59 protein-coding genes (2 of these 59 running past the window's edge) are annotated in these 56473 nt (G+C 58.2%); 23 read left to right on the top strand and 36 right to left on the bottom strand.

All coding sequences use genetic code 11. From position 1 onward, the window contains the following. The 3 genes from AC2FI7_RS17320 to AC2FI7_RS17310 all read right to left on the bottom strand — a co-directional run. On the bottom strand, positions 1 to 349 hold the start of the coding sequence (locus tag AC2FI7_RS17320) for a penicillin-binding protein 1A (protein WP_010442150.1). 2138 nt of this gene lie to the left of the window's left edge; 349 of the gene's 2487 nt are visible here — the first part of the coding sequence; the start codon lies at positions 347 to 349; its stop codon lies off the left edge, out of view. A 95-nt stretch (positions 350 to 444) separates the two neighbouring features. Beyond that, positions 445 to 1665 (bottom strand): N-acetylmuramoyl-L-alanine amidase, encoded by a 1221-nt coding sequence (locus AC2FI7_RS17315; RefSeq protein ID WP_010442149.1) that lies wholly within the window; start codon positions 1663 to 1665, stop codon positions 445 to 447. A 66-nt stretch (positions 1666 to 1731) separates the two neighbouring features. After that, positions 1732 to 2895, bottom strand: a complete 1164-nt coding sequence (locus AC2FI7_RS17310) for a pyridoxal phosphate-dependent aminotransferase (protein ID WP_496816326.1) — start codon at positions 2893 to 2895, stop codon at positions 1732 to 1734. Between AC2FI7_RS17310 and AC2FI7_RS17305 the strand changes: the two genes are divergently transcribed. The 4 genes from AC2FI7_RS17305 to AC2FI7_RS17290 all read left to right on the top strand — a co-directional run bounded on the left by AC2FI7_RS17305 (position 2894) and on the right by AC2FI7_RS17290 (position 6574). Then, positions 2894 to 4279: a M48 family metalloprotease gene (locus tag AC2FI7_RS17305; RefSeq protein WP_496816324.1), complete on the top strand. Its 1386-nt coding sequence runs from the start codon at positions 2894 to 2896 to the stop codon at positions 4277 to 4279. The genes AC2FI7_RS17310 and AC2FI7_RS17305 overlap by 2 nt on opposite strands. Beyond that, the gene (locus tag AC2FI7_RS17300; protein WP_010442146.1) at positions 4276 to 5034 is read left to right on the top strand and encodes a DsbA family protein; all 759 of its coding nucleotides are present in this window, start codon (positions 4276 to 4278) and stop codon (positions 5032 to 5034) included. Before AC2FI7_RS17305 ends, AC2FI7_RS17300 begins: the two co-directional genes overlap by 4 nt. Before the next feature lie 232 nt (positions 5035 to 5266). Beyond that, positions 5267 to 5875, top strand: a complete 609-nt coding sequence (locus AC2FI7_RS17295; RefSeq protein WP_010442145.1) for a CHAP domain-containing protein — start codon at positions 5267 to 5269, stop codon at positions 5873 to 5875. Positions 5876 to 6241: 366 nt separating this feature from the next. After that, complete coding sequence (locus tag AC2FI7_RS17290) at positions 6242 to 6574, top strand: Rieske (2Fe-2S) protein (RefSeq protein ID WP_496833523.1); 333 nt, start codon at positions 6242 to 6244, stop codon at positions 6572 to 6574. Positions 6575 to 6587: 13 nt separating this feature from the next. Here the strand turns inward: AC2FI7_RS17290 and ispG are convergent, their stop codons facing one another. The 3 genes from ispG to hemA form a co-directional block, all read right to left on the bottom strand. Next, a complete protein-coding gene (ispG, locus tag AC2FI7_RS17285) occupies positions 6588 to 7709 on the bottom strand; it encodes a flavodoxin-dependent (E)-4-hydroxy-3-methylbut-2-enyl-diphosphate synthase (protein WP_010442143.1) in 1122 nt (373 codons plus the stop codon). 70 nt (positions 7710 to 7779) lie between these two features. Further along, a complete protein-coding gene (locus AC2FI7_RS17280) occupies positions 7780 to 8994 on the bottom strand; it encodes a helix-turn-helix domain-containing protein (RefSeq protein WP_010442142.1) in 1215 nt (404 codons plus the stop codon). A gap of 130 nt (positions 8995 to 9124) precedes the next feature. Further along, positions 9125 to 10348 carry a 5-aminolevulinate synthase gene (hemA, locus tag AC2FI7_RS17275; RefSeq protein WP_010442141.1) on the bottom strand — a complete coding sequence of 408 codons (1224 nt, stop codon included), beginning with the start codon at positions 10346 to 10348 and terminating at the stop codon, positions 9125 to 9127. 302 nt (positions 10349 to 10650) lie between these two features. Here hemA and AC2FI7_RS17270 point away from each other — a divergent pair, with 302 nt between their 5' ends. Then, positions 10651 to 12039, top strand: a complete 1389-nt coding sequence (locus AC2FI7_RS17270; protein WP_010442140.1) for a dipeptidase — start codon at positions 10651 to 10653, stop codon at positions 12037 to 12039. Positions 12040 to 12175: 136 nt separating this feature from the next. Here AC2FI7_RS17270 and lpdA read toward each other — a convergent pair whose 3' ends face one another. After that, positions 12176 to 13570 (bottom strand): dihydrolipoyl dehydrogenase, encoded by a 1395-nt coding sequence (lpdA, locus tag AC2FI7_RS17265; RefSeq protein WP_010442139.1) that lies wholly within the window; start codon positions 13568 to 13570, stop codon positions 12176 to 12178. A gap of 213 nt (positions 13571 to 13783) precedes the next feature. On the opposite strand from lpdA, the gene AC2FI7_RS17260 reads away from it, so the two are divergent. Continuing rightward, a complete protein-coding gene (locus tag AC2FI7_RS17260) occupies positions 13784 to 14215 on the top strand; it encodes a hypothetical protein (protein WP_010442138.1) in 432 nt (143 codons plus the stop codon). Here AC2FI7_RS17260 and AC2FI7_RS17255 read toward each other — a convergent pair. From AC2FI7_RS17255 to AC2FI7_RS17240, 4 genes are all read right to left on the bottom strand, one after another. Further along, positions 14212 to 14790, bottom strand: coding sequence for a DUF924 family protein (locus AC2FI7_RS17255; protein WP_010442137.1), 579 nt, complete (start codon positions 14788 to 14790; stop codon positions 14212 to 14214). The genes AC2FI7_RS17260 and AC2FI7_RS17255 overlap by 4 nt on opposite strands. A gap of 92 nt (positions 14791 to 14882) precedes the next feature. Next, positions 14883 to 16169 (bottom strand): MFS transporter, encoded by a 1287-nt coding sequence (locus AC2FI7_RS17250; protein ID WP_010442136.1) that lies wholly within the window; start codon positions 16167 to 16169, stop codon positions 14883 to 14885. A 105-nt stretch (positions 16170 to 16274) separates the two neighbouring features. Next, positions 16275 to 17321: a tRNA preQ1(34) S-adenosylmethionine ribosyltransferase-isomerase QueA gene (queA, locus tag AC2FI7_RS17245; RefSeq protein WP_010442135.1), complete on the bottom strand. Its 1047-nt coding sequence runs from the start codon at positions 17319 to 17321 to the stop codon at positions 16275 to 16277. A gap of 44 nt (positions 17322 to 17365) precedes the next feature. Continuing rightward, complete coding sequence (locus AC2FI7_RS17240) at positions 17366 to 20752, bottom strand: YhdP family protein (protein WP_496816319.1); 3387 nt, start codon at positions 20750 to 20752, stop codon at positions 17366 to 17368. Between the two features lie 68 nt (positions 20753 to 20820). Between AC2FI7_RS17240 and AC2FI7_RS17235 the strand changes: the two genes are divergently transcribed. The 6 genes from AC2FI7_RS17235 (at position 20821) to aqpZ (ending at position 25877) form a co-directional block, all read left to right on the top strand. Beyond that, on the top strand, positions 20821 to 21282 hold the full coding sequence (locus AC2FI7_RS17235) for a peroxiredoxin (protein ID WP_010442133.1): 462 nt from the start codon (positions 20821 to 20823) through the stop codon (positions 21280 to 21282). 85 nt (positions 21283 to 21367) lie between these two features. Next, positions 21368 to 22186 (top strand): ferritin-like domain-containing protein, encoded by an 819-nt coding sequence (locus AC2FI7_RS17230; protein WP_037321475.1) that lies wholly within the window; start codon positions 21368 to 21370, stop codon positions 22184 to 22186. A 178-nt stretch (positions 22187 to 22364) separates the two neighbouring features. Then, the gene (locus AC2FI7_RS17225) at positions 22365 to 23690 is read left to right on the top strand and encodes a M23 family metallopeptidase (RefSeq protein ID WP_010442131.1); all 1326 of its coding nucleotides are present in this window, start codon (positions 22365 to 22367) and stop codon (positions 23688 to 23690) included. After that, a complete protein-coding gene (locus AC2FI7_RS17220) occupies positions 23680 to 24180 on the top strand; it encodes a bactofilin family protein (protein WP_010442130.1) in 501 nt (166 codons plus the stop codon). The genes AC2FI7_RS17225 and AC2FI7_RS17220 overlap by 11 nt, the downstream gene beginning before the upstream one ends. A 121-nt stretch (positions 24181 to 24301) precedes the next feature. Next, positions 24302 to 25081: a HalD/BesD family halogenase gene (locus tag AC2FI7_RS17215; RefSeq protein WP_010442129.1), complete on the top strand. Its 780-nt coding sequence runs from the start codon at positions 24302 to 24304 to the stop codon at positions 25079 to 25081. Between the two features lie 106 nt (positions 25082 to 25187). Further along, positions 25188 to 25877 (top strand): aquaporin Z, encoded by a 690-nt coding sequence (gene aqpZ / locus AC2FI7_RS17210; protein ID WP_010442128.1) that lies wholly within the window; start codon positions 25188 to 25190, stop codon positions 25875 to 25877. 51 nt (positions 25878 to 25928) lie between these two features. Here the strand turns inward: aqpZ and AC2FI7_RS17205 are convergent, their stop codons facing one another. Together AC2FI7_RS17205 and AC2FI7_RS17200 are read right to left on the bottom strand one after the other, a co-directional pair. Next, positions 25929 to 26477: a peptidylprolyl isomerase gene (locus AC2FI7_RS17205; RefSeq protein ID WP_496816316.1), complete on the bottom strand. Its 549-nt coding sequence runs from the start codon at positions 26475 to 26477 to the stop codon at positions 25929 to 25931. After that, positions 26470 to 26976, bottom strand: coding sequence for a peptidylprolyl isomerase (locus AC2FI7_RS17200; protein ID WP_170396522.1), 507 nt, complete (start codon positions 26974 to 26976; stop codon positions 26470 to 26472). The genes AC2FI7_RS17205 and AC2FI7_RS17200 overlap by 8 nt, the downstream gene beginning before the upstream one ends. 136 nt (positions 26977 to 27112) lie before the next feature. Between AC2FI7_RS17200 and AC2FI7_RS17195 the strand changes: the two genes are divergently transcribed. The 6 genes from AC2FI7_RS17195 to AC2FI7_RS17170 all read left to right on the top strand — a co-directional run bounded on the left by AC2FI7_RS17195 (position 27113) and on the right by AC2FI7_RS17170 (position 32854). Beyond that, on the top strand, positions 27113 to 28303 hold the full coding sequence (locus tag AC2FI7_RS17195) for a phosphoglycerate kinase (protein WP_010442125.1): 1191 nt from the start codon (positions 27113 to 27115) through the stop codon (positions 28301 to 28303). A 128-nt stretch (positions 28304 to 28431) separates the two neighbouring features. Further along, a complete protein-coding gene (locus AC2FI7_RS17190; protein WP_029622020.1) occupies positions 28432 to 28731 on the top strand; it encodes an FtsB family cell division protein in 300 nt (99 codons plus the stop codon). Between the two features lie 184 nt (positions 28732 to 28915). Next, positions 28916 to 29905, top strand: coding sequence for a pyruvate dehydrogenase (acetyl-transferring) E1 component subunit alpha (gene pdhA, locus AC2FI7_RS17185; RefSeq protein WP_010442123.1), 990 nt, complete (start codon positions 28916 to 28918; stop codon positions 29903 to 29905). 15 nt (positions 29906 to 29920) lie between these two features. Next, positions 29921 to 31291: a pyruvate dehydrogenase complex E1 component subunit beta gene (locus AC2FI7_RS17180; protein WP_496816313.1), complete on the top strand. Its 1371-nt coding sequence runs from the start codon at positions 29921 to 29923 to the stop codon at positions 31289 to 31291. Beyond that, positions 31291 to 31551, top strand: a complete 261-nt coding sequence (locus tag AC2FI7_RS17175; RefSeq protein WP_010442121.1) for a hypothetical protein — start codon at positions 31291 to 31293, stop codon at positions 31549 to 31551. The genes AC2FI7_RS17180 and AC2FI7_RS17175 overlap by 1 nt, the downstream gene beginning before the upstream one ends. A 1-nt stretch (position 31552) precedes the next feature. Then, a complete protein-coding gene (locus AC2FI7_RS17170; protein ID WP_496816311.1) occupies positions 31553 to 32854 on the top strand; it encodes a pyruvate dehydrogenase complex dihydrolipoamide acetyltransferase in 1302 nt (433 codons plus the stop codon). 71 nt (positions 32855 to 32925) lie between these two features. On the opposite strand, the gene cysE is transcribed toward AC2FI7_RS17170, so the two are convergent. Further along, positions 32926 to 33735: a serine O-acetyltransferase gene (cysE, locus tag AC2FI7_RS17165; RefSeq protein WP_496816309.1), complete on the bottom strand. Its 810-nt coding sequence runs from the start codon at positions 33733 to 33735 to the stop codon at positions 32926 to 32928. Between the two features lie 92 nt (positions 33736 to 33827). Next, complete coding sequence (locus tag AC2FI7_RS17160; RefSeq protein WP_310793659.1) at positions 33828 to 34103, bottom strand: hypothetical protein; 276 nt, start codon at positions 34101 to 34103, stop codon at positions 33828 to 33830. Here AC2FI7_RS17160 and AC2FI7_RS17155 point away from each other — a divergent pair. Then, positions 34095 to 34160, top strand: coding sequence for a hypothetical protein (locus AC2FI7_RS17155; protein WP_310793658.1), 66 nt, complete (start codon positions 34095 to 34097; stop codon positions 34158 to 34160). The two genes, AC2FI7_RS17160 and AC2FI7_RS17155, sit on opposite strands and share 9 nt — an antisense overlap. Here the strand turns inward: AC2FI7_RS17155 and AC2FI7_RS17150 are convergent. From AC2FI7_RS17150 to AC2FI7_RS17075, 16 genes are all read right to left on the bottom strand, one after another. Continuing rightward, complete coding sequence (locus AC2FI7_RS17150; protein ID WP_010442115.1) at positions 34141 to 34437, bottom strand: DUF7742 family protein; 297 nt, start codon at positions 34435 to 34437, stop codon at positions 34141 to 34143. The two genes, AC2FI7_RS17155 and AC2FI7_RS17150, sit on opposite strands and share 20 nt — an antisense overlap. Positions 34438 to 34443: 6 nt before the next feature. Continuing rightward, positions 34444 to 38424, bottom strand: coding sequence for a baseplate multidomain protein megatron (locus tag AC2FI7_RS17145; RefSeq protein ID WP_496816307.1), 3981 nt, complete (start codon positions 38422 to 38424; stop codon positions 34444 to 34446). Beyond that, positions 38424 to 38864, bottom strand: coding sequence for an NlpC/P60 family protein (locus AC2FI7_RS17140; protein ID WP_010442113.1), 441 nt, complete (start codon positions 38862 to 38864; stop codon positions 38424 to 38426). The genes AC2FI7_RS17145 and AC2FI7_RS17140 overlap by 1 nt, the downstream gene beginning before the upstream one ends. After that, positions 38864 to 39748: a phage/gene transfer agent baseplate hub protein gene (locus AC2FI7_RS17135; protein WP_010442112.1), complete on the bottom strand. Its 885-nt coding sequence runs from the start codon at positions 39746 to 39748 to the stop codon at positions 38864 to 38866. Before AC2FI7_RS17135 ends, AC2FI7_RS17140 begins: the two co-directional genes overlap by 1 nt. Next, positions 39748 to 40380 carry a DUF2460 domain-containing protein gene (locus AC2FI7_RS17130; RefSeq protein ID WP_010442111.1) on the bottom strand — a complete coding sequence of 211 codons (633 nt, stop codon included), beginning with the start codon at positions 40378 to 40380 and terminating at the stop codon, positions 39748 to 39750. Before AC2FI7_RS17130 ends, AC2FI7_RS17135 begins: the two co-directional genes overlap by 1 nt. Before the next feature lie 12 nt (positions 40381 to 40392). Beyond that, a complete protein-coding gene (locus AC2FI7_RS17125) occupies positions 40393 to 41055 on the bottom strand; it encodes an RcGTA-type gene transfer agent tail tape measure protein (RefSeq protein ID WP_010442110.1) in 663 nt (220 codons plus the stop codon). Next, on the bottom strand, positions 41042 to 41251 hold the full coding sequence (locus AC2FI7_RS17120) for a rcc01693 family protein (protein ID WP_010442109.1): 210 nt from the start codon (positions 41249 to 41251) through the stop codon (positions 41042 to 41044). Before AC2FI7_RS17120 ends, AC2FI7_RS17125 begins: the two co-directional genes overlap by 14 nt. Beyond that, a complete protein-coding gene (locus AC2FI7_RS17115; protein WP_010442108.1) occupies positions 41248 to 41562 on the bottom strand; it encodes a gene transfer agent family protein in 315 nt (104 codons plus the stop codon). Before AC2FI7_RS17115 ends, AC2FI7_RS17120 begins: the two co-directional genes overlap by 4 nt. Continuing rightward, positions 41562 to 41975 carry a phage major tail protein, TP901-1 family gene (locus AC2FI7_RS17110; protein WP_010442107.1) on the bottom strand — a complete coding sequence of 138 codons (414 nt, stop codon included), beginning with the start codon at positions 41973 to 41975 and terminating at the stop codon, positions 41562 to 41564. The genes AC2FI7_RS17115 and AC2FI7_RS17110 overlap by 1 nt, the downstream gene beginning before the upstream one ends. A 20-nt stretch (positions 41976 to 41995) precedes the next feature. After that, a complete protein-coding gene (locus tag AC2FI7_RS17105) occupies positions 41996 to 42409 on the bottom strand; it encodes a DUF3168 domain-containing protein (protein WP_010442106.1) in 414 nt (137 codons plus the stop codon). Further along, positions 42406 to 42744 carry a head-tail adaptor protein gene (locus AC2FI7_RS17100; RefSeq protein WP_496816302.1) on the bottom strand — a complete coding sequence of 113 codons (339 nt, stop codon included), beginning with the start codon at positions 42742 to 42744 and terminating at the stop codon, positions 42406 to 42408. The genes AC2FI7_RS17105 and AC2FI7_RS17100 overlap by 4 nt, the downstream gene beginning before the upstream one ends. Continuing rightward, positions 42741 to 43340 (bottom strand): head-tail connector protein, encoded by a 600-nt coding sequence (locus AC2FI7_RS17095; RefSeq protein WP_010442104.1) that lies wholly within the window; start codon positions 43338 to 43340, stop codon positions 42741 to 42743. Before AC2FI7_RS17095 ends, AC2FI7_RS17100 begins: the two co-directional genes overlap by 4 nt. A 172-nt stretch (positions 43341 to 43512) precedes the next feature. Further along, positions 43513 to 44691, bottom strand: coding sequence for a phage major capsid protein (locus AC2FI7_RS17090; protein ID WP_496816300.1), 1179 nt, complete (start codon positions 44689 to 44691; stop codon positions 43513 to 43515). A 30-nt stretch (positions 44692 to 44721) separates the two neighbouring features. Beyond that, a complete protein-coding gene (locus tag AC2FI7_RS17085) occupies positions 44722 to 45267 on the bottom strand; it encodes an HK97 family phage prohead protease (RefSeq protein ID WP_496833520.1) in 546 nt (181 codons plus the stop codon). Positions 45268 to 45293: 26 nt separating this feature from the next. Beyond that, positions 45294 to 45512: a GTA head formation protein, RCAP_rcc01685 family gene (locus AC2FI7_RS17080; protein ID WP_010442100.1), complete on the bottom strand. Its 219-nt coding sequence runs from the start codon at positions 45510 to 45512 to the stop codon at positions 45294 to 45296. Continuing rightward, positions 45505 to 46665 (bottom strand): phage portal protein, encoded by a 1161-nt coding sequence (locus tag AC2FI7_RS17075; RefSeq protein WP_496816296.1) that lies wholly within the window; start codon positions 46663 to 46665, stop codon positions 45505 to 45507. Before AC2FI7_RS17075 ends, AC2FI7_RS17080 begins: the two co-directional genes overlap by 8 nt. A gap of 279 nt (positions 46666 to 46944) precedes the next feature. On the opposite strand from AC2FI7_RS17075, the gene AC2FI7_RS17070 reads away from it, so the two are divergent. Then, on the top strand, positions 46945 to 47565 hold the full coding sequence (locus AC2FI7_RS17070) for a cysteine hydrolase family protein (protein ID WP_010442098.1): 621 nt from the start codon (positions 46945 to 46947) through the stop codon (positions 47563 to 47565). Positions 47566 to 47957: 392 nt separating this feature from the next. After that, positions 47958 to 48218, top strand: a complete 261-nt coding sequence (locus AC2FI7_RS17065; protein WP_010442097.1) for a hypothetical protein — start codon at positions 47958 to 47960, stop codon at positions 48216 to 48218. A gap of 418 nt (positions 48219 to 48636) precedes the next feature. Here AC2FI7_RS17065 and AC2FI7_RS17060 read toward each other — a convergent pair whose 3' ends face one another. The 3 genes from AC2FI7_RS17060 to AC2FI7_RS17050 all read right to left on the bottom strand — a co-directional run bounded on the left by AC2FI7_RS17060 (position 48637) and on the right by AC2FI7_RS17050 (position 51257). Continuing rightward, positions 48637 to 49491: a Hint domain-containing protein gene (locus tag AC2FI7_RS17060; RefSeq protein ID WP_496816294.1), complete on the bottom strand. Its 855-nt coding sequence runs from the start codon at positions 49489 to 49491 to the stop codon at positions 48637 to 48639. A gap of 142 nt (positions 49492 to 49633) precedes the next feature. After that, the gene (locus AC2FI7_RS17055) at positions 49634 to 51004 is read right to left on the bottom strand and encodes a DNA-packaging protein (RefSeq protein ID WP_496833518.1); all 1371 of its coding nucleotides are present in this window, start codon (positions 51002 to 51004) and stop codon (positions 49634 to 49636) included. After that, positions 50913 to 51257 carry a hypothetical protein gene (locus AC2FI7_RS17050; protein WP_010442094.1) on the bottom strand — a complete coding sequence of 115 codons (345 nt, stop codon included), beginning with the start codon at positions 51255 to 51257 and terminating at the stop codon, positions 50913 to 50915. The genes AC2FI7_RS17055 and AC2FI7_RS17050 overlap by 92 nt, the downstream gene beginning before the upstream one ends. Before the next feature lie 314 nt (positions 51258 to 51571). Here AC2FI7_RS17050 and AC2FI7_RS17045 point away from each other — a divergent pair, with 314 nt between their 5' ends. After that, entirely contained in the window at positions 51572 to 53329 is a 1758-nt protein-coding gene (locus AC2FI7_RS17045; RefSeq protein WP_496816293.1) for an adenylate/guanylate cyclase domain-containing protein, read from the top strand. Positions 53330 to 53616: 287 nt separating this feature from the next. Then, on the top strand, positions 53617 to 54876 hold the full coding sequence (locus tag AC2FI7_RS17040; RefSeq protein ID WP_170540578.1) for a DEAD/DEAH box helicase: 1260 nt from the start codon (positions 53617 to 53619) through the stop codon (positions 54874 to 54876). A 113-nt stretch (positions 54877 to 54989) separates the two neighbouring features. Here the strand turns inward: AC2FI7_RS17040 and mltG are convergent, their stop codons facing one another. Continuing rightward, entirely contained in the window at positions 54990 to 56147 is a 1158-nt protein-coding gene (gene mltG, locus AC2FI7_RS17035; protein ID WP_010442091.1) for an endolytic transglycosylase MltG, read from the bottom strand. Further along, a protein-coding gene (gene fabF / locus AC2FI7_RS17030; RefSeq protein WP_010442090.1) for a beta-ketoacyl-ACP synthase II crosses the window boundary here: on the bottom strand, positions 56148 to 56473 show its end. It continues 940 nt past the right edge of the window; the window shows 326 of its 1266 coding nt (coding positions 941-1266); its start codon lies beyond the right edge, outside the window — the gene reads right to left on this strand; it ends in the stop codon at positions 56148 to 56150. It abuts the gene before it with no gap.

Genomic DNA, 56473 nt, shown 5'->3' with positions numbered 1-56473 from the left:
TGGTGCGCACGGCCTCGACTCCGGCGGCGATAATTCCGCGCGGATCATATCCTTGGTGGGTATAGAAATTCTTGTCTTCCGCCGAGATAAACGCCTGTTTCACCAGATCGGGGATTTCCTCGGACGGCGTGAACAGGCGGCGCTCCTGTGCAAATTCGTCGATCAACTGACCTTCGCCCGAGTAAATCCGGCTGATGGTCGGTGGCTTGTATTGCGCCAGTGATTCATGACTGGGCAGGTCGCGCCCATACATCCAGAACACCGCGCCAACGACCAGCGCGGCCATAAAAATACCCAAGGTCACGAGGCTGAAAATCGCCCCGAAAAACGAAAGAATGAACCGGATCACGTTACTGCCTTTTACTCGCGGTGACGCCTATATAGTGTCGCCCCCTCGCAGGGTCAAAACACGAAAGGCTACAATGGCTGTTTTGCGCCGCTACGTTATTGACCAATCAGCGATCGTTTCACTAAATCGACCTGACGCCAGTTCTCAAGCCCCTGCACTAGCCCGCGCGCCATCGAGGCCCGCCAGTCCGGATCAGAGATGTTCTTGAAATCACGCGGGCTGGACAAGAAACCCAGCTCGACCAGAACCGATGGAATATCCGCGGCCTTCAACACCGAGAATGACGCAGACCGCAGGGGTCTGCGATTCATCGGCCCACCCTGTTGTGCCATACCATCGACCAATGAACGTGCCAGCGCTTTGCTGCGCGGTTTGGTCTCTTGCCGGGCCAAATCCAGCAGCACATCAGCGACCTGATCGTCCGCACCGCTCAGATCGATACCCGCAATCAGATCGCCTCGGTCATGCCGTTCAGCCAGCTTCTGGCTGGCAACATCCGAAGCCTCTTCTGACAGCGTGTAGACGACAGCCCCATGCGCCAACCCTTCGGAAAGCGAATCCGCATGCAGCGAGATGAATAAGTCCGCCCCGGCCCTGTGCGCCAAAGCAATGCGCCGCTCTAGCGAGACAAACTGATCGTCGACGCGTGTCATCACCACTTCGTATCCGCCTGTACGCAGCAGCGCCTCGCGTAGTTCGCGTGCGAAGGTCAGCATCAGCGTTTTCTCATTGGTATCAGCGACTTCGGCACCCGGATCGATGCCCCCATGGCCGGGGTCCAACATGACAAGCAACACATGTTGATCAACGCGCCCGGGCATCGCCGGTGTCACCGCGGGTTCCGGAAGGTCCCACCCTGGCTGGCGCGGAGCACCCGCGCTGGCCGCGAAACTGTCAAAGTCAGTCCCTTTCAGATGCAACGACAAATGTGCAGCACCCGTCACTTGATCAATCCGCAGATCGGCGGTTTCTACAGCCAAAGGAGCACCAAGCTCCAGCACTAGGCGCGACCAGCCGGGCACATAGGCTCCGTACTGAACACCACTGATACGGTCAGTTTGAAGGAAGGTCCCGCGGTCCAAACCAGACCAATCGACCTCCTGGAAATCCAGCACCATCCGGTAGGGATCACGCAATGTGAACACGCGGTATGGCACACCCTGGCTGAGGCCAAGGTCCAGCCGCACCCCGGTATTGCCCTCATCGACGATGCGGCTCTGCTCCGGAAGGGCGCGTGCAAGTGCGCTGAAGTCCTGCGCGATAGCAGCACCAGTCAGCGCCCAGATCAGGGCGATTGCGTAGAAAATCCTGCTCATGGCCTCAAGTTATCCCGAGATCGTTTGACGAAGAGACTATCGTATAACCCCGCCTTTGTGAACGCTTTAGGCCGTTTGCGGGATCGCGCCTCGCTCGGCCATAAATCGCTGCAGCCGATCCAGCCCATCCTGAATGTCTTCGGTCGACCGCGCATAGGAAAAACGCAACGTCGTGTGCCCGCGCACCGGATCGAAATCCAGCCCCGGTGTCACTGCAACCCCGGCCTTGTCCAGAATCTCGGCCGCAAAGGCACGGCTATCCTGCGTCAAATCCGAGACATCCGCATAGACATAAAACGCCCCATCCGGTGGTGCGATGTTGGTAAACCCGGCCTTGGGCAACCCATCCAGCATCAACAGACGATTACGGCGGTAAACATCCAGATTGGCCTGCAGCTCATCTTCGCAATCCATCGCAGCCAATGCCGCCACCTGGCTCGCATGGGGGGCACAGATGAACATGTTTTGGGCAATCCGCTCGACCACGCGCACCTGATCTTCGGGCACAACCATCCAGCCAACACGCCAGCCGGTCATCGAGAAATACTTGGAGAACGAGTTGATCACATAGCACTCATCCGTCAGCTCCAACGCAGTGAAGGCTTTGGCTTCGTATTCCAGCCCGTGATAAATCTCGTCACTGATGAACGACGCGCCCTGCCCCTGCGCGGCTTCGATCAGTGCCTGCATCGCGGCATGGTCCAACATCGTTCCTGTGGGGTTCGCAGGTGAAGCAACCATCAAACCCTGCAGATCGAGCCCCGCGAAATCAGCGGGCACTGGTTGCAGCCGGTTTTCAGGCGCAGTCGGCAGATCAACCGGAACCAACCCCAGCGCCTTGAGGATTTGCCGATAAGACGGATACCCCGGTGCCCCGATCCCTACCCGATCACCGCTGTCGAAAAGCGCCGTGAAGGTCAGCAGGAACCCGCCGGACGACCCCGGTGTGATCACCACCCGTTCGGGGTTAAGATCAACATTATACCACTCGCCATACAACCGCGCGATCCGCTGCCTGAGCGCGGGCAAACCCAAAGCCACCGTATACCCCAGCGGCCCTTGCTCCATGGCCTTGGCCAAAGCTTCGGTCGCCCCTTTAGGTGCCCCGGTTCCCGGTTGACCAACCTCCATATGAATGACATGACGCCCGGCCTCTTCTGCCTTGCGTGCGGCCTCCATCACATCCATCACGATGAAGGGATCGACCCCGGAACGGGTTGAGTTTCTCATGGCCATCTCCCATGTTGCAGCCATGGCTTTTGAACGCTTATCCCGGCTGGCGTCAATCCCGGCCGTGTTGCTGATCGCAGTGACGTGGTTGGTCAGTGTCGTTCAGACCAACGCGCAAAGTCTGATCCGCGATCCCGATATAGAACACGGCCTACGAGAACTGGCCTTTCCGATCTTGCGCGCGGCTGGCCTGAACACCAACCGGGTTAGGGTGCTGGTGGTAAATGACAGCGTATTCAATGCTTTTGTAATAGACTACAACACCATCTACCTGAATTACGGTCTGATCCTGACCGTCGAAACCCCCGAGATGTTGCAGGCGGTGATCGCGCATGAGGCCGCCCATATCGCCAACGGTCACCTTGCACGCCGTTCGGAAAACCTGCGGGCGGCACAGCGCAACGCGCAGCTTGGCACGCTGCTGGCGCTTGCGGCCGCAGCAGCGGGCGGCGGAGAGGCTGCGGCGGGCATTGCTGTGGGCACTCAGGCTTCGGCATTGCGCAGTTTCTTGGGGCATACACGCGCCGAAGAGGCCTCTGCCGATCGCAGCGCTGCCAGTTATCTGCGTTGGGCTGGGATCTCACCGCGCGGGATGGTTGATTTGCACCGCAAGTTTGCCGGGCAGGAACTGCTGAGCGAAATCAGGCAGGACCCGTATATGCGCTCGCACCCAACCAGCCGAGAGCGCCTTCGCGCGGCTGAGACGTTTCTGGATCAATATGGTGACAAAGCTAAAAAGAACCCAAACGCAGATTACTGGTTTGCCCGCGTAAAAGGAAAACTGTCAGCCTTCTTGCGATCCCCGACCTGGACTCTACGCCGTGCAGCCGAGGAAACCGACCGCGACATCCGTCTGATGCGTGAAGCATCGGCCTACCACCAGAACCGAGACCTGTCCCGCGCCCGCGCCGCGATTGACGGAGCGTTGGCAATCCGCCCCGATGATCCGTTTTTCTATGAACTGAAAGGCCAGATTCTGCTGGAGAACAGACGCCTGAGCGAGGCTGTTGCAGCCTATGGTGCCGCAGTCGATATGGCACCGAACAATTCTCTGATTCTGGCGGGATACGGGCGCGCTCTGCTGGTGGATGGCCAAACCAAGAAAGCCCTGCAAGTTCTTGAAAAAGCAAGGGCAAGAGATTACCGAAACGCCCGATTGATGCGTGATCTTGGCTTAGCCTATTCGCAGGTGGGCAACAATGGAATGGCGTCTGCTGTGACCGCAGAGCGGTATGCGCTGCAGGGTCGTCTTGCTGATGCTGGCATCCATGCTAAACGCGCGGTCGCGCAACTCCCCGAAGGCTCTCCGGGTTGGCAAAGGGCGCAGGATGTGCTGATTGCCTCGGAGCGCCTGAAAAAGAACAAAAGAAGGAAACGGAAATGATCCTGAGACATGCTGCACCGGCCCTATTGGGTCTTTCCCTGATCACCAGCCCCGCGCAGGCGCTCGACCTGAACGCCATGAGCGACGCAGAGAGAGCCGAGTTTGGCGCGCAGGTGCGCGAATATCTGCTGGCAAATCCGGAAGTGATCATCGAGGCGATCAACATCCTTGAAGAGCGCAACGCCGCAGCCGAGGCGAATGCCGACAAAGAACTCGTCGCTGCCAATGCGGAAGACCTGTTCAACGATGGGTATAGCTGGGTGGGCGGCAACCCAGACGGCGACATAACTCTGGTCGAGTTCATGGACTATCGCTGCGGCTATTGCCGGCGCGCCATGCCCGAAGTGGCGACCCTGCTGGCCCAGGACGGCAATATCCGTCTGGTTATTAAGGAATTGCCAATTTTGGGCGATGCCTCGGTCGTATCATCCCGCTTTGCCATCGCGACCAAACAGGTGGCGGGAGATGAAGCATACAAACAGGTTCATGATGCCCTGCTGGCCTTTAGCGGTGAGCCGTCCGAAGTCACACTGCGCCGCATCTCTGACGGGCTGGGACTGGACAGCGACGCGATCATCGCGGCGATGGACAGTGAAGAAGTCACCGAGGAGATCGCCAAAACCCGCGCGCTGGCACAAAAACTACGAATCTCTGGAACGCCTTCATTTGTTCTGGGCACTGAAATGCTGCGCGGTTACCTACCCGCAGATCAGATGCTGCAGATTGCGAACGGAGTTCGTGCAGAACAAGGTTAAGAGCAGGGGTTGGAATGCTCGCCCGACGTTCACTTTACCGATGGGTTCAACTCACCTTTGGCCCAACAGCCATCTTCATTGGATATTGAGCCTTTTGTGAGACTTCTCTTCAAACCTATCAATTGAATTGAAGCGATTGAGTGGGCTTTCCTGAGCATGCATTGGACCACCTTGGAACTAGGGAACCAGCAAAATTTTGCCGGGACCTTTTTGGGCTCTTTTCACAAGCTGCATGATCACCTTAAAACTCTGTAACCACTCAAACCGGCATCAAAGATTCTTGCAAATCAGCAACCGCAAAACAAATACGATTTGGCCGCGCCTGCCAGTCACCGCCCGCGCTGTGATTGCGATGGGCCTTATCGGTTTTGTCTCGGCCTGCACTCAGAATCCAAACGATAGTGATCTTGATCCGGAACGTCAGGCAATGGCGCTTCAAGAGGTTTCGAAAAAGCATGCCCGCGGGCAAAGAGTGTGGTGCGTACCCTACGCCCGAAACCTCAGCGGCATCCAGATCCGCGGTAATGCCAAGGACTGGTGGGGCAAGGCGGGCAATATCTTTGACCGGGGCAATGAGCCAGAGGTTGGTGCTGTGATGTCGTTTCGTGCAACCCGCGGAATGCCTCTGGGTCATGTCGCCGTCGTCTCCGATATCGTCACCAACCGAGAGGTCATCATCAACCATGCAAACTGGCACCGCAACAAAGTGTCGTTGAAAATGGGCGTCATGGACGTATCCAAAAACAATGATTGGACGCTGGTGCGGGTGGAAACCAATCCGGGTCGGTACGGCAGTTCATACCCGGTGAACGGTTTCATATATCCGAAGTTTGCAGAGTAACCCTCTTCGCTATTCCCTCCAGAGACGGATGGATAGATTAATATGCACTTCCCAGTGGAAAGGCGTTTCGATTAGCGTTCAATCAAAGCATGATTTACTAAACTGGTTTTGCTCAAGTCTGTTGTGATGAAAAAAGGCGTTATTCTTTATTATTTGACGGGAGGTTGGGCGCTGTTGACAGTTGCAATTGGCGCGCACTTTCTGATGTCCAGCATGGAACCAACGGCTGACGTAAAATCCAGCTATCGGGCCAGACTGCACACAATTCCGATAGTAAGCTGGGCACCCGGTGAAATAAAACGCCTGGTTATTCGTGGAAAGCCCGCGGTCATTTGGCGCCGTAGCCCTACGGAAATGGCTACAGCGATGTCGCAGGCCGACGCGTCCATCCCTTTGAAGGGTTGGGCTGAGGTGCTGAACGACGGATCGCTTGCGAATGCGTTGGGTCCCGAGGAATTTGCCCGCGTGGAATGGTTGATCGTCAGCCCCATAAGCCCTGCAGGTTTGGGATGTATCGTTCTGGCACAGGCTGGTGACTATCACGGTTTCTTCGATCCGTGCCGCGGAGTGCATTTTGATATGTGGGGCCGCCCACAAAAAGGCCCGAGTCACGAGAGGCTGATTACGCAACAGGCATACTTGACCGAAGATCAGCAGGCCCTGGTCCTTGATACCTCTCAATTTCCGCTGCCAAAGTAAACGCAAAAAGGCTCTACGCCGCCGCCTCGGCTGCAGCGTCCAACTCTGCCGCCTTCTTTTCGACCTGTTCCACGATGTGATCGATCATCTGATCGTTTGACATCTTGTGGCTGGCTTTTCCCGCCAAATAGACCATGCCAGACCCTGCCCCGCCGCCGGTAAAGCCGACATCGGTCATTAAAGCTTCGCCCGGCCCATTCACCACGCAGCCAATTATCGACAGACTCATTGGAGTCTTGATGTGTTCCAGTCGATGTTCTAACGCCTCAACCGTTTTGATCACATCAAAGCCCTGACGCGCGCAGGAAGGGCATGAGATGATGTTCACGCCGCGATGGCGTAGGCCCAAAGATTTCAGGATCTCAAAGCCCACCTTCACCTCCTCCACCGGATCGGCGGACAGACTGACCCGGATCGTGTCGCCAATGCCCATCCACAGCAGATTGCCCAGGCCGATGGCAGACTTTATTGTACCCGATACCAGCCCGCCAGCCTCGGTGATGCCCAGGTGAATCGGCGCGTCCGTGGCCTCGGCGATACCCTGATAGGCGGCGGCCGATAGAAAGACGTCACTGGCCTTCACACTGATCTTGAAATTGTGAAAGTCGTTGTCTTCGAGGATACGGATGTGTTCCAGCCCACTTTCAACCATCGCCTCGGGGCATGGTTCGGCATATTTCTCAAGCAGGTGTTTTTCCAGACTGCCCGCATTCACCCCGATCCGGATCGAGCAATTGTGGTCGCGCGCGGCCTTGATGACCTCTTTCACCCGCTTTTCATCGCCGATGTTGCCGGGATTGATCCGCAAACAAGCGGCACCCGCCTCGGCGGCTTCGATACCACGTTTGTAGTGAAAGTGAATGTCAGCCACGATTGGAACTGGGCTTTCGCGCACGATTTCTTTCAGCGCTTTGGCCGAGGCCTCGTCCGGGACCGACACCCGAACAATATCCGCGCCAGCCTCTGCTGCCGCCTGAACCTGCGCGACTGTTGCTGCCACATCTGTCGTCAGCGTGTTGGTCATGGTTTGCACAGCAATCGGCGCATCTCCACCAACTGGCACATTGCCCACCATGATCTGGCGAGATTTGCGGCGATAGATGTCGCGCCAGGGACGTACGTGATTAAGGGACATGAGGGAGGGTCCAGATCAGCCTGAGTTGACCCTTAGATAGTTCGCCAACCCAAGGGGAGCAATGACTAGATCACTCAGCAGGCGCTTCTGCTGGCTTAGTCTGTAATTCCGCCACCAGTTGCTTGAGCGCGCTGTTCTGTTCGGCTTCAAGATCCGCAACTGCGAATTTTTCGGAAACTGCATCTTTCGAGAGCACAACGCCCTTGGTCACCGTGCCGGGTGCGCCAACCGGACCGAAATGTTCACCATTCATCGAGAAATATACAGATCCCGATGCGCCAGCTCGCAATAGCGGAGCCTCTTCGGTCAGGGGCACTTCGAACGTGCTGCCTTGTTCGACGGTACCCAGTGTACCCTCGAAAATGACACTGCCATCAGCGGCCGTTACGCGCATCCACGATGGGTTAACGGCTACGATCTTCAGCGTCGTATCCAGTTGCTCAACCACCTGCGGTAACGCCGGACGCTCGACTGTATGAACTTCAGTCACCTGAATCTGCGGTGGCTCAGGAGCGCGGAAAGTGCCGACTGTACGCGGATCAAGCGTTGAAATCGGGGCATCGCGGGCAACCAGCACCGGTACATCCAGCGCTTGCGGGCGATACAAACGATCCAGCGCTTCGGTGCTTGGTACGTCGACGCTGGCCAATTCGGCCTCATCCGACCGCGCCTGCGCAGCGTCCAACGGATCAAGATCGGTCAGGACAACCGGTGCTTGCTCGACCGGGCTGACCTGTACCTGCTGAATTCGGTTCAGAACCGACCAGCCGCCATAGCCAATACCGCCAATCACAGCCAAAAGCACAAGTGTCGAGCCGATGGCCCGCGGTTCGATTTGGCTGACCACGGATTCGCGACCGGGAATATAGGGTGTGTTGGGCGAGACGAAGGGATCACGCCCCATCGAACCGCGGGCAGGCAAACCACCCTGGGCTTTCTTGACCACCGATGCCTCGGCCGACATGCCGTGCGCAACTTCGAATCCGCTCTCCTGACAGAAGCTTGTGAATGTCTCATCGGGGTTCATCCCCAGATAGCGGGCATAGGAACGCACATACCCAGCGATGAAGCCAGGCGTGTCAAAAGCATCGGGATCAGCATTTTCGATGGCGGCTATGTAGTTGGCTTTGATCCGAAGTTCGCGCTGCACATCCAGAAGAGATTTGCCCATCGTCGCGCGTTCACCGCGCATAACATCGCCAAGTCGTACCTCATAGTCGTCAAAGCCCTTTGGCCTGACGTCCATGTCTTCTTCGGAATCGCGCTGTGATCTGCGCCCAATCATTCCTGCTGCCCCATCTTTGCCTGTCGCGTGTTGCACGCTAGCGGCGAATCGCCCCTACAACGATTCGTCTAATTCTTTTGTTAGCGTAAGCGTAACACGCAGCAAACTCGTTGCACACTTTAGTGTGACATTACCCGGCAAGTTCGGCGCGATTTAGCGCACAATGTGACCAAAGTTCGTCCATCGCCTGCACCAGACGGTTCATTTCGTCAGGCCCATGCACCGGAGAGGGGGTAAAGCGCAGGCGTTCGGTGCCGCGCGGAACGGTCGGGAAATTGATTGGCTGAACGTAGATTCCATAGTCATCCAGCAACCGGTCGCTGAGGATCTTCGTATGCACGGGATTACCGACGATCACCGGCACGATATGACTGCCATGATCTATCAGCGGCAAGCCCAGCCCTTTGAGCCGCAGCTTAAGAATGCTGGCCTGGGTTTGGTGCTGCTCACGCAATTCCGGTGCGCGCTTGAGATAGGCAACTGAAGCCGCCGCACCTGCAGCGACCGCAGGTGGCAGGGACGTGGTGAAAATAAAACCGGGCGCGTAAGAGCGGATGGCATCACACATCTTCTCGCTTGCGGCAATGTAGCCCCCCATGACGCCATAGGCCTTGGCCAGCGTTCCATTGATGATGTCGATGCGATCAGCAAGGCGATCCCGCTCAGTCACACCACCACCACGGGGGCCGTACATACCGACTGCGTGAACTTCATCGATATAGGTCAAAGCTCCGAATTCATCAGCCAGATCGCAAATCTGTTCAATCGGACCAAAATCACCATCCATCGAGTAAACCGATTCAAAGGCGATCAGCTTGGGGGCTGCCGGGTCATCGGCCTCGAGCAATTCGCGCAGATGTGCGACATCATTGTGACGGAATATACGCTTGGCCCCACCATTACGGCGCACGCCTTCGATCATTGAGGCGTGGTTCAGCTCGTCTGAATAGATGATCAGGCCAGGAAATAGCTTGGGCAACGTGCTCAGGGTCGCATCATTTGCAATGTAAGCGCTGGTGAACAATAGCGCAGCTTCCTTGCCATGCAGATCGGCCAACTCAGCTTCGAGACGTTTATGATAGACCGTCGTCCCTGATATATTGCGTGTTCCGCCTGAACCCGCACCGGTCGCATCTACCGCCTCATGCATCGCGTCCAGCACCACGGGATTTTGCCCCATGCCCAGATAATCGTTGCCGCACCACACGGTGATGTTCTGCTGTGATCCGTCCGGGCAAGTCCGCACGGCGTGCGGGAATTGACCCTTACGGCGTTCGATATCAATAAAGGTCCGATAACGTCCTTCGTCATGCAGCCTGGCAATCGCAGTATCGAGCTGAGCAGTATAGTCCAACGGACCCTCCTTGGATGCCCGGGTTTATCATAACCCCGGGCGATATTTTTTGCCACATCACGGACGGACCGAAAATATGGCTTCGCGTTCCCCTGTCCGACCTGCCTACAGCCGAACCGTTGAACCCAACTTTGATTTGCATCAAATACCTACTAAGCGGCTATCCGACAAGTAAAGTTACGGCAACCAGACGCGAGGAAACGACGCAGGTAGATTCACCGTTTCTTAAGGCAAAACGGGCTGGACGGCCCCGTTTGCGCTGCTAGGCTCTGCGCCAAATCCAGACCTTTCAGGAGAGACCCATGTCGCTTGACGCTGTACTGAGCCGGATCGATACCGATCTGACAACCTCTATCGATCGCCTGATGGAGTTCCTGCGAATCCCCTCTATTTCCACTGATCCAGCGTTCAAGGAGAACGTCGACAAAGCCGCAGACTGGTTGGTCGATGATTTGAAAAGCATCGGCATCAACGCTGAAAAGCGAGAAACCCCGGGCCATCCTATGGTTGTTGGTCATGTCGGTGAAGGCAGCGAAGGCCCTCATGTTCTGTTCTATGGCCATTATGACGTACAACCGGTTGACCCGCTGGAACTGTGGAACCGCGAACCCTTCGATCCTGCATTGGAAGACACCGCACATGGTCAAGTGATCCGCGGTCGTGGGTCTTCCGATGACAAGGGTCAGTTGATGACCTTTGTAGAAGCTTGCCGCGCCTGGAAAGCGGTTCACGGCTCCCTGCCCTGCCGCATCACCTTTTTCTTTGAGGGCGAGGAAGAATCCGGATCGCCATCTCTGGTTCCGTTTCTCGAAGCAAATAAAGCCGAGCTTCAGGCTGATCTGGCTCTGGTCTGTGACACCTCGATGGTCTCGCGAGGTGTCCCGTCAATCGCGTCGCAACTGCGCGGCATGCTCAAGGATGAATTCACCATCATCGGCCCCCGCATCGACCTGCATTCAGGCCATTATGGCGGACCCGGTCTGAACCCGCTGCGAGAGCTATCGCGCATCGTTGCCTCATTCTACGACGAAGACACCGGTCGCGTGGCGGTCGACGGCTTCTACGAAGGCGTGCACGAAGTCCCAGCCGAGCAACTGCGCCAATGGCAGAATTGTGGTTTCGACGAAGCGGAATACCTGAACTCTGTTGGCTACTCCGAACCACACGGCGAAAAGGGGTATTCGACGCTCGAACAACAATGGGCGCGGCCGACGCTGGAAGTGAACGGCTTGTGGGGAGGCTACAACGGCGCTGGCTCCAAAACCGTGATCCCGTCCGAGGCGCATTGCAAGATTACCTGCCGTCTGGTTGGCGATATGGATCCGGATGCGTTGCGCAATCGAATCCGCAAACATGTCGAAGATCGCTTGTCATCGGATGCCAAAGTAGTATGGGATAACGACCTTGAGGGCTCGCCCGCCTCGGTCATGAACCTCAATCGCCCCGAATTCGAAGCCGCGCGCGGCGCGCTTTCGGATGAATGGGACCGCGAGGCCGTCTTCACTGGCATGGGCGGCTCGATCCCTGTCGTTGGTTATTTCAATTCGGTGTTGGGCTTGGATTCCATGCTGGTCGGCTATGCTAATGACGACGACGCCATTCACTCACCGAATGAAAAATACGACGTCAAGAGTTTCCACAAGGGCATCCGCTCGTGGGCGCGCATTCTGGACGCTTTGACCAGGAAATAAGCATGGTGTTTTGCGAGGCTCTGCCTCGTACTCTGGGATATTTCCAGCCAGATGAAGTGCGGATACCCTGCTTCATCTGGCGATAAATATCCCGGGAGAGTCGCGGCGTACCGCGACGGGGGCAGAGCCCCCTTCCTTACATGTGGATCACGCGCCCATAGGCATCTAGCACGCTTTCATGCATCATTTCTGACAGCGTCGGGTGCGGGAAGACAGTGTTCATCAGATCTTCCTCGGTGGTCTCCAACTGGCGGCCCACCACATAGCCCTGGATCAGCTCGGTCACTTCAGCACCAATCATGTGCGCGCCCAGCAGTTCACCAGTTTTGGCATCAAACACGGTTTTAATCAGCCCTTCAGGCTCACCCAGTGCGATGGCTTTGCCGTTGCCAATGAACGGGAACCGGCCGACCTTGATGTCATACCCCAACTCTTTGGCCTTGGCTTCGCTGTATCCGACCGAGGCGACTTGAGGCTGACAATAGGTACAGCCAGCGATGCTTTCGGGTTTGACCGGATGTGCGTGCTTACCAGCAATAAGCTCAGCGACCATAACGCCTTCGTGGCTCGCCTTGTGCGCAAGCCACGGCGCGCCAGCGATATCGCCAATCGCATAAAGTCCTTCAACCCCGGTACGGCAGAATTCATCCGTCACAACATGGGTGCGATCAATCTTTACGCCCAGAGCCTCAAGCCCGAGGTTCTCAACATTGCCGACAATACCAACCGCCGAAATCACGGTGTCAAAGTCGTGCTTCTCGACCTTACCTTTCACCTCGATATGCGCGGTGACTTTACCCTTGGCGCGGTCCAGTTGTTTGACCATCGCTTTTTCCATGATGGTCATGCCTTGCTTGGTGAAGGCCTTTTTGGCAAACGCGCTGATCTCAGCATCTTCGACCGGCAGAACGCGATCCATGACTTCGACAACAGTCGTGTCTGCTCCCAGCGTGTTATAGAAACTGGCGAATTCGATTCCGATCGCGCCCGAACCGATAACGAGCAATTTCTTGGGCATTCGCGGCGGCTGCAGCGCGTGTTTGTAGGTCCAGACCAGATCGCCATCAGCCTCGAGCCCCGGCAGTTCACGCGCACGGGCGCCGGTGGCCAAAACGATGTTCTTCGCTGTCAGCTCTTCGGTGCCTTTGTCAGTTTTCACGCTGACCTTGCCTTTGGCCGGAATGGTCGCCTCTCCCATCACAACGGCGACTTTGTTCTTTTTCAGCAGGTGACCGATGCCGCCGGAAAGCTGAGCCGCGACCCCGCGCGAGCGTTTGACTACGGCGTCCAGATCGTAACCGACCTTCTCAGCTTTCAGGCCAAAATCCTTGGCACGCTCCATCAGATGGAACACTTCCGATGACCGCAACAGCGCCTTTGTTGGGATACAGCCCCAGTTCAGGCAGATGCCGCCCAAATGCTCGCGTTCAACGACAGCGGTCTTAAGGCCCAATTGTGCCGCGCGAATAGCGGCCACATAGCCACCGGGGCCAGCCCCGATTACGATCAGATCATAGGATTGTGCAGCCATGTTTCCCTCTCGGCACAGATCGGTTCAAAAACTAGTTTACCGTTAAACTATTTTTTCCAACGCATCAACATAACTTCCCGCGACATATGTGACGCAGGGTAATTTCGCCATTATCAAGCTGAATTCAGCCTATACCCGTGCCGCCGCAAAGGCTAGAACGGAGACTTCGGAACCATTTGTTTTTGATATCCACCATATTTCGAAAGGCGAAACATGGCCAAAATCCTCAAGGACTTATTACTGGCATTTTTGAACGCGACATTGATATTGCTGGCCTTATGCCTCTTCCTGGGGTGGAAACTTTTGCAATCCGCAGACCAAATTCGGACCGGATTTGCTGAGAACTTGCAAGCAGTGGCGCCATTGCGCGAACAGGCGCAAGGCATTCGAGTAGAGCTGACAGAGCTGCGCAGCGATCTTGCCTCATTTGGCCAGAGAGCCCAGCTTGATGAAACCATGCGCCAACAGCTGAGCGCCGCCCTGCAACGCTTGAACAGTTTGGAGGGGAAACTTGAAAATACGCAATCTCGCTTGGCGAACCTTGTCGAACGTCCGGAAGACCTGATCAACTATGCGATCACGACTTCTGCAGACAACATCACCAACCGGATATTGATCATCAAGGGTTGCGAGCCCGCGACCTAGGTCGCGGCCTGCAATTCACGCACTGTTGATCCGTAGCCACCATTGCTCACATATGCGGCTTCGTGATCAGTAGTTGCCCTTTCCAGCGCATCGTTTCGGTATGGGAAACGACCGAATTTTCGGATCACCTCGCGATGCGCGCGCGCATGCAGCAGATTACTGTCGCCACTTTCGGGCATCCGCTCAAGCATCATGCGTACACAGCGCTCCTGATCGCACAAATTTTCCGAGTGCATCATTGGCAGATAGAAGAACTGCCGCGCGGGTTCATCGATCTTTAGATCCCAGCCCTTGTCGACCGCGCACTTTGCTGCTGCCAGTGCCGCCCTATCGGATGCAAAGGCTTGCTTGCTCCCCCGGAACATATTGCGAGGCAACTGATCCAAAAGGATAATATAAGCCAGCGCCCCACTGGGATAGGTCAGCCAGAGCGAAAACTTGCCTTCACACGCGGCTTTCCAGGTTGAAAGAAATTTGTCTCGGATCCGCGCATCCAGCGCTTCATCCTGTAGGTACCACCCCTCGGGGCCGACCTCATCTAACCAAAAACTCAATACTTCTTCAGGACCTGCCATTGCCCTAGACTCCGTAATTGTCCTCCCCAGGACGTAACGTCATTAAAATCACTTTTACAGATTTGTGACAGTAACATATTGCAACACTAAAGTCACAATTCCGGCGCACGGGTGGGTTCTTGTGCATCTTGCTCATCTTGCGCTGCTTCAATAGCAACCTCTTGGGCGACTTCCAGCGCAACAGGTGACGAAGTTGGGTAGATCGGAGCAATCGCGCCCGTCTCATCCACCGGTGTGTAGACTCGCTGGGTCATCCGATAGGCGGCGTAGGCGGCCATGGCAAACATCAGCGTAGCGATAAACAGAAAGAAACCCTTTGGCCCGACAACGCCTGTGCCCATCAGCCAGCCGGTAATAATCGGCCCGGCGATTGCCCCGAGGCCATTGATGAATACCAGCCCGCCCGAGGCCGCCGACATATCATCATACTCCAGATAATCGTTGGTATAAGCTATCAGCAGGGAATAGAGCGGGCTTGTCATGCCGCCAATAAAGAAGGCCGCAACAAGAAGCATCGTGAATGTTACACCCAGCACCATGCCAATAACAGCACCGACCCCACCTACTGCCGAGACCAATATGATCAATACGCGACGATCCATCCGGTCGGACATCCAGCCCAGTGGAAACTGAAGCAATACCGCTCCAATATAGAACACCGCTACGAAGATCGAAATTTCAACCAGACTCAGACCTACTTGCGCACCATAGACGGCGCTCATTCCGAATTGGGCCGAGAAAATCCCGCCCAATAAGAACATGCCAACGCAGCCCAGCGGTGATGTTTCCATCAACTGGCGCAGGGTCATCGGCTTGGTGGTGTCAAACGCAGGTGTAGGAGAGATCGACAACAAAATGGGTGCAAACGAGATCGAAACCAGAATTGATGCTATGACAAACGTTTCATACCCGGCGGGGTCACCAACCAGCAGCAGGGCCTGAGCGCTGACAACGCCAGCCATCTGTACGATCATATAAAGCGAAAGGGCCTGTCCTCGGTTCTCGTTGTTTGCGGCGTTGTTCAGCCAGCTCTCAGCGGTCACATACACACCCGAGAAACAGAATCCGATCACGACCCGGCCCAGCGACCAGGCAATGGGATCGGCCAGCATCGGATACATGATCATGACCGCCGAGATAAACGAAGCTAGAGCCGCAAATACGCGTACATGACCGACGCGACGGATCATTTCGGGCGCCAAACGCGAACCGCCGAGAAATCCAACAAAATAGGCGGACATTACAAATGACATCTCGAGGGTCGAAAACCCCTCAATCTCGCCACGCACGCCCAGCAGAGTGCCCTGTAGGCCGTTGCCGACCATCAGCAATCCCATACCCAGAAGAAGCGCCCAAGCGCTGGAAAGAACCTGAAGCATTCTGCCAATCCAAATTGCTGATTAGTTTTGTTCGCTTTGCGATCAAATACTATCCGCGTCGCGCCTGTCTACGACATTGTTGCGGCGCGGATGAAACAGATGCGACTAGGGGATCAAAAGAGATGCGTCGCCGTAGGAGAAAAAGCGATATTCATCCGCGATCGCGTGATCATAAATTGACTTGACTCGATCCTGTCCCATCAACGCGGAAACCAACATTAACAGTGTGGATTTCGGCAGATGAAAGTTAGTCATCAGCGCATCAGTGACGTGAAACTGAAATCCGGGGTAAATGAATATGTCGGTCTCACCTTCCCACGGCTCGATCTGCCCTGAACGTGCAGCACTTTCGATCAGACGTAAGGCCGTCGTGCCCACAGGAATAATCCGCCCACCCGCTGCTTTGGTCGCGGCGATATCGGCTGCGGCCTGCGCACTGACACGGCCCCATTCAGCATGCATTTTGTGGGTCGCCACGTCCTCGACCTTAACTGGCAGAAATGTGCCCGCGCCCACATGCAAAGTCACATGGGTAAACTCGACACCACGTGCTGACAGCGCCTGCAGCAACGCATCGTCAAAATGCAGCGACGCTGTCGGGGCTGCAACAGCACCAGAGTTCCGCGCCCATACAGTTTGATAATCGGTCTTATCCTGTTCGTCCGCCGCACGTTTCGCCGCAATATAAGGCGGCAATGGCATCGCGCCAGCCTGCTCCAAGGCTTGGTCGAAATCCTCTCCGGTCAGGTTGAAACGCAGAAAGGCCTGGCCATCGGCGACCCGATCCAGGATCGCACTTAGGTCATCTGAAAACACGATTTCTTCGCCGGGTTTGACCTTCTTTAGCGGTTTGATCAGTGCAGCCCAGCAGCCGTCGGATTGCGGGTCCAGCAGCGTCGCTTCGATCGCTGCGGACACAGGCCCCTGTGCGCTGCTGCGATGGCGGTGGCCGTTCAGGCGTGCCGGGATGACACGCGTGTCGTTCAAAACCAGTCGGTCCCCAGGGAGCAATATGTCCGGTAGTTCGTGGACACGCTGATCCCGAATGGTATCCTGCTGCGCAAGTAGCAGGCGTGCCGATGAGCGCGGGCTGGCAGGCCGCGTCGCAATCAAGTGTTCGGGCAGATGGAAATCAAAATCGCTGAGTTTCATGGCCGCGCCATACATCGGCCCAATAGATTCGGCCACCGCTCAGATCAACGGTCCTCACCGCGTGATTGCACAGCCGGATGGGATTGGTCCGATCGGTCAGGCGTTGCATTTGGGCCATCCGAGACAGTCGGCGCGGGCTCGCGCAACAAGTTTCGCAGGAACAACGGGGCCAGCCCGGACAGCGGATTGACAGAAACCTTTGGATCGCTCAGTGGGCCGGTCAGGGTATAATTGAAGGCGAAAATCCCCTCGCCCTTCTTCGACAGAACACTGCCAATCGCATTAACCAGATAAATTGGCGAGATCGCGCCGCGCAGGTTCAGCATTTGAGTCACCGTATCAATGGTGCCCTCGAATGACAGTCCCATAGATGGCCCTACGGCGCTGCCAGTTAAAACCTTCACTTCGGTTGGGGTGATGCGCATTTTGCTATCGATGGCTGCAAAGAATATGCCCTGCCCCGCCATCTCGTCCAACAACCCCACCAGACTGATCGCGTTCAACAAGGCCGCCATCGCCGGAGCGTCGGTGATCCGTGTATTCTTGATTTTTAGGTCAACGTCGTAGTTTCCGGGCTCGGCAATCGGGTCGAGTTGCAATTGCATGGACCCGCCACGCGCCTGCGTCAGAACACCAGCCGAACGCAGAACCGCACCCGCATCTTCGGAAGTCAGCCCAACCGCCGTTCGATTATCGCGCGGCGTCACCTGGCCTTTGATCCGCGCGCCACCGTTGACCTGAGCTGCGAATCCACCCGTCAACCCGCCTGTGGTTTGAAACGAGCCGGTTAACCCGGTCAATGCCACCGTTTCGGTTACCTGTAACCGGTCCAATGTGACGTCGAGTTTCGGCCCGGGTCCAGCTGCGCCTCCTCCGCTGCTACCCCCTTCACCCAAGGTCGATTTACCCAAATTAAGCACGCCGCCCAACACGCGGATGTCCGGTAACGCCGCCCCTCGCCCGATCAGTTCCGCAGGAACAGCCAACCAGTTGCCCAATTCAAATGAGCTGAAACGCACACGGTCAAACCCACCATCTCTGAAAGAGATCGTGGCTGATGTTCGCAGCCCCGCTGCCTCGATACGCAGCTCATCGACGTTGAGTTGCGCACCTAGCGTTGCTTCGGCTGCTAAGGTGCCGCTGCTGTTTGCCCCTTTCCTCCACCCCAACTCGGGGATGGCCAGAGCCACCCCCACCAGGTCTGAGTTTGCGTTCAGAAGTGGCGGTTCACCTGCGCCGATACCCAGTGAAAAGTCAGCCAACCCCTGTCCGGTTAGCATCCCTTTGGGTAAACCGGCATTTATCTGTTCCATCAGGCGTGGAGAGACCTCAATTTGCCCTTTCAGCTCACTACGTTGCGCGGTGTCGCCGCCGATGGGCTGTCGCCAGGTGGCCTGAACTGGTACGACGCCAAACAGGCCCTCGCCCGAAATGGCGACCTGCGTTTGATCCCCTGTCAGATCGAGCTGGTCGGCACTGACTTCAAACCCCGGCACCAGCCTATCACTGTCCAGATCGACCAGTTCCCCCAGAAAATGGAATCGTGTGTCTTCAAGCTTCAAGCCCTTGATCATGGGCAACGACAACGTACCCGAAAGACTGACCTGACCTTCTGCCAGCTCAATGGGAAGATTGGCCTTGGTCAATAATTGCAGCGGTGGCCGATCCAACAAAGACAGGGCAGCCGTCACACTACCCTTGGCCTGCACGCGGGCGATCCCGGGCGTGGATTTCTTGATACGGGTGTCTGGAATGATAAACGAGGTGCCCGAAGCATCAACCGCCCCGCCCTCGTCCGCGATTACGATCCCCTTCTGCGCCGAGACCGTAAACCGTCCGTTCAGCAGGCTGGCCTGCCCTTGTGCATCCTGAATGGGCGGAAGCGTCTTGGCGAACCGGACCTTGGTTTCTTCGAACTCAAAATCGGCGAAGATGTCGGGTTTTTCTCCGGGCCGCAGACGCAGAGCGAAATCCAGATCAGACATTTCGCCCTGATACAGGTTTTCAGTGACCCAGAGACGTGGTTTCGGCGCAAGACGTTCTGGCCAGTATTTCAACAATTGATCAGAGCTCATCTGGTCGATCTGCGCGTCAATCTCGGCAACCCAACCTTCGGACAGACCGGCCAATGACCCGCTCAGGCGCGCGCGGTGGGCACCATCTTCGATTGTCATCTGACCCAACTGCAGCCGGAACGGGGCCAGTTTCATCTGAAAGTCCACATCGGCCCGTGCCAGATTCAATGGTTCAGGGAACAAATTGACCGGATTGATCTCAATCCCGCTCAGGCGGAACTGCCCTGACATGCTCTCCAAGCCGCCGGCTTTGACCCCTTTCAGGAAGGTCATTCCATCCGCCTGCACTGTTCCCCAAGCGGAATTGATCGAGACCTCATTAAAGTCCAGCGCCTGCAGCTTTGGATCGTATGTAAAATAGGTCCTCGCCGTTTCAAACTTGATCGGTGTTGTTTCTGGTGTCGGCTGCACCGCACCCGCACCGAGGTTCAGTGTGGCAAATACCGGACCCAGCGCGCCTTCGGGGTCCACGCTACCACGCAAAGCACCAGAGATAGGCGTGCGCAACACCTGCATCCATGCAAGAGCTGGGCTGTGTCCGCCAATATCTTCGGAAGGCAGATCGGTGATCGAAATGCCAAACTGTGCGGCAGGGCTGCCAAGCGAACTGGTATAATTGGCCTCGATCGTGCTTACGTAGTCCCGCCCGGCAAGTACCGAAAAGCTGGTGGCCAGTCGAACCTCGCCCGCGCTGCGGGTCGCCTGAATACGCCCACCATCCAGCACCCAGGACCGGCCCAGCCGCAGATCTTGATAGTCCAGCGTAATTGCATCCAGTTCAACCGAGGTCAGGGCTGACAAGACAGGCGCCTGGAACACCTCGTCCGAGGCTTCGATCAACTGCGCCAGATTCGGAGCTTGCCCGACCGGCGCACTGCCCGCACCCACGGTCAGAGAAAGGGCTCCGTCCACACGCCTTGTCAAATCGATCTGCGCGCCTTGCAGGATGATCCGCTTGGGCCGCACATGACCGCGCAGCAGCGGGCGCATAGAAAGGCTGGCCCGCAGGTCGGACACTTCGGCTATCTGACGACCGTCCGCGTCACTGATGCGGACATCGGTCAAACGCAATCGAGGACGCCAGCCTTCATGAATGATAAAGCTGACATCGCCGAACCGCACTTTGATGCCGCCCAGCGCCTGATCTAACCGAGTTTCAACCCGATCACGTAGCCAATCCGGCGCGTGCATGCGCTGCCCCACCACCATGAAGCCTGTGACCAGTGCCAGAAGAACAAGAATGAAGACACCGCGCAGTGTCCACAAGCCAGCAGTCCGTCGACGCGACCGACGTCGGGGCTTTTTAACCGAACCGGCGTCATCCTGCTGTACTTGCTGGACCAATTTACGTCCCACGCCTTTCAACCTGCCGTCCGCGCACTATGATAAGCGCCAGCCTTTAGTTTCCCAGCCGGAGTTTGAATATGCCCGAAGTCTCAGACATAGCACCCGACTTTACTCTGCCCCGCGATGGCGGCGGCGAGGTGTCCCTGTCGGAACAACGCGACCGTGCCGTCGTTCTATTTTTCTACCCCCGCGATGATACGCCGGGCTGCACTAAGGAATCCATCGGTTTCTCGGAACAACTGCAAGCCTTTGCGGATGCGGGCGCTAACGTTTTCGGCATCTCTCGCGATACCGTGGCAAAGCACGACAAATTCGTCGCAAAGCACGGCCTGACCACGCCACTTTTGTCCGATGAGGGTCAGACTGTGTGCGAGGATTATGGCGTTTGGGTCGAAAAGAACATGTATGGGCGGAAATCGATGGGCATTGAACGTTCAACCTTTCTGATCGATGCCGAGGGCAAAATTGCCCGTATCTGGCGCAAGGTGAAAGTGCCGGGTCATGTGGACGAAGTGCTTGAGGCTGCGCGCGCACTCTGACCCTCTCGACCCGCGCGGGCATCAAGGGTATGACCCGCGCGGACTGCAGCGTAAGGGGGCAAGCGTGTCAAAAACACTGACCGAAATGGCGACTGAGGTTTTGACCACATCGGTCGGACGCGAGAAAACCGCCCTGTCCAAACAATACGCCGCTGCCTGGTTTGCATCCCGGCAGGGCGACGCGCCCAAGATCGAAGTGGGCACCGCCGAGCCACCGATTTACCCTGCGCGGCCTGAAAAGCCCGAACTGTTGTCTCCTCGGGATGTGCCCCGCCGCCGGCCTGGGTCCGAGGCGGGCCGTATCGCGCTGTTACACGCCGTCGCGCATATAGAGTTGAACGCCGTGGACCTGCATTGGGACATCATTGCCCGATTTGGCCATGTGCCGATGCCCATCGGCTTCTATGACGATTGGGTGAAATGTGCCGAAGAAGAATCGCGCCATTTCGAGATGGTCTGCGACTGCCTCGAACAGATGGGCAGCCATTATGGTGCCCTGCCCGCCCATGCGGGAATGTGGCGCGCCGCCGAGGACACCGCCGAGGACCTGATGGGCCGCCTTGCCGTGGTCCCGATGGTTCTTGAAGCGCGCGGGCTAGATGTGACCCCTGGCATGATAGGCATCTTCCGCAAGGCCAACGCTGATGACGCCGTTGCCGCGCTTGAAGTAATCTATGCCGAGGAAGTTGGCCATGTTGCCTATGGCTCGAAATGGTTTCACTTCCTGTGCGGGCGCGAGAATGCGGATCCCAAGGATGTGTTTCACGCCCTTGTGCGCCGCTATTTCCACGGAGCGCTGAAACCACCCTTCAACGAAGAGAAGCGCGCCGAGGCCGGGCAGCCCCCTGATTTCTATTGGCCCCTGACTGAAGACTTGCCACCACCCGGAGTTGTATCAGACTGACAGCAAACGCCTGCTATCGGCAAATTCCCGCCGATCACGTGCGGTAAAACTCCGTTCATAGCGCTCGATTGGTTAACAAACTTGCCCGAATGCCCCGACCCCTTTATGCAATCGCGTCAAGGAGCGGCTACTCACTCACGACCGGCTCCGAGACATGGGGACAATTGAGGTAGGACGCGTGCGGACACGTCTGGCAATTAAACTACACTCACTGCTTGAGCGGCACTTTCCAGAGCGCCGGGTTTTTCTGAAATCTGACAATGATACACGGTTTATCCGGCTAAGTTCGGAGACCCAGATCGCCGCCGTCGCTGGTGTCGGGGTAATGGTCGCCTGGACCGCCATTGCCACGTCGATCCTGCTGATGGACAGTATTGGGTCTGGCAATTTCCGGGAACAAGCCAAGCGCGATCAAGCAACCTATCAAGAGCGCCTGAATATCCTGTCGGATGAACGCGATACGCGCGCTGCCGAGGCTCTGGCCGCCCATGACAGGTTCAACGCGGCGCTGGAACAGATTTCGGTCATGCAGTCCGAGTTACTGGAATCCGAGAACCGCCGCCGCGAGTTGGAGACCGGCATCGAGGTTATCCAGACCACACTGCGCGCCACGATGAAACAGCGTGAAGACGCCCGAATTGAATTGGCCGAACTGCAACAAAGCGCCGATGGAGATTCTGCGTATATGGCGGCATCGGCCAATCCCGCGCAAATGGCATTCATGACAGACGCTCTGGCTAGGACCGCTGCACAGCGCGACCAGATTGCGGCTGACGCACAAGGTGCGCTGCATCAGCGCGATGAGCTGGAACTTGAAATTCGTCTGATGCAGGAACGCAGCGACGAGATTTTCCGCCAGTTGGAAGAGGCCATGGTGATCTCGGTCGAACCCCTCGACAAGATGTTCCGCAACGCGGGCATGCCCACAGATCGTATCCTCGACGAGGTTCGTCGCGGATATAGCGGTATGGGCGGTCCGCTGACCCCTTTATCCCTTAGTACGCGCGGTGAGGAACTGACCCCCGACCAGATCCGCGCAAATATCCTGCTGGAACAGATGGACCAGCTGAACCTCTATCGCATCGCTGCCGAAAAGGCCCCCTTCGCCAGCCCGGTGCGTGCAGCGGTTCGTTTCACCAGCGGCTACGGTACGCGGCGCGATCCCAAGACCGGCGGTCGCCGCATGCATAATGGCGCTGATTTTGCCGGCCCCTCGGGCACCGATATCTTCGCGACCGCCGATGGTGTTGTCACTCATGCAGGCTGGCAATCGGGTTTCGGACGGCTGGTTAAGATCAAGCACGCCTTTGGGATTGAGACACTTTACGCTCATAACACCAAGGTACGCGTAAAGGTTGGTCAAAGGGTCTCGCGCGGGGATCATATTGCTGATATGGGTAGCACCGGACGGTCAACCGGCACACACCTGCACTACGAGGTCCGTGTGAACGGAAAACCTGTTAACCCAATGACTTACATCAAGGCTGCGAGAAATGTTTTCTAAGAGCAAAATCAACGAACCCGGATCGAAAGAGACTGAGGCAGCAAAACCAGCCGCACCGGCCACTCCGGCGGCTCCTGCACCGGCTGAAACCAAGGCAAGCACCCCGCCCAAGCCAAAGCCGCCCGCATCGGTCCTGTCCTCGGATCTTCACATCACCGGAAACCTGAAAACCTCGGGCGATATCCAGGTTGAAGGCACCGTAGAAGGTGACATCCGTGCCCATCTGCTGACCATCGGCGAGACTGCAACCATCAAGGGTGAAGTTACTGCCGATGACGTCGTCGTCAATGGCCGCATCGTGGGCCGCGTACGTGGCTTGAAGGTCCGCCTGACCTCGACCGCACGGGTCGAAGGTGACATCATCCACAAGACCATCGCCATCGAAAGCGGCGCGCATTTCGAAGGTTCGGTCCAGCGTCAGGACGACCCGCTGAACCCCGGTCGCGGCGGCAAGTCGGGTGCCAACCCTGCGGCAGAAGTCAAACAATAACGACAGGTCATTCTGTCCTGCTGAAACGCCGCGATCCTGATCGCGGCGTTTTTTTGTTTCTCGGTTACAGAATAAGCCCTACACCGGTTGGGAATATTGCACTCAACGGCCTGGAGGCTCAATGGAACTGGCAGATATTGTTGACCTCACCACATACCCGATCGAAGATGCGGAATTTTGCGCGAAACTCAGACAGTGCTATCAACGCGACGGTGTGCTGGAGATGCCGGGTTTTGTCAAAGAGGGCGCGATATCCTCGATTCGGGCCGAAGGTCTAGCCAAGCGGGAAAAGGTTTATGCGAAGACCGAAAAACATACGGTCTATCTCAGCCCGATGGACCCTGCCTACAATCCTGATCACCCGCGCAACAGGCTGGTTACATCCTCAAAAGGTTGCCTGACAGACGATCAAATTGCCGAATCCTCCGCCCTGCGGGCGCTATACGATTCCGATGTATTCCGCACCTTTCTGTGCGACGTGCTGGAAGAAGGCGCGCTGTATGAATATGCCGATCCGTTGTCGTCCATTAACCTGCATTTTGCCGAGCAAGGCCAAGAGTTGGGCTGGCACTTCGACAACTCTTCATTCGCGATCACTTTGATGGTGCAACCTCCGGAACACGGCGGGTCATTTGAGTACGTTCGTGATATGCGCGATGCAGATGCCGGTGAGATGAGCTTTGACGCGGTTGGTGACATCCTTGATGGCCGTACCCCAGTTAATCGGCTTGACGCCAGCGCTGGAACGCTGGTGTTCTTCCGCGGCCGGAATTCGATCCATCGGGTTGCACCAAACGAGGGTGAACAGACCCGTATTCTTGCCGTGCTCGCCTACAACACTGAACCCGGCATCTCATTATCGGAAAGCGCGCGCCAGACGTTCTACGGACGCACTGGATAGTTTCCACACGCTGTGAAGGAGCCTAAGAAATTCCCCGTAGACGTCAGTTTCACAAAACGCACTTTATGAATTATACTGAAAGCCATTGTTTTCTGGAGGACTTTTCATGTCATCGAAACTTATGGCTGAATTCTTTGGCACTTTTTGGCTAGTACTTGGTGGCTGCGGTAGCGCGGTTCTGGCTGCGGGTGTCGCCGATGTGGGTATCGGCTGGCTGGGCGTTTCCTTTGCCTTTGGCCTGACAGTGCTGACCATGGCCTACGCGGTCGGGCATATCTCGGGCGGGCACTTCAACCCGGCAGTCAGCCTTGGCCTAATGATAGGCGGGCGGTTCGACGCCAAAGATCTGATCCCCTATTGGATCGCTCAGGTGATCGGAGCAATCGCCGCAGCAGCGGTCCTCTATCTTATCGTCAGCGGAGCCCCGGGTTTTGAGGGGGTCGGAGGGTTTGCCTCGAACGGGTATGGCGAGGCCTCGCCCGAAGGGTATTCGATGATGTCAGCCCTCGTGATCGAAATCGTCATGACGGCCTTCTTCATCGTGATCATTCTGGGGGCAACGTCCAGCGGTGCTCCGGCAGGATTCGCGCCGATTGCCATCGGGTTGGGGCTGACGCTGATCCACCTGATCTCGATACCAGTGACGAACACATCAGTGAACCCTGCCCGGTCAACTGGCGTGGCGCTGTTTGCCGATGGTCCGGCATTGGCGCAGCTGTGGCTGTTCTGGGTGGCACCTTTGATCGGCGGCGCGATTGGCGCGCTGATCTGGCGGGCGATGTCGGCCGACGATTGACCCAGCCGCATCAAGGACCCCCGGCCAGCAAAAGCGCGCCGGGGTTTACTTTTATTCGGTCACAGTGACCTTTTTCATCGCATCGGGCTGACCGATAACAGCACCGTTCGGACCATCGCCGCGCTTGATCGCATCAACCACGTCCATCCCGTCGGTGACCTGACCCACAACGGTGTATTGGCCGTTCAGGAACGGACCGGGCTCGAACATGATGAAGAACTGCGAGTTTGCGCTGTTGGGATCCTGTGCCCGTGCCATGCCGACAACGCCCCGGTCAAAATTGTAGTCCGAGAATTCAGCAGGCAGGTCTGGGCGATTCGAGCCACCTGTTCCGGCGCGACGCATGTCCGCGCCAACGCGGCCATGTTGCACATCACCGGTCTGAGCCATGAAACCATCAATCACGCGGTGAAACACAACGCCATCATACTGACCACCAGCGGCCAGAGCGGTAATCTGCTCGACATGCTTGGGCGCAAGGTCTTCGAAGAGGTCGACCGTAACGGTGCCATTCGCCCTCTCGCCTTCGATTTCGATCTCAAGGCCTGTCGCCAGCGCAGGGCTGGCCAACACGACGAATGCAGCAGCCAGCTTATGCATCGGCGGCCACCTTCACGCTGATCATCCGGTCAGGGCTCGCAGGCGGCTCACCACGCACAATCGCGTCCACATGCTCCATCCCATCGATGACGCGGCCATAAACGGTGTACTGACCGTTCAGGAAATGGTTGTCCTTGAAGTTGATGAAAAATTGCGAGTTTGCCGAATCCGGGTTGGCCGAGCGTGCCGCACCCAACGTGCCGCGATCATGGGGCAATTTCGAGAATTCTGCCGGAACGTTCGGCAGCGACGACCCACCGGTGCCCGCCATACGAATGTTGAACCCGTCTTCCATGTCGCCATGCTGCACGTCGCCGGTTTGCGCCATGAACCCATCGATCACACGGTGGAAGGCGACGTTGTCATATTCACCACCACGCGCCAGCTCTTTCATGCGGGCCGAGTGCTGAGGGGCCACGTCGGGTAGCAGTTCGATAACGACATTGCCGTCTTTCAGCTCGATGATGATCGTGTTTTCGGGGTCTTTGATCTCGGCCATCTGGCCCTCCTGTCTTTGAAACTTGCGCAAATACCTATGACGCAGACGCGCGAATGCCAAGTGACGCATTGACCTGAAGGCAAAATGCAGGAAAAGAACCGCCTGAAACTGGATGTAATGGGCAAGGATAGACACGATGGGCTGGAAAACTCTGGACGATATGGAACTGAACGGCAAACGGGTTCTGGTACGTGTGGATATCAACGTGCCCGTCGCGGATGGTGTGGTCACGGATGACACCCGCATTCAGCGCATCGTGCCAACCGTGCGCGATATCCTCGCCGCAAACGGCAAGCCGATCCTTCTGGCCCATTTCGGTCGCCCGAAAGGCGAACGCGTCGCCGAGATGTCTCTCAGGCAATTGGTCCCGGCGCTCGAGACCGCCTTTGGCACACCGGTTCGGTTCGCCGATGATTGCGTCGGTGCTGAGGCCGAAGCTGCCGCAGCATCGCTGGGCGCAGGCGAAGTACTGCTGTTGGAAAACACCCGTTTTCATACCGAAGAAACCAAGAACAGCGTCCCGCTTGCCCAAGGCATGGCAAAACTGGGCGATGTCTATTGCAACGACGCCTTCTCGGCCGCCCACCGCGCGCACAGCTCAACCGAAGCGCTTGCCCGCCTGCTACCCGCCTGCGCCGGTCGTCTGATGCAACAGGAACTCAGCGCGCTTGAGGCAGCGTTGGGTGCACCCAATCGCCCCGTCACTGCCGTTGTCGGTGGCGCGAAAGTGTCGACCAAACTGGACCTGTTGGGCAACCTGATCGAGAAGGTCGATTACCTCGTAATCGGCGGAGGTATGGCCAATACGTTCCTGGTGGCCAAAGGGATCGACGTCGGAAAATCTCTGGCCGAACACGCCATGACCGACACCGCTGCCGAAATCCTGAACAAAGCCGAATCTACAGGCTGCACGATTATCCTACCGCGCGACATCGTCGTGGCCGAGGCATTCGAGGCAAACGCACCGCATCAGGTTCTGCCCGCAGATCAATGCCCTGCCGACGCCATGATACTGGACGCTGGCCCCGAAAGCGTCGCTGCAGTGTCTGAGGTGCTGGAGAATAGCCAGACTCTGATCTGGAACGGCCCGCTAGGCGCGTTCGAGCTGACCCCGTTCGACGCCGCCACCAATGCCGCCGCGCTGAAGGCTGCCGAACTGACCCGCGATGGCAAGCTGACTTCAGTCGCTGGTGGAGGCGATACGGTGGCCGCGCTGAACGCATCGGGTGCAGCGGCAGATTTTTCCTATATCTCCACCGCAGGTGGTGCGTTCCTGGAATGGATGGAAGGTAAGGCCCTGCCAGGCGTCGCTGCTTTGGTTCGGTAAGTAGCCGATCCTCAGACTGACCTTTTTGCTCACAGGGGATTCACAAGCCGAATCACCTGTGACATAGTGAAGGCAGATGCCCGCTAAGGGCACGTTTTGAGGCAGTTCGTTCTACGGTGGTTTATAAGGTGACCCGTTCCTATCGACCCGGTCTTGGGGCATTCGCATTCTACTCGGTCGCCTTTATGTTAGGCGTCTATTTCACCTTTGCCGCCGTGCAGGGGGATTATGGCTTGTTCCGACGTGTGGAAATTGCGGCAGAACGTGACGCGCTGTCCCGCGACCTTACCCAGCTTCAGGATGAGATCGCGCGAATGGAAAATATGACCCGTCGCCTGTCTGATACCTATCTGGACCTCGACCTGCTGGATCAGCAGGCACGATCTATCCTCGGCATGATCCGCGCCGATGAAATCGTCATTCGCTGATCACGCCCAGGCACAGGGTTTTTCACAGAAAAATCTCTCACCCTAATTCATCTTCTAAGATTTTCTGCCACCGAAACGAAGGCACCCTGCCCCCGCGTCACATTTGTACTCGCCAGAACGCGCGAAATGCTTTATGAGATAGTTTAACGCTAAACTATCTGTCCGAGAGGGGGAGATTGCCACGATGGCTGCGCGAAAAACCACAAAGAAACCAAATGTTTCTGCGGAAGAACTTAAAACCTACTACCGCGAGATGCTTCTGATCCGCCGATTCGAAGAGAAGGCAGGTCAACTCTATGGCATGGGTCTGATCGGTGGGTTTTGCCACCTTTATATCGGGCAGGAAGCCGTCGTTGTGGGCCTCGAGGCTGCCGCCAAAGAAGGCGACAAGCGGATTACCTCCTACCGCGATCACGGACATATGTTGGCATGTGGCATGGACCCGGGTGGCGTGATGGCCGAACTGACTGGTCGCGAAGGTGGCCTTTCAAAAGGTAAAGGCGGCTCGATGCACATGTTCTCGAAAGAGAAACACTTCTATGGCGGCCACGGTATCGTCGGCGCTCAGGTGCCATTGGGCGCAGGTCTGGCCTTCGCCGACAAGTACAAGGAAAACGGTGGCGTAACCTTCACCTATTTCGGTGATGGCGCGGCCAACCAGGGCCAGGTTTATGAGACGTTCAACATGGCAGCGATCTGGGATCTGCCGGTTGTCTTCGTGATCGAGAACAACCAATACGCCATGGGCACGTCGCAGACGCGTTCGACCTCAACCAAAGACATCTACCATCGGGGCGAGGCGTTCGGCATCCCCGGCGAGATCGTCAATGGCATGGACGTTCTGGCGGTCAAAGCTGCCGGTGAGAAGGCCGTCGCCCACTGCCGCGCTGGCAAGGGTCCCTACATCCTTGAGGTCAAAACCTACCGCTATCGCGGCCATTCGATGTCGGACCCAGCCAAATACCGCACGCGCGAAGAGGTTCAGAAGGTCCGTGAACAAAGCGACCCGATCGAACATGTGCGTGAGCTGCTGCTGACCGGCAAACATGCGACCGAGGATGACCTGAAAGCGATCGACAAAGAGATCAAAGAGGTCGTCAACCAGGCCGCAGAATTCTCGAAAGAAAGCCCCGAGCCTTCGCTGGATGAGCTCTGGACCGACATCTACGCCTGAGAGGACGATTAAGACATGGCAACCGAAATTCTCATGCCCGCCCTTTCGCCCACGATGGAAGAGGGCACACTGGCCAAATGGTTGGTTAAGGAAGGCGACACCGTATCTTCCGGCGACATCATGGCCGAGATCGAAACTGACAAGGCGACGATGGAGTTTGAGGCCGTCGATGAAGGCATCGTCGGCAAGATCCTGATCGCTGAAGGCACAGAGGGGGTCAAAGTGAACACCCCTATCGCTGTGCTTGTGGAAGAAGGCGAAGACGCCTCAGCCCTGCCTGCAGCTGCCCCCGCTGCTGCAGCGGTGACCGAGGCCGCCCCAGCGGCGGTTGAGGCCCCCGCTTCTGCCACTGCCCCTGCTGCGCCGGTGGTCGACCTGTCGCCCGACTGGCCCGCAGATGCAGAGATGAAGTCCGAAACCGTCCGCGAAGCACTCCGCGATGCGATGGCCGAAGAAATGCGCGGCGACGAAGACGTCTATCTGATGGGCGAGGAAGTTGCCGAATATCAGGGCGCGTATAAAATCTCCCAAGGTCTGCTCGATGAGTTCGGCGCCAAGCGTGTCATCGACACTCCGATCACCGAGCACGGCTTTGCAGGCATCGCGGTTGGATCGGCCTTTGGCGGATTGAAACCAATTGTAGAGTTCATGACTTTCAACTTTGCCATGCAGGCGATTGACCAGATCATCAACTCTGCCGCCAAGACGCTTTATATGTCTGGCGGTCAGATGGGTTGTCCCATCGTGTTCCGTGGCCCCAACGGTGCCGCCGCCCGCGTGGCCGCCCAGCACAGCCAGGACTACGCCGCGTGGTACATGCAGGTGCCTGGCCTCAAGGTGGTGATGCCCTATTCCGCAGCCGACGCCAAAGGCCTGCTGAAATCGGCCATCCGTGATCCGAACCCGGTTGTGTTCCTTGAAAACGAAATCCTCTACGGCCGCTCCTTCGACGTGCCGCAAGTGGATGACCTTACCATCCCGCTGGGTAAAGCGCGAATCTGGCGCGAAGGCTCGGACGTGACCATCGTCAGCTTTGGCATCGGAATGCAATACGCGCTGGAGGCCGCCGACAAGCTGGCCGAGGACGGCATCAGCGCCGAGGTGATCGACCTGCGCACCATCCGCCCGATGGACACCGGCGCGATCATCAACTCGGTGATGAAAACCAACCGTCTTGTGACCGTCGAAGAAGGTTGGCCGCAAGGTTCCGTCGGTAGCTACATCAGCTCGGTCGTGATGCAGCAAGCGTTCGATTACCTCGACGCGCCGGTCGTCACCCTCACCGGTAAAGATGTTCCGATGCCATATGCCGCGAACCTCGAAAAGCTGGCGCTGATCACCACTGATGAGGTGATCGCGGCGGTGAAACAGGTGACCTACCGGTAATGGAGATCAGGGGCCGCGATCCAGCAACCGAATGCTACCGTGTCGAGATCGATCTCGATGACCGGACCGTGCGGGCGCTTGTGCCCGAACGGCTTGCGGCGGATATGCGGTTGATCGGCGCGCGCCCCTCGCACCAGACCGCCTATGTCTGGATGGCGGAGAACAAAGATAAAATCGAGGCTGCGATTGCGACGCTCGCACGCGGCACCGGGCGCCCCAAAGCGCCCTTTGACCAAATTACTCTGATTGAGGAGCGCTGAGATGCCCACCGAAATCCTGATGCCCGCCCTGTCCCCGACGATGGAGGAAGGCACACTTGCAAAATGGCTTGTGAAAGAAGGCGACACCGTCTCCTCCGGTGACCTGCTGGCCGAGATCGAAACCGACAAGGCCACGATGGAATTCGAGGCCGTCGACGAAGGCACCATCGGCAAGATCCTGATCGCCGAGGGCACCGAAGGCGTGAAGGTGAACACCGCCATCGCGGTTTTGCTGGAGGATGGCGAAAGCGCCGATGACATTGGCGCAACACCTGCTGCCGCCCCGGCGGCTGCACCCGCAGCCGCAGCGGGCAACGAGGCTGCCGCGCCAGCGGCATCCGAGGCACCCGCCCCTGCCCCGGCAGCGCCGGCCAAAGCGGATGGCGGTCGTATCTTCGCCTCCCCCCTTGCTCGTCGGATTGCCGCACAGAAAGGCTTGGATCTGGCTCAAATCTCAGGTTCTGGCCCGCATGGTCGTATCGTCAAAGCCGATGTGGAAAGCGCCACAGCCGCACCTGCAGCGGCACCAGCGCCTGCTGCTGCGGCCGCCCCAGCCGCCGCTGCGCCTGCAGGCCCATCGGCAGATGCTGTGGCCAAGATGTATGAAGGGCGCGAGTACGAAGAGATCAAACTCGACGGTATGCGCAAGACCATCGCCGCGCGTCTGTCTGAGGCGAAGCAGACCATCCCGCATTTCTACCTGCGCCGCGACATCAAGCTGGATGCGCTGCTCAAGTTCCGCAGCCAGTTGAACAAACAGCTTGAAGGTCGGGGCGTGAAGCTCAGCGTCAACGACTTCATCATCAAGGCCGTCGCCAACGCGCTGCAACAGGTTCCCGAATGCAATGCCGTCTGGGCAGGTGACCGGGTTCTGCAACTGAAACCCTCGGACGTGGCCGTCGCGGTCGCGATCGAAGGCGGTCTGTTCACGCCGGTTCTGCAGGATGCCGACACCAAGTCGCTGTCAGCGTTGTCGACCGAGATGAAGGATCTTGCAGGCCGCGCCCGCGAGCGCAAGCTGGCCCCGCATGAGTACCAAGGCGGCACCTTCGCGGTCTCGAATCTGGGAATGTTCGGCATCGACAATTTCGACGCCATCGTGAACCCGCCGCATGCAGGTATCCTCGCGGTTGGTACCGGCCTCAAAAAACCTGTCGTGGGCGACGACGGAGAACTGACAATCGCAACCGTCATGTCCGTCACCATGTCGGTCGATCATCGGGTCATCGACGGCGCGCTTGGCGCTCAGCTGCTGCAGGCTATCGTCGACAACCTGGAAAACCCGATGGTCATGTTGGCCTAAGCCAACCGGAATGCGCACAAAAAAGGCCGCCTCGAACCCCGAGGCGGCCTTTTTCGTCTATTCATTCAGATTTACTGGTCTTTCCCCAGCATATGATCCATCGAGATCGACGGCTGATCGCACCCGGCTTCGCCCACGATCTTGGCCGGTATACCGGCAACGGTCGTGCACGCCGGAACCTCTTGCAGGACAACCGAACCAGCGGCGATACGGCTACAATGGCCGACCGCGATATTGCCCAGTACCTTGGCACCCGCGCCGATCAGGACACCATCGCCGATGGTGGGATGGCGCTGTTCTTCTTCTTTGCCGGTCCCGCCCAGCGTCACCGAATGCAGCATCGACACATTGTCGCCCACAACCGCAGTCTCACCGATCACGATGGAATGCGCATGGTCGATCATGATGCCTTTCCCAATGCGGGCCGCAGGATGGATATCGATCCCAAAAATCTCGGATGAGCGCATCTGGAAGAAATACGCCAGATCATGCCGCCCCTTCTTCCATAACCAATGCGCAACACGATAGGCCTGCATCGCCTGATAGCCTTTGAAATAAAGGATCGGCTGCAACAGACGGTGGCAGGCCGGATCGCGCTCATAGACTGCCATCAGATCGGCCCGCGCGGCTTCGAGCAGTGCCTTATCGTCGGTATAGGCCTCGTCCACGATCTCGCGCAGGACCATCATCGACATCTCGTTTGAGCACAGCTTGGCCGAGATTCGATAGGAAAGCGCCCGTTCCAGGCTGCGGTGATGCAGTATACAGGCATGCACCAACCCGCCCATCAGCGGCTCTTTTTCAACGGCCGCGTGGGCCTCAGAGGTTATGCGATCCCAAACGGGATCCACTGGCGTCACTTGGCTGCGCGTTTCGAACATGGCTTTTCATCCTTTGCTGCGCTTAGAATAGCCATCTAGTGGCAAAAACGCCAAACGCAAACCCTTGATGCGCAGTGCAACAAAAAATGAACTCAGCTGAACTGGAGCAATTCCGGCAACTCATCCACCAGCGCCTTGGCGATCTGGCCACGCAATCCGCAGCCGGCCAAGAAGCTCAATCGATTGTGGAACTGGATCAACAGGCAGTTGGTCGACTTAGCCGAATGGATGCCCTTCAAAATCAGGCGATGGCGAAAGCCCAGCAGGTTCGGCGGAACACCGAAGTTCATCGTCTTCAGGCTGCGCTTGTCCGATTGGAAGAGGACGAGTTTGGCTATTGCGAAGATTGCGGCGAGGAAATTGCCCACGGTCGGCTAAAATTGGACCTTGCCGCATCCAAATGTGTTAGCTGCGCGACTGCTTAATCTGAAACCGGATCAGTTTTAGCAGAACCATCTCGAAACACTGGCAATATTGCAGATCATCGAAACTTGGTTCATCTGCCAGCGGTCGACTGCGTGCAGCCGCCATTAGTGAGCCATTTCCGTAAACCGGATGCAGCCGACCCGTTCTGGCGACGTGCTGATCTGCCAGTTCGGCCTCAGAGATCAAAAGGGTGCTCAACTGATCGCGGTCGGCTAGCGGCGCAGCCAGCAAAGCCCGCGCCGCTGTGCTGATATCTCCGTGCAGGACCGGTCTCACAGTGCCTTAGCCTACCGAAAAATGTGCAAACGCACCGGGCCCATAAGTGGCTGAGACTTGTGCGATCGCGATGTCGTAAGCTCCGCTCAGCCCATCGTCGAACTTCATCGCGGCGGAATACTGCCAGACCGGAGCGCTGGTAACCGTCTCGCGCAGCAAAGCGCCTTCGGTGAACACGCGAACTAGATAAGACTCACTTTCTTCCCCCAAGGGCACTTCGAGCCCGCCCCAGTCATCGCCATCGATCCGTGTCCGGCGCACCCAAGAGATGTCGTCGCCCGCGCCCGTCACAGAGACTCGCAAATGCACCGGCGAATAAGGCCTCAGCCCATTGCCGTCGAACGCTTCGACCAGATGCTCATAGGCCGGGTCCTCATAGCCGCGCGTTGCCGGGCCGATGCGGTAATGCTTGGCCACGCGCCGTTCGGTGCGCAGCAATCCGGTCTGATAAACACGTTCATCCAGCAGCACAAAGGTTGACCCTTCTGGCCAGATATCGGGCATCAAGGCATCCGTACCCAACTGTCCGCGCAGGCGGCCTGACAGGTTATACACGCCGGTCTCCTGCAGGTTGGCTTCGGAAAACTGGAACACTTCCCAATTGCCGGGCGTTCCGTCCCCGATGGCGGCCAGATTAGCACCACTCAACAACGCTGAGCGTCGACGAGACTCCAACACGCCATCGATGAGATTGACCCGCAGCGCAGCCCCTTCATCCCAGAGCCCGGCCCCAGCGCGCCGCAGCGGTGTCTCGGTGAACCCAATCACCGCCTGCCCTGCGATCACCTGATGCAGCGTATAGTCCTCATCCTGTGGGGCTGAATAGACGGCCACGCTGCCGGGCCACGGCTCGGCCGAGATTGCAAGATAAGGCGCATGGGGCGCTTCGGATCCGGTGATCAGCGGTAGGTCCATGAACACCGGTAAGACGGGCACCGGCGCGATGAACGGTTTGGCCGCAGCTACATCGTCCAGCACGTCGGACGGCGTATAGACGCCGGGTTCAATCCGTACTGCATCGGCCAATTGCATCTCGGCCTGTTCCAGCCGGTCAATCCGATATAGCGTTCCGTCCCTAGCATCCGGCAAACGCACCACATCGCCAGCCCCGACATGCAGCAGCGAGGGCGGCAGAGCAAAGCGCGCCGTCTCGCGCGAAATGCGGGATTCGCTCAGCCAACGCTCGACCGTCTGACGCCCTTCGGCGCGAGTCATCGACAGAGGCATTTCGTTGACCGCGACCGAATGGGTTCTGTCATCGGGCAAGACGGCCTCTTCCGCAACCACATCATGGTCCGCATCCGACTGGACAAACCGCAAACGGACACGTCCAGTCATCTCAGCCTCTGCCTCGCGGCGATGTTCGAACGGTCCATCGATATCCGAGCTGATCGCGATCTGCTCGGGGTCCAGATCTACGGCCCGACGCCCATCGCGGGTTCTGAACTTCAGCACTCCGTCCCGCTCGATCGCATCGAACCCATATCGCAGCATCAGCGGCTGCAATGCCTGCCGCGCGTTCATCACCTCTTCGACCGCATAGCCGCGCACCACGCCATACAGCTCTGAAACATCGATGGCCGCCACCCCCGCCTTGTGACAGATTTCTGTCACGACCGAGGCCAATGTTCGCGACCCGGACCGCCCGTTCAGCCAATGCCCGCGCGCGTAGTTGTCGCCATCCGACCACTGCGATCGCAGGTTTGGAAAGGTTGGGAAGGGTCGTGCATCCCACGCCCAGACAAAGGCGTTCGACATGTCTACCATGGGGCCATCATAGATGTCCGATACCGGGTTGATCTCAGGGTCACCCCAATAGCCAAGGACAGCCCGGAGGTACTGAGCCATGATAAAATCGTCTCGCAAACCGTTGGAATAATTTGGCAAATCAGATTCAGACGATTTCGGATCCAGGAACTTGTTCGGCTGGTTCGTGCCTTTGTCGATGGCCGCGCATCCCAGTTCTGTAAACCAGATCGGCTTGGCTGCAGGCACCCAATCCGTAGGAGTCTCCTGCCGGACGCCGCTGATCCGCTCGTGATGTCGGTTCGCCCACCAGTTACGAAGATCCTTGTACCGCCAAACCCATGGCTCGCCATGGTCGTCATCGGTGATCGGGCTTCGGATCTGCGCTTCGGCTTCCTCGGGCGAGGAATAGTACCAATCATACCCCTCGCCGCCTTCGATATTGCCGCGCAGATAGTCCAAGTCATAGATCGACCCGTTCGACGCCTCAGCGTCCAGATGCGAGGCTCCATCCCGCCAATCAGACAGCGGCATATAATTGTCGATGCCGACAAAATCGATGTTCTCATCAGCCCAAAGCGGGTCAAGGTGGAAGAACCGGTCACCAGTGCCATCCTGCGGTTGATACCCGAAATACTCGGTCCAGTCGGCGGCATAGCCGATCTTGGTCTCCGGCCCCAATATCGTACGCACCTCCGCAGCCAATTCCCGCAACTCGGCAACTGCTGCAAAGCCCGACGCGCCGCGGATTTGTGTCAGCCCGCGCATCTCAGACCCAATACAGAAGGACTCCACACCGCCTGCCGCCTTGCACAGAGCTGCATAGTGCAGAATGAACCGCCGCAGTCCCCATTCCTGTGGGCCGCGATAGGTCACTTTGCTGCCGCTGGTCGAGAAATGTGACGCGCGCGCCGTACCAAAGAACGCCGCCACTTGGGCATCCGCATCCGCAGTTTGATCCGGCGAGCCTGTGCGTCCCGGAGCAACATCCAAAGTGATCCGCCCCCGCCACGGCAAATGCGGCTGATCAAAGGCATCAGACCACGGATCAGGCAGGCCGTTGCCCTCTGATTGCTCCATCAGAATGAACGGATAGAACATGACCCGTTTGCCCGAATTCTTCAGGTGGCGGATCGCCTGCACCACTGCCGCATCAGCCGGGGTGCCGCCATAGATCGGGCGCCCATCTTGCCATTTCACTTGCCCTGCCGCAGTTCGGGACAGACCCGATACACTCCAGGGCATGTTTGCGCCCTCGATATTTTTGCGTTCTACCTTGGGTCGAATCTGACATTCACCGCAGCGCAAATCATCGCCGAACCACGACACGATCAACGAGGCCGCCTCGCAACCCGGCAATACCTGGCCCAGCGCCCGCGTCGATGTCACAAGATCGGTTTTGCCCGATGGCGAGTTGACATTCGCCGCCCAACTGCGGCCCCGGCCCTTGGTGTAATTGACTTGAGATGAAGCCAGCGCGTACTCGCCTGTTCCCGGCATCAGCGCCACGCCTTTGATGATCCGAGACAGCGCGTCTGCGGCATCCGGCATCTCGTCTTGTTCTTGCCGTACCACCTCAAATGAGAATTGCGGTACACGGTTGCCAAAAGGGCCCAGCGCTAGATCTTCGATCACCACATAAGCCGTACCGCGATAGGCAGGCACCGTGCCTGCGCCTTCAACCGCCTCAATCAGTGGATCGGGCAATTGATCGTGATCTCCACGATAAATCCGCATATTCAGCGTTTGGCGCTCGACCTCTTCACCATCGGCCCAGACGCGTGTGATATCCGCGACCTGGCCCGCGCCCACGGCAATCGCCAGAGATACCGAATAGCTGTAGCTATGGGTGGTGGTTGTCGTCGTCACCTCAACGGGCTTGGGCTTCCCTTTGCCCCCGCCACCACCGCCCGAGGTTTGTGTCGAGGTCGATGTAGAGCGGGTTTCCAGAAAATCCGATGCCCAGATGACCTGTCCGCCGATACGCATCCGGCCATAGACTGTCGCGACGGTCGCACCCTCGCCGGTCTCAGTCAGACGGAAGCGATCCAGACGTCCGGTTTCAACGACCTCACTGCCGCCCCCCATGACGGACTGACTGGCCATCAGCCGGTTGTCAATCACCCGCCCCAGTGTCGCCCCAACAGCACGACCAATTACTGCCGTTGACAGACCTGCGACAGAGCCGCCGATCGAGCCGCCAATTGCCGCCCCAGCGGCAGACAGAAGAATTGTAGCCATCAGAGGTCCTCCAGCGGGAATTCGAAACAGGCGACGACGCGGCGACGCCACGGTTCGCTCAGTGTGTTTTCAACGACACCGTGCCCGGTATAGGCGTGGATGAATCGCATCGGATCAGGCGCGCTGACAATGCCCAGATGCTTGGCCACCGCCGAATCCCGCATCCGAAACAGCAAAACATCCCCCGTGGTTATATCCTCGGGCGATTTCTCGATGAGATGGCGGCGGGCCACAGCCCACATGCGTTCCTCGCCCTGCGGCTCAGACCAATCCATGCTATAGACCGGCACCGCCTCGGGCTCATGCCCCATCACAGCGCGCCAAACGCCCCGTAGCAGGCCCAGGCAATCCGCCCCGGCCCCACGGACAGACGCTTGATGCACGTAGGGCGTACCCAGCCACGCCCGCGCTTCTTCAACGATTTCTTGCTTATTCCGCATCACCGCCGACTCCCCCCTTTGTGTTGACTGCTGCGCTTGGGCACGGCCATGACCCAGTCCTCGTGCGGCAGGTCGGGGAAGCCCTGAAAATTCAGCATGTTGTTGAACTTTAACCGGCAAGTGGTCATGCGTTTGTCACACCCGGCGGTCAGTTGGACCCTGTCGCCCACCGCCAGCCCACCGCCAATCGACGACCACAGCGTAACATCGCGCCCATCTCGCGCCGGTTCATCCAGCTTGATCGAGGCCCACAGGCCCTGAGCAGCCCCGTCCAGCACATCCAGCCTGCCGCGCTCGAACCACCCGGCGTCAGAACTCTCCGCACCCCGCAACCGCAAAGCCGCGCCGTCCAACGCGACAATTTCAGCCCCGGCTCGATAGCCGGGTGTCTCCAGGGCAAAGCGGCACGCCTTGTCCCCCAGCACAGCCGTGCAGGGCTTCTGATAGATCCGCCCCAATGACCGGTTCAGCAGATCCGTCAACCCGCGCAGTTCCGCATGAAACGCCCCACCCGCGCGCCGCAATTCGCCAATTGAGCCGCGAAACTGCAGCATCCTCTGCTCTGGATCGACCCAGTTGACCAGCCAAGCCCGTACCTCGGCCCCGTCAAAACGCCCTGCCTCGATATCCTCTTCTCGGACCGAGGCATCAGATAGCGCGCCCATCGCCTCGGTGTTGTCGATCGACAGGCCGGTTGCCTGTTCGATCGCCGCAGCCGTCAAACCAGTGCTCGCCTTGAAGACCAGCCCGTCAAAGCGCAGCTCCATGTCATGATCGGTGAAACCAAAGGTCTGTCCGTCGCTGCGCGTGATGGCCCAACAGCGACAAGTGGTGGTCAGACCGCTTTGCAGATGCGTCTGTAGCGCCTGTTTATCGCCGCTCATCAGACCCGCACCTCGACCACGGGCACATTCGGCACGTCGCCTGCCTGAAAGCTGGCGACGCTGGTCTGAATCTTGTCCGTGTCAAACCGCACAGGCACGTCGAACTCGAACCCTGCCGTAATCTCGACCTGTTCGGGCGGCGGTGCTGCAAAGGTCACACGTCCGACCGCCAGATCGACCTCAAAATCCACGCCTTCGCGCTGCGCATCCTGATCCAGCCCCAGTGTCACGGTCCCCAGCACCGGCTTCAGGATCGGCCGCACATAGCTGAACCCGCCCGAGCTGTAGGTCTTGACCAGCTGAAACTCGGTCGTCTCACCGTCGCCGCGCGCAATCACCTGATCGCCCTTGTCGACCTCGGCCGTCGCCGCACCCGATTTGAAATCCGACCAGTCCTTCCAGCGGAACCCAAACATCTGCCCCTGCCGCGCCTCGAAAAACGAGATCAGAGTCTCGATATCATCCAGCGACCGCATCCCCAGCCCGGCATCATAGCGCCTGCGCGAATGCGCCCAGGGGGTGTTGCGTTCCTCAAACCCGTTGGTCAGCGTCACAATATCTGTGCGCCGTTCCGGTCCCCCGACCGAGCCAAAGCTCAGGCTGGCGGGAAATCTCACCTCGTGGAAATTCATCACCTGCTCCCCTTATCTGTTGCGATTGCCACGCCCCAAGGCCCGGCTCATCTGCGCCGCGATCTGACCCTGAGAGCGGCGGAACCCCTGCACATCGGGCGTGGAGATGTTCATCACCACGTTCACCGCCCGGCCCCCACCCTGTGTCCGCACACCCAGCTTGCCGTCCGCTCCGCGCGCCAGTGGCATGATCGCCTCGGGGCCCGCCTCGCCCATCAACCCGGTGCCGCCGCGCATCGGAAACATCGTCGGGCTGCTGACCACACCACCATTGGCAAAAGGCATCACCCGGCCTTGGGAAAAACTGCCGCCATCGGCAAACGGAAGAATCCCCTGAACCAGACCGCCAACCCCATTGGCCAGCATGCCGCCGAAGTGGTCCGTCACCGGCTTGATTGCCGCCGAATACGCCGTGCGGATCATCGAGTTCTTCAGCACATCCAGCGCGCCCGACAGGTTCATCCCATCCAGCACCACGCCATCAAAGGCCTTGCGCAAACCGCCGGACATGCCACGCTCAAGCGTGGCGATATCCTTGCCCGTCTCTTCAAACGCGGCCCTGATCCGCCGCATCTGACCATCAAACGCCGAGGCCATTGCCGCAGCGTCGCCCAACGCATCGCCCAGCGCCTCTCCCCGCTCCTGCAGGTCGTCAAAACCATCACGATCCGTCATCACGCTCTCCTTGTGTCTTGTCCGGATAGGCCGTCAGCAAGGCATCCAGGCCCGCCCGGTTCATCGAAGGCATCCCCGCGCCTTGCCCCAGCATCAGCCGCAGCTCGACCGGGGTCAGACGCCAGAACTGTTCAGGCGTCAGACGCAGGCCGAGAAACCCGGCCCGCATCAGCACGGGCCAGTCGAACCCGCTCACTCGGGCACCATGAAGGCCCGCGCCAGCAACTCGGCTGCCGCCTTAGCGCCCGCCATCGGCCCGCCCGCAATCTCGGCATGCAGCAGATCATCGCGCGTGACCTGCGCTCCGCCGCCCCGCAACCCTGCGACAAGCAGCGCCAGCACATCACCGCTGGAATAAGCCCCGCCTTCAAACCGCTGCACCAGCTCGACCAGAGACCCGGCCTGCAGTTCCTGTTCCAATTCCGCCAAGGCACCCAATGTCAGCTTGAGCACCCGCTGCTTCCCATCGATGGTCAACGCCACCTCGCCCGTCCACGGATTGGCCATCAGAGCGCCGTAAAGCTCATCGCACCGGCGCTTGCCATGCTCATCTCATAGGTCGCCTCACCGTTATGCGAGCCCGCATATTCGATGCTGCTAACCTGAAACGGGCCTTCGACAATGCCGAAATCGGGGATGATCACCTGAAAACCGGGTGTCTCACCGTCAAAAAACAGCTGACGTGCGCGCTCATCCGTGCCTTCATCCTTGAACACGCCCGAGCCCGAGATCGAGGCCGATTTGACCCCCGCCCCTGACAGCAGCTCACGCCACCCGCCCTGACTTTCCAGGCTGGTCACATCCACACTTTCCGCGTTGAAACTGATACGCGTGGCGCGCAGGCCCGCGATGGTTTCGAACAGACCAGTGCCGTTCATATCCACTTTGACCAACAGGTCTTTTCCGTTCTGGGCAGCCATATGCTCTCTCCGTTGATTGCTTAGTCGTCTTCCACGCGGGCGCGGAATCTCAGATCGATCTGGCGGATCGCGCCGCCGGTTCCCGTACGTCTGGCGCTTGCACGCTCGAACCAAAGCCCCACCAAATGGCCACGATCCAAATCCAGAGCCGCCCCTTCCAGCGCATCGCAGACCGCACCGGCCACTGTCTTAGCCGCGCCAAAGCCCGCCGCTTCGGACACCACCGAGACCGTGAACCGGTGCACCGCACCCGAACCAGATCGATCCGACGCCTCGCGCACCTCCTCCGGCCCCAAGGTCACGTAGGTCTGTGGCAACACGCCCGAGGGCACCGCGTCATAGATCGCCCCGCCCGAAAGCGTTCTGACCTGCGCATCCCCTGAAAGCTGTTGAAACACCGCCGCCTGTAAAGCAGCCGAAACGCCATAGCTCATGCGGCCACCTCTTCATCTGCGAAACAGGTCAGGTAGTGGCCGCGTCCGTCGCGCTCAGCCACCGCACGGATCACGAACCGCCGCGCCCCCTCGCGAAACCGCTGATCCGGCGCAGGCCGCATCGATGACCCCTCGGGCGCGCCCCGCACCACGATGCGGTATCCAACGCGCGATACCGAAGCGCCACCAACTGCGCGCTCGGTCCCGCTGCGCGCCGTAACCTCGGCCCAAAGCGACCCAAGCGCGGCCCATGTTTCGGAATACCCTCCCGCGCCATCCGCGCTGCGGACCGGGGCCTCCAGCACCAGCTTGCGGTTCAAATGCGGCGTGTTCATTGCATCACCCCCGCACCAAACCGCACCATGCGATACCGCTGGATCAGACTGGTCACGCCAAAGGGCATACACCCAGCGCCAAGCGCGGTTTCATCGCGATATTCGTAATAGTGCGCCGCCAACAGCAGCACCGCCTGCCTCAAATCGGCGGGCAGGCCACCCCAATTCGTCGCCATCCCGGCGGTAAAGGCGATCTTCACCGCCCCACCCGTCGTAATCGCGGGCAAGGTCGCACCCGCAGGACGCAGCCGAGGGCGCTGACTGTCGCGCTCCAACCGATAGGCCACCGCCTCCACCGCGGTCTCGGTTCCTGCCGCATCCGTCCGCGTGACCGCATCAACCGACGTGACCGGAGCCACCGGCAATGCTTCGCCCGCCGGATCACGCCAGCCGTTCAGGCTCCACGAGAAATTCCGTTCAATCAGCACCTTGCCCGTGCGCGCCTCAATCGCCGCAATGGCCGCGCGCAGGAACCCGTTCAGCACCTGATCCTGCACATCATCCTCGGCAAACCCCGTGCCCAGCCGCAAATGCGCCTTGAACTGATCCACTGGCAGCGCCGCATCCGCGATGGCGGTTTCTTCGATCAACATCATCCATTCACTCCGCAATCTCGGACCCCTCCGGGGCCGTATCCTTGGAAAATGACGGGCACGCGCCGCCCCACGTTGCTCGGACGGAGGGGAGCAGCTAGACAACGCGGGGGATCGCACCCCGGCCCGCGCCCGCCGCCCGAGGGGCCTTGCAGCCCCCCGGATTCAGCCCGCTTTAGGCGGTGCCGAATTTCACCAGTTTGATCGCAGCAAAGTCGCTCACATCGCCGCCGACACGCTTGGTCGCGTAGAACAGAACATGCGGCTTGGCGCTGAACGGATCGCGGAGCACGCGCAGATCAGGACGCTCGGCAATGGTGTAGCCCGATTGGAAGTCGCCAAAAGCGATCGAGTAGCTGTCGGTCGCTGCATCCGGCATGTCCTCGGCGATCAGCACCGGATAGCCCATCAGACGCGCAGGCTCACCAGCGGCCAGGCCATCCGACCACAGGAAGCGGCCATCGCTGTCCTTCAGCTTGCGGATTAGACCCGCGGTTTTCGAGTTCATCACGAAGGTGCCATTCACCCGGTACTGCGCACCCAGCGCGTAGACCACGTCCACAATCGCATCCGCATCAACGCCGCCATCAATGCCCGACGCGACATAACCCAAGCTGTCCCAGCCCCAGCTGCCGTTCTCCATCGTGCGGTGGGTCAGGATACCCTTGGGCTTGTCCACACCGTCGCCATTGATAAACGCCGCTGCCTCGGCCCGGGCAAACTTGTCGGCGATACGACCGGCCAGCCAACCTTCGACATCAAACGCACTGTCATCCAACAGACGTTGCGAGGCCTTGGGCAGCGCGCTCAGCTCGTGCAGCGGGATCGAAATCCGATCAATGGATGGGGTCGAGGTCTCAGCCGTGGCCGAGTTCTCATCCGCCCAACCCGCGCCGACGTCGGTGTGGTCGATCAGAACGTCGAACGAGTTCGCCTCGACATTCACCACCGACGCAATCGAACGGATCGAGGCGGTCGAATTCAGCACCGACTTGATCATCTCAGCCGTCTGCGGATCAACCAGATAGCCGCCATCGCTGTTCACCGCGCTCGACAGCGATTTCGACTCCATCTCGAGCCCGCGCAGCCCGTCATCCTCGCCCGAACGCACATAGGCGTCGAATGCCTTCTGATGCGGGGCGCCTTCTTCGATCGATGCCGCAAGGTGCGGACGCGCCGCGATGGTTGATTTACGATCCAGCATGGTCAGTCGCTCTTCTGTCTGTTGCAGTTGGGTTTTAACTTCGGCCTTGAGGCCCTTGAATTCATTCACGAAGCCAGCCATCGCCTGCTTCACCTCCTGAACCAGGGGCGCACCCTCTCCGGTCAAGGCCGGGGTCTCGGTCTTGCTCATCAGCACTTCCTTATTGGGGGGTTAGAGGCGCTAGATCCGCGCCAGCTCCTGCCGGGCGTCGTTGAACACCTCAGCAATACTGCGCCAGGTGTTTTCAACGTCAGGCTCCACGCCTTTCGCCGCCACCCGCGCACTGGGCAGCATCGGGAAAGTCACCAGCGACACCTCCCATAGCTCCAGTTCGGTCAGGACCCGCTGGCCCTTGTCATTCTTCACGGCCCGTTTGGTGCGATAACCAACAGACAGGCCATCCATAGCGCCCGCCCGGATCAACTCGGCCGCCTCACGGCCCTTTTGCGTGGCCTCCAGCAGACGCCCTTTGACCCACAGGCCCTTGTCGTCCTCGCGCACCTCATCCCAGACGCCGATAGGCTGCGCCGGATCGTGCTGCCACAGCATCTTGACCCGCTGACCTGCCTTCGCCAGCCCCTCCAGCGAGCCGCGATACGCCCCGCGCTGCACCACATCGCTGCCCTGATCGACCTGCCCAAACAGGCTGGCATACCCTTCGATCACCGCATCGTCGGTTACCGACAAGCTGTCTCCGAACTGTGCGAATTTATGTTCCAAATCCATGAACTTCTCCATGTAACCCACTGACATTATGGCGTTACCACAAGGAATGACTGAAACGCCTGCGCCAAAATCACCGCCGCCACGCCGTACACTGTCAGCCACAACCGTTTCTCCAGCCGCTCCATCATCTCTTCGATCTGATCCAACCTGCGGCACAGATGCGCATGCTGGATCTCGGCCACCCTCTCATGCGCGGCCAGACGTAGGCCCGGCGCACAGTCGAACGGAGGATACCCGTCACCCATCGCCACGCTCCGGCAGCCCCAGCAACGCGCGTTTCTCGGCATCCGTCAGGAAATCCGCCCCGTTGACCCGCGCCCATTGCGCATCGCGTTCCGCCGACAGCGCGGGCACCTGATCCAGATCCGGCTTCAGCACCAAATCCTCACCCGAGAAGCCCGCCAGCCATTCCGACACCGCCGCCGCCACCCGCGTCACCAGAGGCAATACGGTCAGGCGATAAAACGCCCGGTTGGCCTCCTGATAGTTCGAATAGGTCGCGTCGCCTTGGATCCCAAGCAACATTGGCGGGACACCGAAGGCCAGCGCGATCTCGCGGGCGGCGGCTTCCTTGGTCTTTTGAAACTCCATATCGGACGGAGAGAACCCCATCGGCTTCCAATCCAAGCCCCCTTCCAGAACCATCGGACGGCCCGCATTCCGCGCCCCGCGATAGTTCTGCTCGATCTCATCCGACAGTCGCCGGAACTGATCTTCAGCCATCACCCCATGACCATCACCCTTCCACACCAACGCCCCCGAAGGCCGCGCCGCATTGTCCAGCAGCGATTTCGACCACCGCGACGCGCTGTTATGCACATCAATCGCCATCGCCGCCGCCTGCATCGGTGAAAATCCATAATGATCATCCTGAGGATGGAACGATTTGATATGACAGATATTTTCCGCCTCAAACCGGTGCTTTTTACCGCCCACCGCGTAGTCATACGCCTTGGGCCACCCATCCGCCCCCGGCACCACGCTCATCCGGTCCGAACGCAACACATGCAGCTCAACCGGCAGCCCCTCATCGGCCTGAACAGCCTCAACATAAGCATTACCCGACAGCAGCAACTGCCCGAACAAGGCTTCCATCAACTCCGCCCGCCCCTGCGCCGCATTTGGACGGCGCAGGAGGGACAGGATCGGATGCACGTCATAGCGCTGCGCCTGATCCTGCAGCACCAAAGGCAACGCCGCCGCCGCCTCAGCAATCAGCTTGACCGAGCGGAATCCCACCGGGTTCCCCGAAAACCCCGTCCGCGTCAGCGATACCGCGTCCCGAGGGCTCCACGCCACGCGCCCGCCCGTCTGCCACGCCACCACAGGCCCCGCCGCGCTCGCCTTCGCCTCGGGCGCTGCCTCAGCCGATCCACGACGCAAGAAATCGAATACCATCTGTGCTCCTTTCTGCCACCGCTCTGCTCGGCTTGTTGAAAGGAGTTATGGCGGAAAGAAGTTTAGGGCTTGGGAATGGGGCGTACGGGGGGTGGGCAACGCCATTCCCCTCCCTTTACAACGTTCTAAATATAGCCATGCCTTGAATTGCCTCTTTGGGAGCGAACGTCCTTGACGATGCGCGATAGCACATTTAATCAAAATTGATCTGCCCACCGGGACGACCCGGCCAATAAAACGGCGTTTCGTCAGGACGACCTGACAAAACTGAAGTCGAAGATGACAACCAAACACAAACACGCAAAGAACTTGATTGAGGGTCGACCCGCACTGATCGTGATCGACATTCAAAAGAGCACATTCATTGATGATAGCGAATTGCGCTCGATTGATAATATGCCAGGCTACAAGGAACGCATGATTGCAGCGCGCGATTTGGTTGACGCAGCGCATGAGAACAATGTGCCCGTAATCTTCATTCAGGAAGTCCATCGCCCCGATCAGATCGACTTCGGCAGGGAACTGGATGGCGATGAAGACATACATTGTCTCGAGGGTGATCCAAAGACTGAAGTTGCCAAAGAAGAAATGGGATATCGCTCGGGCGACTACCTGGTTCCCAAACGACGTTATTCTGCGTTCTTTGGAACCGACTTTGAAATTCTCCTACGAGGCTTGAAAGTAGATACTCTGATACTTTGCGGCGGGCTAACAGATGTCTGTGTGCACTACACTTTCGTTGATGCCCACCAATCAGACTATTTCTGCCGCGTTGTCGAGGATTGCGTAGGTGGTTCGTCTATCCAAGCTCATGAGGCTGCACTCAAAGCAATGGAATATCTGCAAACCGGTGCAGTTCAGAGTCGCGAGGCAGCGATAGCGGCAATCTCGTCGCATTAATATGAAATAGCACGTTTCCCCCTATGATGCGCGGTCTTAAACCAGAACAGGCCGCTCGCAACATGGTGGCGAACCAGCAGGTTTGAGCTCAAGGCGATTGACCGTTTCACTTGGATAGGCCAAGTACGCGCCTCACCAACTCCGCACTTGAGGCCGCCGATACGCCCCCGCAGGCCCTACAACCAACTCATGCAGCGCCCAGACAGTGCATCGACCCGATCGGGCGAGCCCTGCCCCTAAATCCGGCCTAGCCAATTGTAATATTTAGCGGCTCGTTGGACATCTAACCTAAATCCTTTGCAATCGCCGCCAAGTTCTTGTGATTTCTTGCCACAACAATTGTCTGCGTTTCACATGCCCCCACGTGTGCTTCAAATTGAAGAGGCCACCCGATGAATGAAAACGAACCTGTGCCGTCTAGATACTACGATACGCACAATAACTGGACCAATGAACCTACCGCTGCCGACAAACACGTCTACGAGGTGTTTGCCTCCAATGTAGTCGTTCTTGTGCAGCTGCTTGATGACTACAAAACAATGATGTCGCCGGATGTCCACGCAAGGCTGTTTTCTTCGCTGCTGACCCTGTCCCGGCTGCTCGGCGAATACGAGGATAATTGGAGTCAAGAGTACCCAATGTCGAGAACCTGATTGCGCCAGTAATCTATCAACCCTCAAAGCGCTCACAAACTCCGCACCCTCGGCCGCCGATACGCCCCTGCAGACCACACCACCGGCTCACGCAGCGCCCAGATCAGCGCGCCGAGGCAGTAGGGTGAGTCCTGCCACTTAAACCCGCGCGCGCTAATCTAACATATCTTAGCTTCTAGCGCGTCCAGCCAGATCATGGGTCAACTGATCACCTCTCTACCCGATTTTTTGAAAGGATTTATCGCGGAAAGCGTTAAAGCCTTGGGAGAGGGGGCTAGAGAGCACCAAAAATGCCCAAAGTTGATCTCTACTGGGCGCTTCGCGAGCAAATCGCAATCGATCGAGAAGAAACCAAACACATTGCGCAAGTTTATCAACACAAAGATTCAAGAACTTTTGCTGATGAGACACTCTGGCCTTACCAAACTAGAACCTTTGCTTCGTTGTTGGATAACATCGGCTTCGCCGCTTTAACCTTCTTGAGATCCGCGATCAGTTCCGGAAAAAGAGCCTTAATTTCCGCTAAGTCCTTGTGACCAAGCTGATCGCCAATAAATAAGCTCTCTGCGACAATCCCATTTGCAAGAACCATTTGATGTTCTTGCAGCAAAATGTGGTGGTAAGTGACTTCGTTGCCGGAAGAATCCACAGTGATTCCGGGCAATCCGATCAACGCCTTGGCCGGAACCAAGACTTCTTGTTCACCAAAAAACAGTTCTGCCTGATGACCTTTTAACAACAACCGATGTTGCTGAGATACCTGCAAAGCCCTCTCGTTTTCCAAAGCACCATTCTCTATGATTACTGGCCTAAGCGATGGATTTCGATGGAACATATATCGCGTGACTACTCGACTTCCTTTCCAAAGAATTGGCATATTGTTGCCGGAAGCGGTTACAACACTGTTCCCCGGTACCAAAGACTCAACCGGCACATCGCCCTTAGGTGTTTGGATTAGGGTGCCACTTACGAAACAAGGCGGATTACTGGGATCAAGGTCGTTCTCCGTTATTTTCCAGTTACCTGTTCGCATCGGGCCTGTCGGGTTTGCCGTATCGTAAGCATAAACCTGCCCCCCAACCTGAATAAACTCGCCAGATTCACCTGTGCCACGATAGTTCCCCTGGCCAAGATAGGTGTATGGTTGGAATGTTTGACCACCGTCGAAAGAAATGGTCGACCCATCAATAATGGCAGGTACCGTGGTGTCCTGTACGATCAGGTCTCCCTGACCGGTTTCATTCACAGTGTGCGCCAATATATCGAACGGCACCAAATTCTCCTTTCGACGTCGATCGCAGAACGGGCGGCGCCATTATATTCAATAATCTGTATTTCTAAAGATGTAACTCCTGATTCACTTTCAACTTTAAGTCATTGGGCGCGGATTGCCGGAAGCAAGAATACTGATGCGATTACAATGCCCTCACCCTAGGCCGTCGATACACCCCCGCGGGCCCCACAACCAGCTCGTGCAACGCCCAGACCAGCGCGTCGACCCGGTCAGGCGAGCCCTGCCCCTCGAACCCCCGCGCGGTCATCTGGCACATCTGCTCCTCCAGCGCGTCCAGCCCGGCCACATGGCGCACCCGCCCCTGCTCGTACAGCGCCGCCACAGGCTCGGCCCGTGCGACCTTGCCGCGAGACGCCCGCACCGCACGAAATGGCACTAGAGGGTCCACCTGCCGCACGACCTCTTCCACCAGTTGCCCACCCTGATTGACCTCGGCCACCAGCCGTTCGGCCCCAAATTCATCCATCGCGTCAATCGCCGCCTGCGCCCAGCCCGCCGGGCCGACGCCCTGCACTGTCCGGTCGGCCAGCACATAGGCACGCCACTCCTCGGGCGGCCCCTGTAGCTGAGCGCCCACGACCACGATCCCGCAAGCATCCGCATCCGCCCCCGCCGTCACCGCCGGGTCCAGCGCCACCACGATGCGATCCAACGCGGGCACCCGCGCACAGCGCTCTGCCTCCAGCATCGAACCCGTCCACAACGCCCCCTCGGCATCCGACAACAACACACCGTCCAACTCCTGCCGCCCCAGCCGCGTTCCCGCATAGCGCGCGCGCACCTCGGCCAGAAACGAGTCCGCCAGATTGGCCCGGTTCGCCTCGGTCGGCGCATGGGTCTGCACGGTGGACGGCGATTCTAGCAAAGCCTTTAAAACCTTCACATTGCGTGGCGTTGTAGTCACACAGACCCGCGGCCGCTCGCCTAACCGCAAAGCAAATTGCAGCATATCCCAAGTCTCCCCCGCCTTTTTCCATTTGGCCAGCTCGTCCACCCAGGCCGCATCGAACTGAGGGCCCCTCAGCCGCTCAGGATCATGCGCCGAATACGCCTGCGCCTCGGCCCCGTTTGGCCAGACCAGCTTGCGTTCCGACGCCTTCCAGTCAGGCCGCCGATCCGGAGGCGAGCATTGCAATATCCCGCTATCGCCAAAGATCATCACATCGCGCACCTGATCGAATGTCTCACCGACCAAAGCAACACGACACGCCTCCCCCCGATCCAGCGGCAAAGACCCCTCGACCATCGACCGCACCCACTCGGCCCCGGCCCGCGTCTTGCCCGCGCCGCGCCCGCCCATGATCACCCATGACCGCCAGTCACCCGCAGGCGGCAACTGATGCGGTAACGCCCAGAACTCGAACAGGAAAGGGAGGGCACACAGCCCCCCCTCCCCGATCTCACTCAGAAATCTGTCCTGCACCGCAGCAGGCGCGGAGACGAGCCAGCCTGCACCCGATCTCAGATCGCGCCCGATCAAGGTCGAGCGCATAGCCCCCTTGGGCAATTCCGGCTTGTCTGTGATGTTGTTCGACAAAGCTTGTCTCCACTTTCTGGCAACTGCGGATCAGCCCCTCTAGCTGACCCAGTTGCTTGCCTGTTCCGGCAAAGTCTGCATCCTCCCCGGCACCGATCTGTTTTCGCAATTCTTCCGCTGCTTGGCGCAGATCGCGAATGGACCGCTCAAGCGACTGCAACAAATCAGCCGTCTGAGAAATCCGCTCTTCCGGGGTAATCAAAGTCATGTTTGCGTCTTGACCTCATGCGTGAGTTTTTCCGCACGAGAGAAACGAAAAACGGCCACCGGGTCACCCCGGGGCCGTTGCCCACTTCTTCTAGCATGACACAACCTATACGAGAAACCGCGCGTAAAGTCAAGGCTTCATGCAACAGCCGCAACACCCAACGTACTATAATTATTACTTTTTCTTAACCTCTAGCCAACGACCGATCCGCCATTCCAGCTTCATCTCAGGCCGATCACTCTATGACACTTGGTAATATCGGCATCAATTCGTAACCTATACGCATCGCGTATCATCTATGGGGCATCGAAACGATGACAGTCGCATTAGATCAAAAGCGTTTCGCTGCCATTTTGGTCATGGATGTCGTTGGGTATTCGCAACTAATTGAGGCGGATGAACTGGGAACCGTGCGAGCGGTGCGGAGTCTACGAAATCGGATCATCCTCCCTGCATTAGAGGCATCGGGAGGGAGATTGGTCAAGACAATGGGCGACGGGTTCCTGGCTGAATTTGGTACAGCAGATGCAGCTATGACTTCGGCGCTCGAGATTCAAAATGCCTGCGTTAAACAAGCACGCGCGGTGCCAGTAGATCGGCGACTATTCCTGCGCATAGGCGCCCATATCGGCAACGTCATTATCGAAGGTGAAGACATCCTCGGCGATGGTGTCAATATCGCTGCCCGCCTCGAAGGACTAGCACACCCAAGTGGCATCGCGGCTTCTTCCGAATTCGCGCATGCCCTACAGAAAGGTCTTGTTGCTCATCTGGATCAGGATGGGCAACACACCGTTAAGAATATCTCGCGCTCACTGACGGTATGGCGTTGGGCAGCGGATCGTGAATTGCAGCATACCGAGCCCAATCAATCTTTTTCCCCGCCAACGGTTGCTGTCCTTGCGTTTCTGGATCACGCTCCTGATCCCGACCAGTCATTCTTTGCCGAAGGTCTCGCCGAAGACATCATCTCTGCTCTGCAACATATGGGCCGCCTCCCTGTTATCGCCAGCGCGTCGAGCCTTATTATCGATTCCGCTCTTTCGCCGCAGGATGCGGCGCGCGTTCTAGGCGCCCGATATTTGGTCAAAGGAACGGTTCGGCGCGCTGGCAAGCGCATTCGGGTTACAGTTGAGCTGATCGAGGGTGACACTGGACATTCACTTTGGTCCGAAAAGTATGACCGTGATTTCAAGGATCTTTTCGGAATCCAAGACGATATCACTTTGCGCGTTGTCACCGCGCTCGATGTGGAACTGGTCGAGGGTGAGATTGACCGCCTGCGCCAGCAGAGACCACGCCACTTGGGCGCTTGGGAACTCTATCTGCGTGGCATGGCAAATCTGCGCAACGCGGCGCTGCAGGACCTCAAAGAAGCGCAAAGGGACTTTTGTGCCGCCATCGATATTGAGCCGGACTATGGCGAGGCCTGGGCGGCTCTAGGTTGGGCCTACCTAAAAGAGTATGGCTTTGGCTTGTCAAAGAACCGTGACACCGCACTCGAAAATGGGTTCGATGCTGCGCGAAAGGCTCTGTCTCTTTCTAAAAAATCACCATTTGCCCATTACGTTATGTCCACAGCCTATGTCTGGCGCGGAGAAAAAGAACTCAGCCTTAATGAGCTTGAGCATGCAATTCGGCTGAATCCCTATTTCACCCGCGCAAGAGTCGCATATCACAACCGAAAGGAATTGGCCGATCCTTCACAGGGATTGGAAGCCGCCGAAGAGATTCGAAAGGCGCTAGCTCTTTCACCGCGTGAACCTGACCGCGCATTTTATTTCTGGTCCATCGCACGCATCAACCTAGTGGCAGGTGAAGCGTTTGATGCACTTGACTGGGCCGATCGCGCTGTCAGCACACGCCCGACCGACGCCAATATGGTGTTTCGTCGTGCGATCTGCCTTGCAGCGCTTGACCGGGTGGACGACGCATCAAAAGCTTTGGTCACGTGCGAGCAGCTTTCACCTGGAAGTGTCGCGCGCCTTAGTAAATGGTGTCCGTATGAGGACGAACGGGACGACATCCTTTTTTCTGGCCTGGTGCGCCACGGGTTAATCGATCGCAGTTAAACCAGTGTTTTACTGTCTCATCTCCGTAATGTTTGCTTGACAATCGTTCTTCCAACCCGCATGAGCCCCTCAAACAGCGCTACCGCGTGAGCATGTGGGCGACACCGCCCCCCAACAGCGCCCGATTCACCCATAGTTCCCCATCACGCAGGGTTCTTGACGCGACAACCAGATGCTGCAGGAAACGCCTGCGCGTCCTGAGGTTTCGCACAACCCCTGCCGGTCGCGGATGCGGCCCATCACGACTTGCCCGATGGCCATTGCCTCGGGCTGTAAAGGATAGTTATTTGTTTGACTTCGACATGCTGGGCCTCGCGCCCGCTCTGAATGATGCGCTCAAACGCGCCAACTTCACTCAACCGACCCCAATCCAGAACCAGGCGATCCCGCTGGCGCTGAACGGTCACGATATCCTCGGCCTTGCGCAGACCGGTACAGGTAAAACACTGGCCTTCGGTCTGCCGCTGATTGACCACCTGCTGGCTCAGCCCGGTAAACCTGCGCCAAAAACCGCCAAGGCGTTGATCCTTGCGCCCACACGCGAGCTGGTTAATCAGATCGCCGACAGCCTGCGCAACCTGACCAAAAAGACCAAATTGCGCGTTGCCACCGTGGTCGGAGGCCAATCGATCAACAAGCAAATCATGTTCCTGTCTCGCGGCACCGATATTCTTGTCGCCACTCCCGGTCGCCTGATTGACCTGATGGATCGCGGCGCGGTCGATCTGGGTTCGGTCCGTCATCTGGTGCTGGACGAGGCGGATCAGATGCTCGACATGGGCTTCATTCACGCTCTGCGCCGCATCGCGCCGGAACTGGGCACGCCGCGCCAGACCATGTTGTTCTCGGCAACGATGCCGAAGCAGATGGAAGAGCTCAGCCAGGCCTATCTGACAAACCCGCAACGGGTGCAGGTTTCGCCTCCCGGCAAAGCGGCAGACAAGATCACGCAGTCGATCCACTTTGTTGAAAAGCCTGCAAAACCCGCCAAACTTCGCGAGATCCTGTCGGCAGATATGGACGCCCTAACGTTGGTCTTCTCTCGCACCAAGCACGGGGCCGAAAAACTGATGAAAGGCCTCGTTGCCGATGGTTTTAACGCAGCCTCAATCCACGGCAACAAAAGTCAGGGCCAGCGTGATCGCGCGATCAAGGCCTTCCGCGCGGGCGAGATTAACGTTCTCGTCGCGACAGACGTCGCTGCGCGCGGCATCGACATTCCGGGCGTGGCTTACGTGATCAACTACGACCTGCCCGAAGTGCCCGACAACTATGTCCACCGCATCGGTCGTACCGCCCGTGCAGGACGCGAGGGCGAGGCCATTGCCTTCTGCTCGGCGGAAGAGGTCGACCTGCTGCGTCAGATTCAGAAGCTGATGAAGATCGAAATCCCGGTCGCCAGCGGTGAGATGCCCGAAGCAATCGCACCCAAGAAATCCCCACGCCGTCCGAACAATCGTCGTCGTGGCCCGAAACCTCAGCACTCCGGCGCACCGAAGCCGGGCGGTCAGAAACGCCGCCGTCCACGTCGCGCCAAGGCGGCCTAAACAAGAAACGGCCCGGTCGAATGACCGGGCCGTTTCTTTATTGGGGCTATGAATTCAAGCTGTACAAGTCGGACAACATGCCGTTTCAAACCTGTACAAGTCGGACGATCAGATCAGTTCCCTGAATTTCGCTCTGCCTCGATCTCGCGCCACTTTGCGACGTTGCGATTGTGCTCTTGCAGGGTCTCTGCAAAGGCATGACCACCGGTCCCGTCTGCAACGAAGAAGATGAAATCCGTGTTGTCAGGTGCCACCGCAGCCTCAAGGCTCGCAAGACCCGGATTGGCGATCGGGGTGGGCGGTAACCCCTCGATGACATAGGTGTTCCAAGGCGTCGCGCGGCGCAGTTCGCTTTGCCGCAATCCGCGACCCAAGGTGCCCTGCCCCTTGGTCACGCCATAGATTACGGTCGGGTCAGTCTGCAGCCTCATACCTTGGTTCAGACGATTGACGAAAACGCTGGCCACTTGGCCGCGCTCTTCCGGTTGACCCGTTTCTTTTTCGATGATCGAAGCCAGAACCAGCATCTCTTCAGGGCTGTTCAAAGGCAAACCGTCCTGACGCCCCTCCCACGCCGCATTTATTCTAAGCTGCTGTTTTTCCTGCATTTCAGCAAGAATTGCATTCCGATCTTCACCGGGTCTAACCTCGTAGCTATCAGGGGCCAACATCCCTTCTGCGGGCAATTCGGCCACCTCGCCGGTCAGTAAATCCATTGCTTTCAGCGACTCGACAATTTGCCAACTGGTAACGCCTTCGGCCAGAGAAATGCGATAGCGCGTATCCGCCTCGCCGCGTTTTTCTGCATAGGCTTCAGGCGCTTCCTCTTCACCGACTACGAAGGATGCGACTTCGTCGAAATCCAGCGTCGCCGGGTTCAGTTCGCGTACGCGAGTCTGCATACGGGTCACACCGATGCGGTATTCAATCTCGGTCCCGCAGGTGCTGGCGCCGCTATGGGTAATGTCGTCGACGATTTGCTCCATCGACGACCCCTCGCGCACCAGAAAGCTGCCCGCTTTCAATTGCTGAGATTTGTCTGTGTAATCAGCAGCTAAGCGGAAAATCATCCCGCTGCTGATCGCACCTTGATCCTCCAGATCACGGCTGACCCGTGTCATGTTGGACCCCGGCTTCACCTGCAGACAGATCGCAGTTTCTAGGGGACCTTCGGACTTGTATTGCGACTGCCCCCACAGGATGACGCCACCCATCAGGAACAGGCCAACGATCAGAATAGTCAACGCGTTCGAAGCGAGCGCTCGCCACATTTAGCTGACCTTTCCGAAGATCACACTTGCGTTGGTGCCGCCAAATCCGAACGAGTTTGACAAGGCCACATTGATCTCACGCTCGCGCTTGGCATTCGGCGCCAGATCGATCGGAGTTTCAACCGCCGGGTTGTCCAGATTGATAGTCGGCGGAGCGACCTGATCGCGGATCGCAAGGATCGAGAAGATTGCCTCAATCGCGCCAGCAGCGCCCAGCAGATGACCGGTGGCCGATTTGGTCGAGGTCATGGTCGCGTTGCTGGCGTGATCCCCCAGCAGGCGTTCTACAGCACCCAGCTCAATCGTATCCGCCATGGTCGAGGTGC

The sequence above is a fragment of the Ruegeria sp. YTSA064 genome, from assembly GCF_059610325.1.
The sequence above is the reverse complement of the archived record's forward strand: the minus strand, read 5'-3'. Positions and strand labels throughout refer to the sequence as shown.

Excerpts from the sequence above, each read along its gene's own strand:
- AC2FI7_RS17250 (WP_010442136.1), bottom strand. The coding sequence starts at position 16,169 with ATGCTTCAGGTTCTTTCCAGCGCTTGGGCGCTTCTTCTGGGTATGGGA.
- lpdA (WP_010442139.1), bottom strand. The coding sequence starts at position 13,570 with ATGGCTGCACAATCCTATGATCTGATCGTAATCGGGGCTGGCCCCGGT.
- AC2FI7_RS17085 (WP_496833520.1), bottom strand. The coding sequence starts at position 45,267 with ATGGATTTGGAACATAAATTCGCACAGTTCGGAGACAGCTTGTCGGTA.
- AC2FI7_RS17205 (WP_496816316.1), bottom strand. The coding sequence starts at position 26,477 with ATGCATAAGCTGGCTGCTGCATTCGTCGTGTTGGCCAGCCCTGCGCTG.
- AC2FI7_RS17255 (WP_010442137.1), bottom strand. The coding sequence starts at position 14,790 with ATGGCAGGTCCTGAAGAAGTATTGAGTTTTTGGTTAGATGAGGTCGGC.
- AC2FI7_RS17300 (WP_010442146.1), top strand. The coding sequence starts at position 4,276 with ATGATCCTGAGACATGCTGCACCGGCCCTATTGGGTCTTTCCCTGATC.
- AC2FI7_RS17230 (WP_037321475.1), top strand. The coding sequence starts at position 21,368 with ATGGCGACTGAGGTTTTGACCACATCGGTCGGACGCGAGAAAACCGCC.
- AC2FI7_RS17080 (WP_010442100.1), bottom strand. The coding sequence starts at position 45,512 with ATGGGTGACGGGTATCCTCCGTTCGACTGTGCGCCGGGCCTACGTCTG.
- pdhA (WP_010442123.1), top strand. The coding sequence starts at position 28,916 with ATGGCTGCGCGAAAAACCACAAAGAAACCAAATGTTTCTGCGGAAGAA.
- AC2FI7_RS17220 (WP_010442130.1), top strand. The coding sequence starts at position 23,680 with ATGTTTTCTAAGAGCAAAATCAACGAACCCGGATCGAAAGAGACTGAG.
- AC2FI7_RS17045 (WP_496816293.1), top strand. The coding sequence starts at position 51,572 with ATGACAGTCGCATTAGATCAAAAGCGTTTCGCTGCCATTTTGGTCATG.
- AC2FI7_RS17170 (WP_496816311.1), top strand. The coding sequence starts at position 31,553 with ATGCCCACCGAAATCCTGATGCCCGCCCTGTCCCCGACGATGGAGGAA.
- AC2FI7_RS17295 (WP_010442145.1), top strand. The coding sequence starts at position 5,267 with ATGATCACCTTAAAACTCTGTAACCACTCAAACCGGCATCAAAGATTC.
- aqpZ (WP_010442128.1), top strand. The coding sequence starts at position 25,188 with ATGTCATCGAAACTTATGGCTGAATTCTTTGGCACTTTTTGGCTAGTA.
- AC2FI7_RS17290 (WP_496833523.1), top strand. The coding sequence starts at position 6,242 with ATGTCGCAGGCCGACGCGTCCATCCCTTTGAAGGGTTGGGCTGAGGTG.
- AC2FI7_RS17055 (WP_496833518.1), bottom strand. The coding sequence starts at position 51,004 with ATGCGCTCGACCTTGATCGGGCGCGATCTGAGATCGGGTGCAGGCTGG.
- AC2FI7_RS17130 (WP_010442111.1), bottom strand. The coding sequence starts at position 40,380 with ATGAATTTCCACGAGGTGAGATTTCCCGCCAGCCTGAGCTTTGGCTCG.
- queA (WP_010442135.1), bottom strand. The coding sequence starts at position 17,321 with ATGAAACTCAGCGATTTTGATTTCCATCTGCCCGAACACTTGATTGCG.
- AC2FI7_RS17065 (WP_010442097.1), top strand. The coding sequence starts at position 47,958 with ATGAATGAAAACGAACCTGTGCCGTCTAGATACTACGATACGCACAAT.
- AC2FI7_RS17270 (WP_010442140.1), top strand. The coding sequence starts at position 10,651 with ATGTCGCTTGACGCTGTACTGAGCCGGATCGATACCGATCTGACAACC.
- AC2FI7_RS17305 (WP_496816324.1), top strand. The coding sequence starts at position 2,894 with ATGGCCATCTCCCATGTTGCAGCCATGGCTTTTGAACGCTTATCCCGG.
- AC2FI7_RS17260 (WP_010442138.1), top strand. The coding sequence starts at position 13,784 with ATGGCCAAAATCCTCAAGGACTTATTACTGGCATTTTTGAACGCGACA.
- AC2FI7_RS17125 (WP_010442110.1), bottom strand. The coding sequence starts at position 41,055 with ATGACGGATCGTGATGGTTTTGACGACCTGCAGGAGCGGGGAGAGGCG.
- AC2FI7_RS17100 (WP_496816302.1), bottom strand. The coding sequence starts at position 42,744 with ATGAACACGCCGCATTTGAACCGCAAGCTGGTGCTGGAGGCCCCGGTC.
- AC2FI7_RS17050 (WP_010442094.1), bottom strand. The coding sequence starts at position 51,257 with ATGACTTTGATTACCCCGGAAGAGCGGATTTCTCAGACGGCTGATTTG.
- AC2FI7_RS17090 (WP_496816300.1), bottom strand. The coding sequence starts at position 44,691 with ATGAGCAAGACCGAGACCCCGGCCTTGACCGGAGAGGGTGCGCCCCTG.
- AC2FI7_RS17235 (WP_010442133.1), top strand. The coding sequence starts at position 20,821 with ATGCCCGAAGTCTCAGACATAGCACCCGACTTTACTCTGCCCCGCGAT.
- AC2FI7_RS17075 (WP_496816296.1), bottom strand. The coding sequence starts at position 46,665 with ATGGTATTCGATTTCTTGCGTCGTGGATCGGCTGAGGCAGCGCCCGAG.
- AC2FI7_RS17200 (WP_170396522.1), bottom strand. The coding sequence starts at position 26,976 with ATGGCCGAGATCAAAGACCCCGAAAACACGATCATCATCGAGCTGAAA.
- AC2FI7_RS17140 (WP_010442113.1), bottom strand. The coding sequence starts at position 38,864 with ATGCGGAATAAGCAAGAAATCGTTGAAGAAGCGCGGGCGTGGCTGGGT.
- AC2FI7_RS17115 (WP_010442108.1), bottom strand. The coding sequence starts at position 41,562 with ATGGCCAATCCGTGGACGGGCGAGGTGGCGTTGACCATCGATGGGAAG.
- AC2FI7_RS17195 (WP_010442125.1), top strand. The coding sequence starts at position 27,113 with ATGGGCTGGAAAACTCTGGACGATATGGAACTGAACGGCAAACGGGTT.
- AC2FI7_RS17135 (WP_010442112.1), bottom strand. The coding sequence starts at position 39,748 with ATGAGCGGCGATAAACAGGCGCTACAGACGCATCTGCAAAGCGGTCTG.
- AC2FI7_RS17145 (WP_496816307.1), bottom strand. The coding sequence starts at position 38,424 with ATGGCTACAATTCTTCTGTCTGCCGCTGGGGCGGCAATTGGCGGCTCG.
- AC2FI7_RS17280 (WP_010442142.1), bottom strand. The coding sequence starts at position 8,994 with ATGATTGGGCGCAGATCACAGCGCGATTCCGAAGAAGACATGGACGTC.
- AC2FI7_RS17310 (WP_496816326.1), bottom strand. The coding sequence starts at position 2,895 with ATGAGAAACTCAACCCGTTCCGGGGTCGATCCCTTCATCGTGATGGAT.
- AC2FI7_RS17095 (WP_010442104.1), bottom strand. The coding sequence starts at position 43,340 with ATGATGTTGATCGAAGAAACCGCCATCGCGGATGCGGCGCTGCCAGTG.
- cysE (WP_496816309.1), bottom strand. The coding sequence starts at position 33,735 with ATGTTCGAAACGCGCAGCCAAGTGACGCCAGTGGATCCCGTTTGGGAT.
- AC2FI7_RS17315 (WP_010442149.1), bottom strand. The coding sequence starts at position 1,665 with ATGAGCAGGATTTTCTACGCAATCGCCCTGATCTGGGCGCTGACTGGT.
- AC2FI7_RS17180 (WP_496816313.1), top strand. The coding sequence starts at position 29,921 with ATGGCAACCGAAATTCTCATGCCCGCCCTTTCGCCCACGATGGAAGAG.
- AC2FI7_RS17105 (WP_010442106.1), bottom strand. The coding sequence starts at position 42,409 with ATGAGCTATGGCGTTTCGGCTGCTTTACAGGCGGCGGTGTTTCAACAG.
- AC2FI7_RS17110 (WP_010442107.1), bottom strand. The coding sequence starts at position 41,975 with ATGGCTGCCCAGAACGGAAAAGACCTGTTGGTCAAAGTGGATATGAAC.
- ispG (WP_010442143.1), bottom strand. The coding sequence starts at position 7,709 with ATGTCCCTTAATCACGTACGTCCCTGGCGCGACATCTATCGCCGCAAA.
- AC2FI7_RS17175 (WP_010442121.1), top strand. The coding sequence starts at position 31,291 with ATGGAGATCAGGGGCCGCGATCCAGCAACCGAATGCTACCGTGTCGAG.
- AC2FI7_RS17215 (WP_010442129.1), top strand. The coding sequence starts at position 24,302 with ATGGAACTGGCAGATATTGTTGACCTCACCACATACCCGATCGAAGAT.
- AC2FI7_RS17070 (WP_010442098.1), top strand. The coding sequence starts at position 46,945 with ATGACAACCAAACACAAACACGCAAAGAACTTGATTGAGGGTCGACCC.
- mltG (WP_010442091.1), bottom strand. The coding sequence starts at position 56,147 with ATGTGGCGAGCGCTCGCTTCGAACGCGTTGACTATTCTGATCGTTGGC.